This window comes from Caballeronia sp. ATUFL_F1_KS4A, assembly GCF_023630905.1.
Taxonomy (GTDB): Bacteria; Pseudomonadota; Gammaproteobacteria; order Burkholderiales; family Burkholderiaceae; genus Caballeronia; species Caballeronia zhejiangensis.
The window spans coordinates 284,819-341,454 of the sequence record NZ_JALQEB010000034.1; the positions used below are offsets into that span (position 1 = coordinate 284,819).

55 protein-coding genes (2 of these 55 running past the window's edge) are annotated in these 56,636 nt (G+C 63.0%); 30 read left to right on the forward strand and 25 right to left on the reverse strand.

The window, feature by feature from the left end; translation table 11 throughout:
- Positions 1-218, reverse strand: partial view of a thioredoxin family protein gene (locus tag NCS03_RS21800; RefSeq protein ID WP_008348264.1) — the beginning only. It extends 322 nt beyond the left edge of the window; only the first 218 of its 540 coding nucleotides appear in the window; its start codon is at positions 216-218; its stop codon lies off the left edge, out of view.
- Between the two features lie 250 nt (positions 219-468).
- Here NCS03_RS21800 and NCS03_RS21805 point away from each other — a divergent pair, with 250 nt between their 5' ends.
- The 4 genes from NCS03_RS21805 to NCS03_RS21820 all read left to right on the forward strand — a co-directional run bounded on the left by NCS03_RS21805 (position 469) and on the right by NCS03_RS21820 (position 4,812).
- Entirely contained in the window at positions 469-612 is a 144-nt protein-coding gene (locus NCS03_RS21805; RefSeq protein ID WP_167561844.1) for a hypothetical protein, read from the forward strand.
- Positions 599-1,342, forward strand: coding sequence for a response regulator (locus NCS03_RS21810; RefSeq protein ID WP_250529765.1), 744 nt, complete (start codon positions 599-601; stop codon positions 1,340-1,342). Before NCS03_RS21805 ends, NCS03_RS21810 begins: the two co-directional genes overlap by 14 nt.
- A complete protein-coding gene (locus NCS03_RS21815) occupies positions 1,339-2,670 on the forward strand; it encodes an ATP-binding protein (protein WP_175981026.1) in 1,332 nt (443 codons plus the stop codon). Before NCS03_RS21810 ends, NCS03_RS21815 begins: the two co-directional genes overlap by 4 nt.
- Positions 2,671-2,817: 147 nt before the next feature.
- The gene (locus NCS03_RS21820) at positions 2,818-4,812 is read left to right on the forward strand and encodes a glycoside hydrolase family 28 protein (protein ID WP_250436645.1); all 1,995 of its coding nucleotides are present in this window, start codon (positions 2,818-2,820) and stop codon (positions 4,810-4,812) included.
- Here NCS03_RS21820 and NCS03_RS21825 read toward each other — a convergent pair.
- Genes NCS03_RS21825 through NCS03_RS21845 form a run of 5 tightly spaced genes read right to left on the reverse strand, consistent with a single transcriptional unit; the run spans position 4,796 to position 8,790 of the window.
- Positions 4,796-5,566: a glycosyltransferase family 2 protein gene (locus tag NCS03_RS21825; RefSeq protein WP_250529766.1), complete on the reverse strand. Its 771-nt coding sequence runs from the start codon at positions 5,564-5,566 to the stop codon at positions 4,796-4,798. The two genes, NCS03_RS21820 and NCS03_RS21825, sit on opposite strands and share 17 nt — an antisense overlap.
- A gap of 60 nt (positions 5,567-5,626) precedes the next feature.
- Positions 5,627-6,436 carry a lysophospholipid acyltransferase family protein gene (locus NCS03_RS21830; protein WP_008348272.1) on the reverse strand — a complete coding sequence of 270 codons (810 nt, stop codon included), beginning with the start codon at positions 6,434-6,436 and terminating at the stop codon, positions 5,627-5,629.
- Between the two features lie 22 nt (positions 6,437-6,458).
- Entirely contained in the window at positions 6,459-7,787 is a 1,329-nt protein-coding gene (locus NCS03_RS21835; RefSeq protein WP_250529767.1) for an NAD(P)/FAD-dependent oxidoreductase, read from the reverse strand.
- A 21-nt stretch (positions 7,788-7,808) separates the two neighbouring features.
- The gene (gene fabG / locus NCS03_RS21840; RefSeq protein WP_175981033.1) at positions 7,809-8,525 is read right to left on the reverse strand and encodes a 3-oxoacyl-ACP reductase FabG; all 717 of its coding nucleotides are present in this window, start codon (positions 8,523-8,525) and stop codon (positions 7,809-7,811) included.
- 4 nt (positions 8,526-8,529) lie between these two features.
- Positions 8,530-8,790, reverse strand: coding sequence for a phosphopantetheine-binding protein (locus NCS03_RS21845; protein ID WP_008348277.1), 261 nt, complete (start codon positions 8,788-8,790; stop codon positions 8,530-8,532).
- A 454-nt stretch (positions 8,791-9,244) separates the two neighbouring features.
- Here NCS03_RS21845 and NCS03_RS21850 point away from each other — a divergent pair, with 454 nt between their 5' ends.
- The 7 genes from NCS03_RS21850 (at position 9,245) to NCS03_RS21880 (ending at position 17,220) form a co-directional block, all read left to right on the forward strand.
- On the forward strand, positions 9,245-9,898 hold the full coding sequence (locus tag NCS03_RS21850) for a COG4648 family protein (protein WP_250529768.1): 654 nt from the start codon (positions 9,245-9,247) through the stop codon (positions 9,896-9,898).
- 20 nt (positions 9,899-9,918) lie between these two features.
- A complete protein-coding gene (locus tag NCS03_RS21855) occupies positions 9,919-11,601 on the forward strand; it encodes an ApeI family dehydratase (protein ID WP_250529827.1) in 1,683 nt (560 codons plus the stop codon).
- 68 nt (positions 11,602-11,669) lie between these two features.
- Positions 11,670-12,572, forward strand: coding sequence for a lysophospholipid acyltransferase family protein (locus NCS03_RS21860; RefSeq protein ID WP_250457428.1), 903 nt, complete (start codon positions 11,670-11,672; stop codon positions 12,570-12,572).
- 4 nt (positions 12,573-12,576) lie between these two features.
- On the forward strand, positions 12,577-13,161 hold the full coding sequence (locus tag NCS03_RS21865) for a LolA family protein (protein WP_250441020.1): 585 nt from the start codon (positions 12,577-12,579) through the stop codon (positions 13,159-13,161).
- A 7-nt stretch (positions 13,162-13,168) separates the two neighbouring features.
- Positions 13,169-15,541: an MMPL family transporter gene (locus NCS03_RS21870; RefSeq protein ID WP_250529769.1), complete on the forward strand. Its 2,373-nt coding sequence runs from the start codon at positions 13,169-13,171 to the stop codon at positions 15,539-15,541.
- On the forward strand, positions 15,538-16,350 hold the full coding sequence (locus NCS03_RS21875; protein ID WP_250521967.1) for a polysaccharide deacetylase family protein: 813 nt from the start codon (positions 15,538-15,540) through the stop codon (positions 16,348-16,350). The genes NCS03_RS21870 and NCS03_RS21875 overlap by 4 nt, the downstream gene beginning before the upstream one ends.
- A gap of 183 nt (positions 16,351-16,533) precedes the next feature.
- Positions 16,534-17,220: a GntR family transcriptional regulator gene (locus tag NCS03_RS21880; RefSeq protein WP_250529770.1), complete on the forward strand. Its 687-nt coding sequence runs from the start codon at positions 16,534-16,536 to the stop codon at positions 17,218-17,220.
- A 19-nt stretch (positions 17,221-17,239) separates the two neighbouring features.
- On the opposite strand, the gene NCS03_RS21885 is transcribed toward NCS03_RS21880, so the two are convergent.
- Together NCS03_RS21885 and NCS03_RS21890 are read right to left on the reverse strand one after the other, a co-directional pair.
- Positions 17,240-18,442 (reverse strand): mandelate racemase/muconate lactonizing enzyme family protein, encoded by a 1,203-nt coding sequence (locus NCS03_RS21885; RefSeq protein ID WP_250529771.1) that lies wholly within the window; start codon positions 18,440-18,442, stop codon positions 17,240-17,242.
- Between the two features lie 46 nt (positions 18,443-18,488).
- Complete coding sequence (locus NCS03_RS21890; RefSeq protein WP_008348295.1) at positions 18,489-19,760, reverse strand: MFS transporter; 1,272 nt, start codon at positions 19,758-19,760, stop codon at positions 18,489-18,491.
- A gap of 353 nt (positions 19,761-20,113) precedes the next feature.
- Between NCS03_RS21890 and NCS03_RS21895 the strand changes: the two genes are divergently transcribed.
- From NCS03_RS21895 to NCS03_RS21915, 5 genes are all read left to right on the forward strand, one after another.
- Positions 20,114-20,482 carry a hypothetical protein gene (locus NCS03_RS21895; protein WP_175981049.1) on the forward strand — a complete coding sequence of 123 codons (369 nt, stop codon included), beginning with the start codon at positions 20,114-20,116 and terminating at the stop codon, positions 20,480-20,482.
- 161 nt (positions 20,483-20,643) lie between these two features.
- Positions 20,644-21,387, forward strand: coding sequence for a class I SAM-dependent methyltransferase (locus NCS03_RS21900; RefSeq protein WP_250529772.1), 744 nt, complete (start codon positions 20,644-20,646; stop codon positions 21,385-21,387).
- An 80-nt stretch (positions 21,388-21,467) separates the two neighbouring features.
- On the forward strand, positions 21,468-22,673 hold the full coding sequence (locus NCS03_RS21905) for a beta-ketoacyl-[acyl-carrier-protein] synthase family protein (RefSeq protein ID WP_033536216.1): 1,206 nt from the start codon (positions 21,468-21,470) through the stop codon (positions 22,671-22,673).
- Entirely contained in the window at positions 22,670-23,467 is a 798-nt protein-coding gene (locus tag NCS03_RS21910) for a beta-ketoacyl synthase chain length factor (protein ID WP_250529773.1), read from the forward strand. The genes NCS03_RS21905 and NCS03_RS21910 overlap by 4 nt, the downstream gene beginning before the upstream one ends.
- Positions 23,467-23,919, forward strand: a complete 453-nt coding sequence (locus NCS03_RS21915; RefSeq protein WP_008348304.1) for an ApeP family dehydratase — start codon at positions 23,467-23,469, stop codon at positions 23,917-23,919. The genes NCS03_RS21910 and NCS03_RS21915 overlap by 1 nt, the downstream gene beginning before the upstream one ends.
- Here the strand turns inward: NCS03_RS21915 and NCS03_RS21920 are convergent.
- The 3 genes from NCS03_RS21920 to NCS03_RS21930 form a co-directional block, all read right to left on the reverse strand.
- Positions 23,892-24,659, reverse strand: coding sequence for a class I SAM-dependent methyltransferase (locus tag NCS03_RS21920; protein ID WP_250529774.1), 768 nt, complete (start codon positions 24,657-24,659; stop codon positions 23,892-23,894). The genes NCS03_RS21915 and NCS03_RS21920 overlap by 28 nt on opposite strands.
- Positions 24,660-24,693: 34 nt before the next feature.
- Positions 24,694-25,293, reverse strand: a complete 600-nt coding sequence (locus tag NCS03_RS21925; protein WP_175981056.1) for a LysE family translocator — start codon at positions 25,291-25,293, stop codon at positions 24,694-24,696.
- Positions 25,294-25,399: 106 nt separating this feature from the next.
- The gene (locus NCS03_RS21930; protein WP_008348308.1) at positions 25,400-25,981 is read right to left on the reverse strand and encodes a flavin reductase family protein; all 582 of its coding nucleotides are present in this window, start codon (positions 25,979-25,981) and stop codon (positions 25,400-25,402) included.
- A gap of 121 nt (positions 25,982-26,102) precedes the next feature.
- Between NCS03_RS21930 and NCS03_RS21935 the strand changes: the two genes are divergently transcribed.
- The 3 genes from NCS03_RS21935 to NCS03_RS21945 all read left to right on the forward strand — a co-directional run bounded on the left by NCS03_RS21935 (position 26,103) and on the right by NCS03_RS21945 (position 29,546).
- On the forward strand, positions 26,103-26,867 hold the full coding sequence (locus tag NCS03_RS21935; RefSeq protein ID WP_502801535.1) for a PadR family transcriptional regulator: 765 nt from the start codon (positions 26,103-26,105) through the stop codon (positions 26,865-26,867).
- Positions 26,868-26,880: 13 nt separating this feature from the next.
- Positions 26,881-27,711 (forward strand): siderophore-interacting protein, encoded by an 831-nt coding sequence (locus tag NCS03_RS21940; protein ID WP_008348310.1) that lies wholly within the window; start codon positions 26,881-26,883, stop codon positions 27,709-27,711.
- Positions 27,712-27,788: 77 nt separating this feature from the next.
- Complete coding sequence (locus NCS03_RS21945; RefSeq protein ID WP_250529776.1) at positions 27,789-29,546, forward strand: IlvD/Edd family dehydratase; 1,758 nt, start codon at positions 27,789-27,791, stop codon at positions 29,544-29,546.
- 32 nt (positions 29,547-29,578) lie between these two features.
- Here NCS03_RS21945 and NCS03_RS21950 read toward each other — a convergent pair whose 3' ends face one another.
- Entirely contained in the window at positions 29,579-30,367 is a 789-nt protein-coding gene (locus NCS03_RS21950; RefSeq protein ID WP_250529777.1) for a L,D-transpeptidase, read from the reverse strand.
- A 167-nt stretch (positions 30,368-30,534) separates the two neighbouring features.
- On the reverse strand, positions 30,535-31,035 hold the full coding sequence (locus NCS03_RS21955) for a universal stress protein (protein ID WP_250529778.1): 501 nt from the start codon (positions 31,033-31,035) through the stop codon (positions 30,535-30,537).
- A 144-nt stretch (positions 31,036-31,179) separates the two neighbouring features.
- Between NCS03_RS21955 and NCS03_RS21960 the strand changes: the two genes are divergently transcribed.
- Together NCS03_RS21960 and NCS03_RS21965 are read left to right on the forward strand one after the other, a co-directional pair.
- Entirely contained in the window at positions 31,180-32,463 is a 1,284-nt protein-coding gene (locus tag NCS03_RS21960) for a LysR family transcriptional regulator (RefSeq protein WP_250529779.1), read from the forward strand.
- Between the two features lie 118 nt (positions 32,464-32,581).
- On the forward strand, positions 32,582-33,247 hold the full coding sequence (locus NCS03_RS21965) for an O-methyltransferase (protein ID WP_008348315.1): 666 nt from the start codon (positions 32,582-32,584) through the stop codon (positions 33,245-33,247).
- 49 nt (positions 33,248-33,296) lie between these two features.
- Here NCS03_RS21965 and NCS03_RS21970 read toward each other — a convergent pair whose 3' ends face one another.
- Positions 33,297-34,874, reverse strand: coding sequence for a SulP family inorganic anion transporter (locus NCS03_RS21970; protein WP_250529780.1), 1,578 nt, complete (start codon positions 34,872-34,874; stop codon positions 33,297-33,299).
- A gap of 82 nt (positions 34,875-34,956) precedes the next feature.
- Complete coding sequence (locus NCS03_RS21975) at positions 34,957-35,604, reverse strand: carbonic anhydrase (RefSeq protein ID WP_175981073.1); 648 nt, start codon at positions 35,602-35,604, stop codon at positions 34,957-34,959.
- A gap of 260 nt (positions 35,605-35,864) precedes the next feature.
- On the opposite strand from NCS03_RS21975, the gene NCS03_RS21980 reads away from it, so the two are divergent.
- Complete coding sequence (locus tag NCS03_RS21980) at positions 35,865-36,692, forward strand: alpha/beta fold hydrolase (RefSeq protein WP_250529781.1); 828 nt, start codon at positions 35,865-35,867, stop codon at positions 36,690-36,692.
- A gap of 1 nt (position 36,693) precedes the next feature.
- Here the strand turns inward: NCS03_RS21980 and NCS03_RS21985 are convergent, their stop codons facing one another.
- Together NCS03_RS21985 and NCS03_RS21990 are read right to left on the reverse strand one after the other, a co-directional pair.
- The gene (locus tag NCS03_RS21985; protein ID WP_175981075.1) at positions 36,694-37,548 is read right to left on the reverse strand and encodes a polysaccharide deacetylase family protein; all 855 of its coding nucleotides are present in this window, start codon (positions 37,546-37,548) and stop codon (positions 36,694-36,696) included.
- Positions 37,545-38,630 carry a glycosyltransferase gene (locus NCS03_RS21990; RefSeq protein WP_250529782.1) on the reverse strand — a complete coding sequence of 362 codons (1,086 nt, stop codon included), beginning with the start codon at positions 38,628-38,630 and terminating at the stop codon, positions 37,545-37,547. Before NCS03_RS21990 ends, NCS03_RS21985 begins: the two co-directional genes overlap by 4 nt.
- A 543-nt stretch (positions 38,631-39,173) precedes the next feature.
- On the opposite strand from NCS03_RS21990, the gene NCS03_RS21995 reads away from it, so the two are divergent.
- The gene (locus NCS03_RS21995) at positions 39,174-39,584 is read left to right on the forward strand and encodes a hypothetical protein (RefSeq protein WP_175981079.1); all 411 of its coding nucleotides are present in this window, start codon (positions 39,174-39,176) and stop codon (positions 39,582-39,584) included.
- A 14-nt stretch (positions 39,585-39,598) separates the two neighbouring features.
- On the opposite strand, the gene NCS03_RS22000 is transcribed toward NCS03_RS21995, so the two are convergent.
- A complete protein-coding gene (locus NCS03_RS22000) occupies positions 39,599-40,345 on the reverse strand; it encodes a FadR/GntR family transcriptional regulator (protein ID WP_008348324.1) in 747 nt (248 codons plus the stop codon).
- 598 nt (positions 40,346-40,943) lie between these two features.
- Between NCS03_RS22000 and NCS03_RS22005 the strand changes: the two genes are divergently transcribed.
- Complete coding sequence (locus NCS03_RS22005; RefSeq protein WP_008348325.1) at positions 40,944-41,366, forward strand: hypothetical protein; 423 nt, start codon at positions 40,944-40,946, stop codon at positions 41,364-41,366.
- Between the two features lie 30 nt (positions 41,367-41,396).
- Here the strand turns inward: NCS03_RS22005 and NCS03_RS22010 are convergent, their stop codons facing one another.
- Complete coding sequence (locus NCS03_RS22010; RefSeq protein WP_502801536.1) at positions 41,397-41,645, reverse strand: hypothetical protein; 249 nt, start codon at positions 41,643-41,645, stop codon at positions 41,397-41,399.
- Between the two features lie 146 nt (positions 41,646-41,791).
- Between NCS03_RS22010 and NCS03_RS22015 the strand changes: the two genes are divergently transcribed.
- On the forward strand, positions 41,792-44,476 hold the full coding sequence (locus NCS03_RS22015; RefSeq protein ID WP_250529783.1) for an excinuclease ABC subunit UvrA: 2,685 nt from the start codon (positions 41,792-41,794) through the stop codon (positions 44,474-44,476).
- Here NCS03_RS22015 and NCS03_RS22020 read toward each other — a convergent pair.
- Positions 44,456-44,995, reverse strand: a complete 540-nt coding sequence (locus tag NCS03_RS22020; protein ID WP_008348331.1) for an HD domain-containing protein — start codon at positions 44,993-44,995, stop codon at positions 44,456-44,458. The two genes, NCS03_RS22015 and NCS03_RS22020, sit on opposite strands and share 21 nt — an antisense overlap.
- Before the next feature lie 59 nt (positions 44,996-45,054).
- Positions 45,055-45,771, reverse strand: a complete 717-nt coding sequence (locus NCS03_RS22025; protein ID WP_250529784.1) for a YdcF family protein — start codon at positions 45,769-45,771, stop codon at positions 45,055-45,057.
- A 415-nt stretch (positions 45,772-46,186) separates the two neighbouring features.
- Here NCS03_RS22025 and NCS03_RS22030 point away from each other — a divergent pair, with 415 nt between their 5' ends.
- The 5 genes from NCS03_RS22030 (at position 46,187) to NCS03_RS22050 (ending at position 52,294) form a co-directional block, all read left to right on the forward strand.
- On the forward strand, positions 46,187-46,438 hold the full coding sequence (locus tag NCS03_RS22030; protein WP_008348335.1) for an acyl carrier protein: 252 nt from the start codon (positions 46,187-46,189) through the stop codon (positions 46,436-46,438).
- The gene (locus tag NCS03_RS22035; protein WP_175981087.1) at positions 46,435-47,688 is read left to right on the forward strand and encodes an acyl-CoA dehydrogenase family protein; all 1,254 of its coding nucleotides are present in this window, start codon (positions 46,435-46,437) and stop codon (positions 47,686-47,688) included. The genes NCS03_RS22030 and NCS03_RS22035 overlap by 4 nt, the downstream gene beginning before the upstream one ends.
- A 2-nt stretch (positions 47,689-47,690) precedes the next feature.
- Complete coding sequence (locus NCS03_RS22040; RefSeq protein ID WP_033536223.1) at positions 47,691-48,758, forward strand: amino acid--[acyl-carrier-protein] ligase; 1,068 nt, start codon at positions 47,691-47,693, stop codon at positions 48,756-48,758.
- Positions 48,755-49,759, forward strand: coding sequence for a DUF1839 family protein (locus NCS03_RS22045; protein WP_250529785.1), 1,005 nt, complete (start codon positions 48,755-48,757; stop codon positions 49,757-49,759). Before NCS03_RS22040 ends, NCS03_RS22045 begins: the two co-directional genes overlap by 4 nt.
- Before the next feature lie 69 nt (positions 49,760-49,828).
- Entirely contained in the window at positions 49,829-52,294 is a 2,466-nt protein-coding gene (locus NCS03_RS22050; RefSeq protein WP_250529786.1) for a glycosyl hydrolase 2 galactose-binding domain-containing protein, read from the forward strand.
- Between the two features lie 10 nt (positions 52,295-52,304).
- Here NCS03_RS22050 and NCS03_RS22055 read toward each other — a convergent pair whose 3' ends face one another.
- The 4 genes from NCS03_RS22055 to NCS03_RS22070 form a co-directional block, all read right to left on the reverse strand.
- The gene (locus tag NCS03_RS22055; RefSeq protein ID WP_250529787.1) at positions 52,305-53,243 is read right to left on the reverse strand and encodes a Gfo/Idh/MocA family protein; all 939 of its coding nucleotides are present in this window, start codon (positions 53,241-53,243) and stop codon (positions 52,305-52,307) included.
- A gap of 137 nt (positions 53,244-53,380) precedes the next feature.
- Positions 53,381-53,695 carry a hypothetical protein gene (locus NCS03_RS22060; protein ID WP_250436689.1) on the reverse strand — a complete coding sequence of 105 codons (315 nt, stop codon included), beginning with the start codon at positions 53,693-53,695 and terminating at the stop codon, positions 53,381-53,383.
- A gap of 52 nt (positions 53,696-53,747) precedes the next feature.
- Positions 53,748-54,050: a hypothetical protein gene (locus NCS03_RS22065; protein WP_250529788.1), complete on the reverse strand. Its 303-nt coding sequence runs from the start codon at positions 54,048-54,050 to the stop codon at positions 53,748-53,750.
- 129 nt (positions 54,051-54,179) lie between these two features.
- Positions 54,180-56,636, reverse strand: partial view of an indolepyruvate ferredoxin oxidoreductase family protein gene (locus NCS03_RS22070; RefSeq protein ID WP_250529789.1) — the 3' portion only. 1,080 nt of this gene lie beyond the right edge of the window; the window shows 2,457 of its 3,537 coding nt (coding positions 1,081-3,537); the start codon falls outside the window, past its right edge; the stop codon is at positions 54,180-54,182.

Below are 56,636 nucleotides of genomic sequence, written 5' to 3' on the forward strand. Positions count from 1 at the left end.
CCGCACGCGAAGGTCCAGAAATCGACGAGCACGACCTTGCCGCGCAATTGCGCGAGCGAGAGCGGCTCGCTGTTGATCCACTTGTCGATGCCGGCGAACTCCGGCGCGACGTTGTCGCTCGTGTGAGCGCTTGCGGGTGCGGCGGCCTGCGCGGGCGCGATGGCCGCACACGCGGCGATTCCGGCGCACACGGCGGCGTTTCTGATGGCGTCGAGCATGACGAAGTCCTCTTGAATGCGGTGAATATCGGAGCGGCGTGAGATGGCTGGTGAGATCGCCACATCGCTCCGGCAGGCCGACGTTCGCATCGGCATGACCGCATTGGACTGCGCGCGCGTATCCCGCTTGTGTCGGATAAAGGCGCGCTGCGCAATGTTATGTATCGCACGACATGCGGGATACACTGCGATACAAAACGTCCGCCGAAGCGCGCTATAACGCAGTCATCGCAATCGGCGGGAGCTTCGAATGAAACGCATGCTGGCGGTCTTCGCCTTTCTCATCGGCGGGATCGCGACGGAAATGGCCCATCCGGTTCAGTGTCTGCTGGTCAGCCCGAGCCGGATGCAACTCAAGCGTCAACGACAACGATCCATCGATGGAAACCACTGATCACGTTTTGATCGTCGACGACGATCGCGGCATCCGCGAACTGCTCGCCGAATACCTCGAAAAAAACGGAATGCGTGTATCGCTCGCCGCGAACGGCCGGCAGATGCGCGCCGTGCTGGAGCAGCAAGGCGCGCCGGATCTGATCGTGCTCGATCTGATGCTGCCCGGCGAGGATGGCCTCGTGCTGTGCCGCGAGCTGCGCGCGGGCAAGTTCCGCCATGTGCCGGTGCTGATGCTCACCGCGCGCAACGAGGAAGCCGACCGCATTCTCGGCCTCGAAATGGGCGCCGACGATTACCTTCCCAAGCCCTTCGCCGTGCGCGAATTGCTCGCGCGCATCAAATCCGTATTGCGCCGCACGCGCATGCTGCCGCCGGGCATGGAAGTCACCGAAACCTCGCAGATGCTGGGATTCGGCGACTGGCGTCTCGACACGACCGCGCGCCATCTCCTCGACGCGGAAGGCACGATGGTCGCGCTCTCGGGCGCGGAATACCGTCTGCTGCGCGTGTTTCTCGACAATGCCCAGCGCGTGCTCACGCGCGATCAGTTGCTGAACCTGACGCAAGGCCGCCAAGCCGATGCATTCGACCGCTCCATCGATCTGCTCGTGTCGCGCTTGCGTCAACGGCTGCGCGACACCGCGCGCGAGCCGCGTTACATCAAGACCTTGCGCAGCGAAGGCTACGTCTTCTCCGCCGAAGTCAAACCGGTCGAGTCTTCTCGATGAGCACCGTTTCCTCCAGTTCACCGCTGCACTGGCCGCGCACGCTGTTCGCGCGCCTCGCGCTGATACTCGTCGTCGGGCTCGCGCTCGCCCAGACATTCTCGTTTCTTCTGACCATGCGCGAGCGCGACGAATCGATGACCAACATGATGGTCGGTTACGTCGAGCGCGAGGTCGCGAGCTCGGTCGCGCTGCTCGATCATCTGCCGCCGGAGGAGCGTGCGCAGTGGCTGCCGCGTCTCGCGCGTCGCAGCTACGAGTTCATCCTCGGACCGGGCGATCAGACCGGCGCGAAGCCGGATGCAGAGTTGTCGGAACGCTTCGCGAACTCGATCGGCGCGGGCATCGCCAATCGTTATCCGATGACGGTCAATGCCGTTCCCGGTCCCAGGGAGCGTTTTCAGGTGCATCTGAAGCTGTCGGATGGCTCGCCGCTCACCATCGACATGCGTCCGGTCGCCGGCATGCCGATGTCCGGCTGGCTCCCGCTCGTGCTGACGTTGCAGTTGATCGTGCTCGGCGCGTGCTGCTGGCTCGCGGTGCGCCTCGCAACCGGCCCGCTCAAGCGCCTCGCCAAAGCCGCCGATACGCTCGGCCCGGATCTCAAGGCCGAGCGTCTGCCGGAATCGGGACCGGAGGAAGTCGCGCGCGCCGCCAAAGCGTTCAACGCGATGCAGGACCGCGTTTCGATGTACATGGCCCAACGCATGCAGATCCTCGCGGCGATCACGCACGATTTGCAGACGCCGATCACGCGTATGCGGCTGCGCGTCGACGTGATGGACGACGAATCGACCGGCGCGAAGCTGCAGCAGGATCTGAAGGAGATGGAATCGCTCGTGAAGGAAGGCGTGACCTACGCGCGCACGCTGCACGGCACGAACGAAGCGCCGCGCCGCATCGATGCCGACGCGCTCATCGAAACCATGGTCGACGATTATCTCGATGCAGGACAATCGGTGAGGTTGTCGGGCAACATCGGCGGTGCACTGATGGCGCCGCCGCAGGCCTTGAAGCGCGTTATCGGCAATCTCGTCGATAACGCGATCAAGTATGCCGGCGAGGCGGAAATCGAAGTCTCGACGCGCGACGACGGACGCGCGGTCATCTCCGTGCTCGATCGCGGGCCGGGCATTCCGGAAGAATCGCTGGACGCGGTGTTCGAGCCCTTCGTGCGGCTCGAAGATTCGCGCAACCGGCAAACGGGCGGCACCGGACTGGGGCTCGCGATCGCGCGCCAGCTCACGCTCGCGATGGATGCGTCGCTCACGCTGCATCATCGGGAAGGCGGCGGGCTAGAAGCGCGGCTCGCGCTCAAGAAGACCGCTTGAGACATTTTTTCCGATCCATCACATACGACGTCTTATATTTCCTTACGTGTTTGCACCGAATTGACGCGTCTCCTGCGTGTTGGATAACGTTTGCCTTGTACGCAAACTGATACGACATCCGATAAATAAACGATCAGGAGACGATCGATGAAGCACCCACAAAACCGCGCGCGCCGCGCGTTCGTGAAGTTCGCGGGGCTGTCGGCGGGCGCCCCGCTGCTCGGCGCGATGAGCACATTCGGCGCGCTCGCCGGTTGCGGCGGCCACGACGACTCCGATTCCGCCTCCGGCTCGCCGACGCCGCCCGCCGCGCAAGACCCGATCTGGGGCCCGTCCGGCTCCGCGACGCAGATCGTCAACGCGCTGCAGAGCGTCTCGACGTCGATGTTTCCGAGCCGCCAGTTCCTCGTCACCGATTACGGCGCGAAAACGTGCGCGGTCGTCGCGGCGGCGAATCCATACACCGATCCGGCGAAGTCGCCATTGAGCACCGGCGCGGACCAGACCCACGCGCCCGGCTCCTTCGATTCGCGCCCCGCGTTTCTCGCGGCCATCGCGGCCTGCAACGCGGCGGGCGGCGGACACGTCGTCGTGCCGTCGGGAACGTGGTATTGCGCGGGACCGATCGTGCTGCTGTCGAACGTCGACTTTCATCTGTCCGCGAACTGCACGATCTACTTCAGCCCGAATCCCGCCGACTACGCGAAGGATGGCCCGGTCGATTGCGGCGCGAACGGCAAGCTCTACTACAGCCGCTGGCAGGCGAACGACTGCCTCAACTACGGCCCGCCGGTCTACGCGCGCAATCAGACGAACATCGCGGTGACGGGCGAAGGCGACAGCTCCGTGCTCAACGGCCAGGCGATGACGCCATTCGCCGGCAGCGGCAACACCGCGACGTGCTGGTGGACGTGGAAGGGCAATAGCGGCGTCTACGGCTGCGTGAATTCGTCGACGCCATCGCAGGCATCGGTCAATGCGAACAACGTCGATCTGAAGACCGCCGTGCCCGGCATCGCCGATGCGCTCTACACCAAGCTCACCGATCCGGCCACGCCGTGGCAGCAGGACCAGAACTATCTGCCGGCGCTATCGGAAGCGGGCGTCGCCATCGAAAAGCGCATCTTCGGCATCGGCCATTATCTGCGGCCGTGCATGGTGGAATTCATCGGCTGCACGAACGTGCTGATGGAAAGCTATCGCACGAACAACACGCCGTTCTGGCAGCATCATCCGACCGATTGCCGCAACGTCGTGATGCGCAGCGTGACGGTGGACAGCATCGGCCCGAACAATGACGGCTTCGATCCCGACGCCTGCGACACGGTCCTCTGCGAGAACGTGACGTTCAACACCGGCGACGACTGCATCGCGATCAAGTCGGGCAAGGATCTCGACACGCAGTACGGCCCGGCGCAGAACCACGTCATCCAGAACTGCACGATGAACAGCGGCCACGGCGGCATCACGCTCGGCAGCGAAATGGGCGGCGGCGTGCAGAAAATCTACGCGCGCAACCTGCAGATGCTCAACAAGTTCTGGGCGACGAATTCGCTGAACATCGCGATCCGCATCAAGACGAACATGAATCGCGGCGGCTTCGTGAAGGACTTTTACGTCGACAACGTGACGCTGCCCAACGGCGTGAGCCTCACGCCTTCCGGTTACGGCAGCAGTCTGCTCGCGGGCAGCCCGATCAACGCGACGGTGCCGCTCGGCGTGGCGACGGCGACGGCGGCGAATCCATCGGCGGCGCAGGGCGGCATCATCACGTTCGATTGCGACTATCAGCCGTCGAAAGACGCGATCCGCACGCGGCCCGCGCTCGTGCAGAACGTGAACATCTCGAACCTGAAGGCGAGCAACGTGTCGCTGAACGGCGTGAGCGGATCGTGTTTTCAGGCAATCGTCGCGCAAGGCCCGGTCGCGTTCGATTACAACGGCCCCGCGCCGACGCCCGCGATTCCGGCGATCACCGGCGTCACGATCACGGATTGCGATTTCGGCACACCGGTCGCGGCCGGACCCGCAACGGCGACGACGCCCGGCCCGATCTACGCGTACAACGTTCACGACATCGTGCTTGCGAACACGCTGATCGCGGGCGTCGCGATGAACTCGACAGTCAGCGACGCGCGCTGAAACGACGCCACGCAAGCCAGGGCAGGCGCGCGAGGAAGCCGAGGAAAAGCCGCATGTGCATCCATGTCAGCAGCGCGTTGTCGCGGCCGTAGTGGAAGTGCGAGACGCCGCCTTCCTCGGCCGTGAAGTAGCGCACGGGCGCGTCGACGTTGATCGGGCGCACGCCGCGCCAGCACAGGCGCACGACCGCTTCCGGATCGAAGTCGAAGCGGCGCATGAAAGTCTGCGTATGCATGAGCGCGGCGAGCGGCGCGATCGGATAGACGCGAAAGCCGTAGAGCGAATCGCCGATGCCCATCCACAGCGTTTCGAGATTCGCCCAGCCGTTCGAGATGCGCCGTCCCTGCACGCGCAGTTGCGGCGCGCTCGCATCGAATTTCGGGCGGCCGAGGATCATCGCATCGGGCGCCTTCATCGACGTTTCCATGAACGTGCGGATCAGCGCGGCGGGATGTTGTCCGTCGGAGTCCATCGTAAGGACGTGCGTGAAGCCGAGCTTCGCCGCTTCGTCGATGCCCGCGAGAATTGCCGCGCCCTTGCCGCGATTTTCTGGCAGCACGATCACGCGCAGCCCGTCGTCGGCTTCGGCCATTTTGACGAGGCGTTCGGCGCTGCCGTCGATACTGCCGTCGACGACCACCCACACCGGATTCCACTGCTCGCGCGCCCCGCGCACGGTTTCATCGACTTTCTCGCCGGGGTTGTAGCTCGGAATGAGGACGAAGTGCGTGGACGATGCGCGTGTGGAAGGCATTGCAAAAAAAAAAACGGAATGAGTTGCGACGAATTTTAAAGTCTGCCGACGCCGATGCTTTCAGTCGCGGATGCGATGCGCGTCGAGTTCGCCCGCATAAAAGCGCTGCAATTCGGCGATGAACGCCTGCAGCGCAGCGTGATCGCGTCCCGGCGGCGCGAAGCGGCGGCCGAGCGTCACGCGATAGGTGATCGGCAGCGCGGGCTTCCTGAAGATCTGCCAGCCCTTGCCGAGAAAACCGGAATCCGTTTCGATAATCAACGTCTGGACCGGCGCCTGCGCGCGCGCCGCGATCAGCGCGATGCCGCCCTTCAGCGGATTCACCGCCGCGCTTTCGGTGCGCGTGCCTTCGGGAAAAAGCAACAGCGGACTGCCACGCTGCAGTTCGGCGACGGCGGCGCGAATCAGCCCGACGGACGTATCGTTGACGATATAACCCGCGAGCAGCGCGCCCGGCCCGAGAAACACGTTGCCGGCGACATCGCCCTTCATGACGCAGCAGGTGTCGGGCACGCGCGACGCGATCAGCAGCGCATCGAGCAGGCACGGATGATTCGGCGCGAGGATCATCGCGGGCTGGCCCGCGAGCGCGTCGAGTCCGGAGAGATCGAAGCGGCATACGCCGAGCGTGCGCAGCAGCACGAAATAGCCGTGCCACACGCGCTGCACGACGGCTCGTCCGACGCGCCGGCCCGCATCGACGCTCAATACGCGGCGCAGAATCCACGCGAACGGAAACCACGCGAGACAGACGAGCGCGAGCACGACGAGCGCGAAATAGAACGCCACGCATTGCCATGCGGATTCGAGCGCGCCGGCAAGCGAACCCTTGCCGTCCGCCGCGCCGAATTTCCGATGAGCGTCACTCATCGCGCCACCCGATCGAGCATCATCAATTGGCCGATAACTCCGCGCGTTGCGCATCGCGCAGATTGCGGCGGCGCTGAAGATACGCGCGCAGCGAATTGCGCCAGTCGAGCGCGGCCGAGATGTAATAGATGCCCTTGAATGCACGCAGCGAATGCCAGATCGGCGTCGAGCCGAAGATATCGCCCGCGAGCAGCGACAGCAGCGCTTCCTTCATGCGCAGCGGATTTCTCGGGCCCATGAAGAGATTGCGCATCGTCGGCGAGGTCATGCGATAGATGAACCACGAGAACTCGCGCGGACCGTGACGCACGTCGCGGTCGAACTTCGCGAGCGCGGCTTGCGCGTTCGCGGGATTCGTCAGCGCGGCGTCGATCGCATCCGCGCCCGCGAACGCGCTCTGCATCGCAAGCATCACGCCGGACGAGAACACCGGATCGATGAACGCGAACGCATCGCCGAGCAAGAGGAAGTTGCGTCCGTGCGTCATGTCGCCGGTGTACGAGTAGTTGCCGGTCGCGTGGACTTCGCTGATCAGTTCGGCATCCTTCAGGCGCGCGGCGAGCGGCGGGCACATCGCGATGGTCTCGCGAAAGAACGTCTCGACCGACGTGCCCTTCGGACGCTGCTTCAGATACGCAGGCCACACGACCGCGCCGACGCTCGTCGCGCCGTCCGCGAGCGGAATGAACCAGAACCAGCCGTGCTCGAACCAGAACACGGTGATGTTGCCTTCGTTTTCGCCTTCGTTGCGGCGCGCGTTGCGGAAATGGCCGTACAGCGCCGACGAGTTGTGCCGTTCGTTGCGGCGCTTCGTCTTGAAGTGATTCGCGAGCAGCGTGTCGCGCCCCGAAGCATCGACGACGAAACGCGCCCGCACGTGCTCGATGCGGCCATCGTCGTGTTCGGCGTCGATCGTCGCGCTCGAACCATCCGGCGCGAACGCGACATCGCGCGCGCGGCAGCCTTCGCTCACCTGCGCGCCGTGCTTCGCGGCGTTGCGCAAGAGGATGTCGTCGAGCTCGGAGCGGCGCACCTGATACGCGCTCGGCATCGACTTGTCCCACGCATCGGCGAAAAGGAAACGCTGCATGCGATTGTCGTGCTGCGGCGATACGAACTCGGCCGCGAGCTTGACCATGCCGATGGCGCGCACTTCATCCGCGATGCCGAGCTTTTCGAACAGCCGCAAGTTCGCCGGCAACAGCGATTCGCCGATATGAAAACGCGGATGCCGCGCCTTCTCCAGCACGCGCACGCGATAGCCGCGGTCCGCGAGCAGGGTCGCGGCGGTCGATCCGGCCGGTCCGCCGCCGATCACGACGACATCCCAGGTTTGCGTCGTTTCACTCATCTGCGTCCCTCGGTGTGCTGTTCAGGCGATCCCGCCGTTGATCGACAGGACCTGCCCGGTGACATAAGCCGCCGCATCCGACACCAGATACGCGACCATGCCCGCGATTTCTTCCGCCGTGCCCGCGCGCTGCGCCGGCACCAGTTGCTTGATGCGCTCGGGCGGAAAGGCGCTGCCGAGCATCGGCGAATCGATGACGCCGGGCGCCACCGCGTTCACGGTGATGCCGCGCGACGCGAGTTCCTGCGCCAGCGCACGCGTCGCGCCGATCAGCCCGGCCTTCGCGGCGGCATAGTTCACCTGCCCGCGATTGCCCATTAAACCCGACAGCGACGACATGTTGACGATGCGTCCCCAGCGCGTGCGGATCATCGGCATCAGAAGCGGCTGCGTGACGTTGAAAAAACCGTCGAGCGTGACGTCGAGCACGCGTTTCCATTGCTCACGCGTCATGCCGGCCATCGGCGCGTCGTCGTGGATGCCCGCGTTGTTCACGAGAATCTGCACCGGGCCGTCCGCGAGGATGCGCGCGAGCGCGGCGTCGGTGGCGTCGGGATCGGTCACGTCGAAACCGATGGCATGCGCCGTGCCGCCCGCCGCGCGAATGGCTTGCACGCAGCTTTCAGCACGCTCGATGCCGCCGTTCGCGTGAATCCAGACTTCGTGTCCGGCCGCGCCGAGCGACCGGCCGATGGCTTGTCCGATCGCGCCGCTGCCGCCTGTCACGAGCGCGCGCATGGCCTTATCGCGTGCGATGCGCGGCGACGTGCGCCGCGAGCGCGCCGAGGCTCGCGAAAATCTTCTGATTGTCCGGATTGTCCGAGCGCAGTTCGAAGCCGTACTTCTTCGAGATCAGGAGCGCGATCTCCAGAATATCGATGGAATCGAGCCCGAAACCTTCTTCATACAACCGCGTATCGGCCGAGACGGCCTTGGGATCGACGTCCTCGAGATTCAGTTCGGCGACGATCAGCTCGGCGAGCTCTCTTTCCAGTTCATTCATCGTGTGTACAGGCCAGCGCAGGGAGGCGCCAAGGGCGGCTCGGAAAACGTGCGCCCCGCTTATCCGCACGTCGTCGGCTGCCTGTTATCGAGATAATTGCAGTGGCGAAATTCTAGACGATGCCCCTTGGGACGCCTAGTAGGAAAGGTAACTGGCCGCATGGCATCCGGCACCGGTGTAATTTTGAGAAAAATCAGGGAGTTCGCCGCGTGACGGGACCCCTGCGTCGGTAGGGTAAAATTCGCGCGTCTGACGAATGTAAGATCATCGAACAATCGGTTACAGACCGCCCGCGCACCGGCGCGGGAAAATGATCGTCAGGCGGGCGACTGCCGAGTTTTCTTCAACAACCGAGCGTTCACTAAAGAGCGCCGCAGCCGCATCCCATGTTGCGTACCTTTTTTCATCGACCAGCGGTTTTCGAGCGCCCGTCGCGTCCCGCGGGAGCGCGCCGATGAACGCCACCCGCTTTCTGCGCGCGGCGGGCGTCGTTGCCGCGATCGTCGCGTATCAGCTTGGCGCGCACCATGCCGCGTCCACGCCCGGCGCGCACGGACTCGGCCTCGCGCTCGTGCTCGCACCCCTTTTGTTGATCGCGCTGAACGCCGCCGTGCGCTCGAACGCGCGCGCGTGGCTCTTGCCGCTCTGGGCGCTCGGCTGCATGGCGCTTTGGCTCGCGCGTGCGCCGCTCACCGCGCATTTCGGCTGGGGGCTGTGGATCGAACACACGAGCTTCAATCTCGCGCTCGCGTGGATGTTCGGCCGCACGCTCGGACCGGGCCGCGAGCCGCTCTGCACGCAGTTCGCGACGATGGTCCACGGCAAGCTGGAGCCGCGCGTCGCGCGCTACACGCGGCGTGTCACCTTGGCATGGACGCTCTTCTTCGTCGCGACCGCGTTCGTATCGACGATGCTGTTCGCGTTCGCATCGATCGTCACGTGGTCCACGTTCGCCAACTATCTCGCGCTGCCGCTCGTCGGGCTCATGTTCGTCGCCGAATACGCGTGCCGGCGCATCGCGCTGCCGGACATGGAGCCGTCGAGCATCATGGACGCCGTTCGCGCCTACGCGCATTCGATGCAGATGCGTCGCAGCGGAGCGCAGTGATGCCGTCGAATTCATCGCACATGCAGACTTTTCCGCTGGTTTTCCACACATCGCCGGATCAGACCATCGCCTGGCGCGACGGCGCGAGCGTCTCCGTGCGCGACTTTCTCGCCGATGTCCGCGCGCTCGCCGATGCGCTTCCCGAAGGCGGGCATGTGTTCAACGTGTGTACGGACCGGTATCGCTTCACGGTGAGCCTGTGCGCGACGCTCGTCGCGGGCAAGACGAGCCTGCTGCCTTCGACACACACGCCGGAAATGGTGCGCGCCCTCGCCTCGTTCGCGCCCGACGCGTTTTGCCTGCACGACAGCGACGATTGCGCGATCGATCTGCCGCGCTTTCGCTATCCGGAGGTTGCGCACGTGGACGTTTCCGGCGAAGCGCAGGTTCCGCATATCGACGGGGCGCGCGTCGTCGCGTACGTGTTCACGTCCGGCTCGACCGGTGTGCCGGTGCCGCATCGCAAGACGTGGGGCTTTCTCGTGAAGAACGTGCGCGCCGCCGCCGACCGGCTCGGCCTGCTCGGGCAAGCCCGCGCGACGCTCATCGGCACGGTGCCGCCGCAGCACATGTACGGCTTCGAATCGACGGTGCTGCTCGCGCTCATCGGCGGCCTCGCGTTCAGCAACCGTCAGCCGTTCTATCCCGTCGATATCCGCGCGGAACTCGACGCCGTGCCGGAACCGCGCGTGCTCGTCAGCTCGCCGATCCATCTGCGCGCGCTCTTTGCCAACGACGAAGCGTTGCCGCGCGCATCGCTCGTGCTGTCGGCGACCGCGCCGCTTTCGGAAAAGCTCGCGCTCGACGCCGAAGCGCGCCTCGACGCGCCGCTGATGGAAATCTACGGCAGCACCGAAACGGGCCAGATCGCGACGCGCCGCACTGCGCGCACCGCCGCGTGGGAATTGTTTCCCGACATCGCGCTGACGCCACGCGCCGACGATGCCGACGATCCCGGCGAACCGACGATGTGGGCGTCGGGCGGACACGTCGAAACGCCGGTGCCGATGGGCGACGCGCTCGAACTCATCGACGAGACGCATTTTCTGCTGCACGGGCGCAAGGCGGATCTCATCAACATCGCGGGCAAGCGCACGTCGCTCGCGTATTTGAATCATCAGCTGAACGCGGTGCCGGGCGTGGTCGACGGCGTGTTCTACATGCCTGACGAAACGGAAGCCGACAGCGAACCCGTGCGCCGTCTGATGGCGCTCGTCGTCGCGCCGAGGCTTGCCGTGGCGGATTTGCAGCGCGCGTTGCGCGAGCGCATCGACGCCGCGTTCATGCCGCGTCCGCTGCTGTTCGTCGAAACGCTGCCGCGCAACGCGACCGGCAAGCTGCCGCGCGACGTGCTCACGCAACTGATCGAGCAGGAACGCAAGCGGCGCGCGGCGTTGAGCTTCACCGTGCCGCCGGATCATCCCGCGCTCGCCGGACATTTCCCCGGCCATCCGATCGTGCCGGGCGTCGTCCTGCTCGATCACGCGCTCGACGCGATCGGCGCCGCGCTCGGCACGAGCGCTGACGCGTGCAGGATCGAATCGGCGAAATTCCTGAGTCCGGCGAAACCGGGCGAGGCGCTCGATATCGCCTACGAAACGGCGGCGAGCGGCGCGATCCGCTTCACGATTCGCGCGGGCGCACGCGCGGTGGCGAGCGGCGCGCTCGCGGCGCCGTCCGCCGGGGACGCTCGACCATCGTGAACAAGCCGCGCAACCGCGACGACTGGGCCGACCGCCAGGAACGCAGCAACCTCGCGTTGCTGCGCTTCATGACGTGGATATCGCTGCGCTTCGGACGGCGCATCGGGCGCGTGCTGCTGCGGATCATCACCGCGTATTTCGTCGTGTTCGCGCCGCGCGCGCGGCGTGCGTCGCGCGGCTATCTGAATCGCGCGCTCGGGCGGCATGCGGGCTGGCGCGACGGGTATCGGCATGTGTTTTCGTTCGCATCGACGATTCACGACCGCATCTATCTGCTCAACGAGCGCTTCGATCTGTTCGATATCCGGACGCACGGCGTCGAGGATGTCGAAGCGGCGCTCGCCGGCGGACACGGCGCGTTCTTGATGGGCGCGCATCTCGGCAGCTTCGAAGTGGTGCGCGCGATCGGGCGAGCGCAGCCGCATATCCGCATCGCGATCACGATGTATGAAGAGAACGCGCGCAAGATCAACGCGATCCTCGCCGCCGTGAATCCAGCCGCGCATCACGATGTGATCGGTCTCGGCAAAGTCGATGCGATGCTCAAGGTGCGCGAGCGGCTCGATGCGGGCAGCCTCGTCGGCATTCTCGCGGACCGCACGCTGCCCCAGGCCGGCGACGCGCTCAGGGAACGCGACTTTCTCGGCGCGCCCGCCGCGTTTCCGCTCGGGCCGCTGCATATGGCGGCGGTGCTGCGCCGTCCGGTCGTCTTCATGACGGGGCTGTATCTCGGCGGCAATCGCTACGACATCCATTTCGAAACGCTCGCCGATTTCTCGAAGATCGAGCGCGGCGAGCGCGCCGCCGCCGTCGATGCCGCGCTCACGCGCTATGTCGCGCTGCTCGACAAGTATTGCCGCGCCGCGCCGTACAACTGGTTCAACTATTTCGATTTCTGGCAGACGAGCGCCGCGCAGGACAACGCGCCCGCGAGCGCGGCGCCGCTGCGGGAAGCGACGAGGGATTCCTGAACTCATGCGAATTTTCGCCGCCGTTCTGACGGCCGCCTTGCTGTCGGCTGCATCGACGATCAGTGTCGCCGCCGACGCCCCCTGGACGCTCGATCGCCTGATGAACACGCTCGGCGCGAAGAAATCGGGCCGCGCGCATTTCACCGAGACGCGTTATCTGAAGATCGCGCAGGCGCCGCTCGAATCGTCGGGCGAGCTCGTGTTCGTCGCGCCCGATCATCTGGAAAAGCACACGACGAGTCCGAAGCCGGAGAATCTTGTCGTCGATGGCGACATGCTGACCGTCGACCGCAACGGCCGCAAAATCACGATCCCGCTGCGCAACTATCCGGAACTGGGCGCGTTCATCGAAAGCATTCGCGCGACGCTCGCGGGCAACCGCTTCGCGCTCGAAAATGCGTACAAGGTTTCGATCGACGGCAAAGGCAACGACTGGACGATGACGCTCGTGCCGATCGATTCGCGCATGCAGCAGAAAGTCAGCTCGATCACGCTCGCAGGCACGGGCGCGGCGCTCGCGCGCGTCGAGATTCGCCAGGCCGACGGCGACCGCTCGCTGATGCGCCTGCAAGACGCGTCGGCGCACTGACCGCGGCATGCGCGCGGTCTCGCGGTCCTTGCGTCAGCCGGCGGTCATCGTCTGGCTGTGCTTTCTCGCGGCGTGCGCGGCGATCATCGCGCGCGCGAGCTTTTCCGCCGATCTCTCCGCTTTCCTTCCGCGCACGCCGAGCGAGCAGCAGCGCGTGCTCGTCGAGCAGTTGCGCGACGGGCTCGTGTCGCGGCTGATTCTCGTCGGCATCGAGGGCGGCGATGCCAACGCGCGCGCCGAACTCTCGCGCAAAATCGCGGCGACGCTGCGCGAGGACAAGCGCTTTTCGGCGATCAACAACGGCGAGCCGGTCGGACAGGCGCGCGACGAGCGTTTCGTGTTCGAGCATCGCTATCGGCTGAGTCCATCGGTTACGCCCGAGCGCTTCAGCGAATCCGGCCTGAAAGACGCGCTCGCCGACAGTCTCGACCTGCTCGCCTCGTCCGCGGGCATGATGACGAAGGACTTGCTGCCGCACGATCCGACCGGCGAAGTCACCGCGCTCGTCAGCCGTCTCGACAGCGGCGCGCAGCCCGCGATGCACGGCGGCGTGTGGGCATCGCGCGACGGCCAGCGCGCCGTGTTGCTCGCGCAGACCGCGAGCCCCGGTTCCGACACCGACGCGCAAGCGAGCGCGATGGCCGCGATCCGCGCCGCGTTCGACAAGGCCGCGCCGGGCGCGACGCCTTTTCGCCTGCTGCTGACGGGGCCGGGCGTCATCGCCGTCGAATCGCGCGACACGATCATGCGCGACGTGCGCTGGCTGTCGGCGGCGAGCATCGTGCTGATCGTCGTGCTGCTGCTCGCGGTGTATCGGTCGGTGCCGACGCTCTTGCTCGGCCTGATGCCGGTGCTTTCCGGCGTCGCGGCGGGCGTGGCCGCCGTGAGCCTCGCGTTCGGCACGGTCCACGGTCTGACGCTCGGTTTCGGCACGACGCTCATCGGCGAGGCGGTCGACTATTCGATCTATCTCTTCGTGCAATCGGCGGGCGTTCAACGGCGCGAATCGCTGAAGGACTGGGTCGCGGGCTTCTGGCCGACGATCCGTCTCGGCGTGCTGACGTCGATCTGCGGCTTCGCCTCGATGCTCTTCTCCGGCTTTCCGGGCCTCGTGCAGCTTGGGCTGTATTCGATCGTCGGTTTGTCGACGGCGGGCATCGTCACGCGCTTCGTGCTGCCGCATCTGCTGCCGCAAGGCTTCGCGATTCGCGATGTCTCGCGCCTCGGCAATGTGCTCGCGCGTTTCGCCGCGCGCGCGTCGCACTTGCGCGTGGCGCTCGCGGTGCTGCTTTTCGCCGCGCTCGCGACGCTGCTCATGCAGCGGCACGGCTTGTGGAGCCAGGAGTTGTCGTCGCTCAGCCCGGTTCCGAAGGCGAGCCAGGATCTCGACGAACGCCTGCGCGCGGATGTCGGTGCGCCGGACGTGCGCTATCTCGTCGTGGTGTCGGCGGCGAGCGAGCAGGCCGCGCTCGAGCGCGCGGAAGCCGTCGCGCGGCAATTGCAGCCGCTCGTCGATGCCCGCGTGATCGCCGGTTTCGAAAGCCCGGCGACGTATCTGCCGAGCGACGCCGCGCAGCGCGCGCGCATCGCGAGCCTGCCGGATGCCGATACCTTGCGCGCGCGTCTCGCGCCCGCCCTGTGCGATCAGACGATCCAGGTGAAGCCCGAGGTTTTCGAGCCTTTCATCGCCGATGTCGAAGCCGCGCGCGCGCAGCCGCTCTTGCGACGCGCCGATCTGCGCGGCACGTCGATGGCGCTCGCCGTCGATTCGCTTCTCACCGAACGCGACGGCCGCTGGACCGCGATGCTGCCTTTGCGCGCGGCCGAAGGCTCGGACGTGCGGGTGCACCAAATTCGCGCGGCGATCGCGGCGGCGCGCGTGCCGGACGCGCTGTTCGTCGACATGAAAGCGGAAGCCGATCGCCTCTACCGGAACTACGTGCACGAGGACATTCGCCTGTCGCTCGGCGGATTCGCCGCGATCGTCGTGCTGCTGGTGCTCGCGCTGCGCTCACCGGTGCGCGCGGCGCGCACGCTGGCGCCGCTCGTCGCGGCGGTGATCGTCGTGATCGCGAGCCTCGCGCTCGCGGGCAAGTCGCTGACGATCCTGCATCTGATCGGCATGCTGCTGATTGTCGCGGTCGGCTCGAATTACGCGCTCTTCTTCAACTATCGCGCGCACGCCGAAAACGACGCGGTTTCGCCGCAAACGCTCGTCTCGCTCGCGATCGCGAATCTCGCGACCGTGCTCGGCTTCGGGCTGCTCGCGCTGTCGAACGTGCCGATGCTCAAGACCTTCGGGTTGACGGTCGGTCCCGGCGCGATTCTGGCGCTGCTGTTCTCGGCGATTCTCGCGCCGCGCTCGGGATTGTCGCGATGAACGCGCCCGGCGAGCCGCGCCGCTGGACGCCGACGCCCTTGATCGGCGGCGCGGCGGCCGTGCACGCGGGCGCGCTGGCATCGCTGATCCTCGCGCCCGCGACCTGGCCGTGGGCGGCGGGCGGCGTGATCGCGTCGCATCTCGCGCTGACGGCGGCGGGACTCTGGCCGCGAAGCGCCCTGCTCGGCCACAACTGGACGACGCTCCCCGAATCGGCGGGTGCGTGCATCGCCATCACCATCGACGATGGCCCCGATCCCGACGTGACGCCGCGCGTGCTCGATCTGCTCGACGCGCATCGGGCACGGGCGACGTTCTTCTGCATCGGCGAGCGGGCGCGCGCCTATCCGAACATCGTTCGGGAAATCGTCGCGCGCGGACATGCCGTCGAGAATCACAGCCAGCGGCATCGGCATGATTTTTCGCTGATGGGACCGGGCGCGTTGCGGCGCGAGATCGACGCTGCGCAAGCCACGTTCGAGGAAATCGTAGGCACGCGGCCCCTTTTCTTTCGCGCGCCAGCGGGCTTGCGCAATCCGTTTCTCGAACCGGTGCTGTGCGCGCTCGGCCTGCAGCTCGCCAGTTGGACGCGGCGCGGTTTCGATACGCGCACCGGCGACGCATCGCTCGTTTCGCGACGTTTGCTGAACGGATTCGCTGCGCGCGACATTCTGCTCGTCCACGATGGCCACGCCGCAAGGGACGCAAACGGCGCGCCCATCGTGCTCGCCGCGCTCGACACCGTGTTGCGCGCGGCGGCGGATCGCGGGCTTGTCACCGTCACATTGCGCGAGGCAATCGTCGGATAGACGGCGCGGCCCCTCCGCTCGATTCTGGTGAGCACCCCATTCACTCCGCGCACACTATTGTTTCGGATTGCAAATAAGAATCTTCCGGAAGAGAAAAGCCACAGTCGCAAAGTATGCTTGGATCCGAAGCGATGTGTCTTTTTCCGTAAACAATATGTCGGATGACGAAGATAAGGGGTGACTGTGAGAGGGCTTGAACGAATTGCTTTTGATGCACCGAAGTCACTGGCGGAAATCACCGAGGAGCGGCTACGACAGTTGATCGTCAATGGAGAACTGGAGTTTGGCGAACAAGTCACGGAATCCAGGCTGTCCGACCTTTTTGGCTTGAGCAAAACGCCCGTCCGTGAAGCGCTCCTTCGATTGAGCATTGCCGGCCTCGTCGAGATAAAAGCGCGGTCGGGAACGTATGTGTTCTCGCTGACGGACAAGAACATCTGCGACATCAGTACGCTACGCATTACGCTCGAACAGGCCGCCATTCGCTCCGCCATGCGCGAGAACGTTGCCCGCCTCATGGAAGAACTGAACCGGAACCTCGACGCTGCACGCGCCTTGCACGCAACGTTCGAGTTGGCAACGTATCGCGCGCTCGATCATGAGTTTCATCAGATTCTCGTCAGGCATTCGGACAACCCTTATCTGATCGATTGCTACTCGACGATAAGCACGAAGGTATTGGCGATGCGCAATCGCCTGACGTTCTCGCGCGAGTACATCAATAAATCGATTGACGAGCATCGTGCAGTCACCCGCGCGCTGGTCGAAAATGATGTCGACGGAGCCTGCATCATTCTTGCAGAACACATCAACTGTGGCTTCACGGAGCGCACGCGACGTCTGTTGACAGACATCGCGCGAATGCAGTAAAGCCGGGCGCGTGGTGCGCTTATTCGATCGTGAAGGCGTGATACCGCTTCACGACGTCATCGTTCAGTTCTTGCCCAAGCCCCGGCAAATCCGGGACTGAGAAGTCGCCGCGCTCGGGTTGATAGTTGTGAATGCACAACTCGCGCACGCAATCCTTCAGGCTGTGCGTGTGATGCTCGTGAATGATGAAGTTCGGTACCGCGGCTTCGAGGTGGAGCGCTGCCGCAGTCGAGACCGGCCCGCCGCAAATATGTGCCTGCATCGTCGCGTCGTACAGGTTTGCATAGTCACAGATTTTCTTCGCCTCCGTCAGTCCGCCGCAAAGGCAAATATCCGGCTGTATCACGGCCACGGCCTGTTTTTCGAACAGATCGCGATAACCCCAACGCGTATAGCAGCGTTCGCCGGTCGCGATCGGGATAGACGTATTGCGCGCGACCATCGCCATGTTGTCCATGTTGAGCGGATGAACCGGCTCTTCATAGAACAGGATGTTGTACGGCTCGACAGTCCGCGCGAACTGGATTGCTGCGTTGACTCCAAGCAGCGCGTGGGCTTCGATGATGATGTCGACGTCCGGCCCGACAGCTTCGCGCATGGCCGCGATCCGTTCCTCACCCATGCGCAACTGGTCCGCTCGTAACAGCCCGAAGTAGTTCTGGTTGACTTCCCAATCGAGCGGCGGGCCGCCGTTGCGGTCGACTTGCAACGGGTCGACCTTGATCGCCGTATAACCCTGCGAGACGGCTTTGCGTGCTGCGTCGGCGTACTGCTCGGGGCGTGTAAGCATTTGATGCGTGTCGCTCCAACCGAACTGAAGTTGACTGGCATAGGCGCGCAACCGCTCGTTTGTCTTGCCGCCGAGCAACTGATAGACCGGCGCGCGCAGGGCTTTGCCGCGAATGTCCCACAGAGCGATATCGATCGCGCTCATGCCCGCGTAGAAGACGTTTCCGCCGCCCATGCCCCAAAACGTTGCGCGGAACAGGTTTTCCCAGATCGCTTCGACCTTCATCGGATCTTTGCCGATGATGCGCGGGGCCAGGTCGCGCACGATGCCGACGCCCGCCTTTGCGCCCGCGCCATAGGCCAGGCCGACTTCGCCGATGCCGCTGATTCCCTCATCGGTATTGATACGGATAAGGACCGGATTGAAGCGCGCCATGCGCGGATCGGTTCGGCTGACTTCACAATCGAATATTTCGACGTTCGTTATTTTCATTTATCAATATTCCAGAGAGACTTCGATGGAGCCCGATGCGACGATGTCAAGCGTTCGCGGTTTGCGCCGACGGACCGACCTTCGGTGTCTGGCGAGGAATGCTCATCGTGACCAGCACACAGAACGCGGCGACGCACAAAGCCGCCTCGACCATGAACACGCCATATGATCCGTAAGCCTGAGAGACATGTCCGAGCGCCTGGTTCGCGAGAAAGCCGCCGAGACTGGAGCACGAGTTGATAAAAGCGATGCTCAACGCGAGACCGGCCGGGGACAGCATTGCAGGGGGAATGGCCCAATACGGGCCGTAGAAGCTCAGAATGCCAACGCCAAACAACGCCATGCCAGCCATGCGAAGCGACATGGACGGAACGCTCGCGATGACGAAGAAGCCGACACCCGCAAGCAGCATCGGTAGCGCGGCGTGCCATTTGCGTTCGCCCGTGCGGTCGGAGTGCGCGCCCCAAAGCGGCATCGATATCATCGCGCAGACATACGGCAGCGCCATGATGAGCCCGGTTTGCGTATCGGTCAGGGACGCCGCGAATCCCTTCACCTGCCCCGGAAGCCAGTAATTCGATGCTTGCGAGGCCGCTTGAATCAGCATGTATGAGAGCGCCAGTTTCCAGATCGTCGAATTGCCCAACACCATCTTCAGCGTCGGCTGTTCGTCGGCGCCCTGCGCGCTTCTTTCCCGCTGCAACTCCGCTACGAGCCACGCTCTTTGATCCTTGTTCAGCCATTTGGCATCCGCAGGCGCGTCGACCAGAATGAAGAAAGCCAGACCGCCCAGCAGAATGGTCGGCACGCCTTCGATCGCGAATAGCCAGCGCCAGCCGCCATACCCGGCCATGTGGACGTGCTCGACGATCCAGCCGGACATCGGCCCCGCGACGACCGAGGAAAAGGCAATCGCCATCATGAAAAACGACGTGACCTTGGCTCGCTCGCGAGCAGGGAACCAGCAGGCGAGATAGAAGATCATGCCGGGGAAGAAACCCGCTTCGAACACGCCGAGCAGCAGGCGCGCGATCGCGACGTGGGTCGCAGTCTGGGCAAAGAATGTCAGTGCTGTAACCGCGCCCCACACTATGACGATGAAGCTGATCCAGCGGCGCGCGCCCAGGCGCTGAAGCGCGAAGTTGGCCGGAATCTGGCACAGCAGATACGACGCAAAAAACATCGATGCGATCGTGCCGAACTGGGTCGGGGAAATGTCCAACTCCCGATTCATTTGCAGGGCCGCGAAACCGACATTCACCCGGTCGAGATAGTTGAAGAAGTAAAGAATGAACGCGAACGGCACGATCTTCCACATCACCGTTCGAATGACCTGCGGCCCAAATTCCTGACGCTCCAAAAATGCCTCCCGAATATCGAATGGTCAACATACCTATTTAATATTGACAACACGGTATCCAGCAGCGTTTTCTCCGTCAACCCGAAGTATCTGATGTATGAGACACCAATTTGTGTGCCGTAGCGTGTCACGCTTCGCTTTATTAAATCTTCGCAATTCTAAACATCCAAGAACGATCGATAGACAACGTCCTATTTGAGCGAAGACCTTCAGTCAGCGAATTTTTCGAAGCCAAAACCGAAACAGGAGAATGAAAGGTGCCAGCGCAAGAAGCATCACGATTTCCAGTGCCCCTTCGCACTCGAGGCAACGTGGTTCAGAATCCGGATGCCGTCGCCGAAGCGAGGCTGTGGTCTTTGCTCGACGCAAAAGCCGTCGCCATACTTGAAGCGACGCCTGAGCTCGACAGCATCATTGAACGCTTGCATCAAAGTCACGGATATCTCGCAAGAGCCGAGGCGGATCTCTTGCATCTGCGGAGCTCGCTCAGGATGCTGGCCACGCAAAAACGGGCCGCGCAAGCGGATATAGACGCGGCAGTCGAGCAAGCAACGACCGCCGTTAGCAGGACCGTCGAAAACCGCGTGCAACTTGCACTTGACGCGTCGCGAAACGGAATAAACGTCAGGTTCTTTTGCGTCGATCACTTCGAGAATCCCGCGAGCGCAGACGGTCTGTGAGGGCCGAAATCTTCGCGCAACGATCGATCCGCGCGCGGATGTGCTTCGTCGCGATGCGGAAAAAACAACGTGTTCAGACTCGAACATGCTCAACGATCTCCGGCGCTCTCGAAAGATTGAATCTATAGTCGAGGGCTGACCCGTCAGGGGCCGTTGCATACGTGAACTCACCCCTCGCCCGAATGCTGCCCGCCGCGCTCATCGAAACCGCCAGCCGCCCCTACCGCGCGGCGGGCCGGTTCGCGTGGCACTTCGCATCGGCCAAGCTGCGTCGCGATCCGTTCTTCGCCCATATCCTCGCGCACGGCCTGATTCCGGATGGCGCGCGCATCCTCGATCTCGGCAGCGGCCAGGGCTTGCTCGCCGCGTGCCTCGTCGGCGCGCACGCGTGGCATGGCGAACACGCCCAGCGTGCGTGGCCCGCGCGCTGGCCCGCGCCGCCCGTGCCGCGCTCGATTCACGGCATCGATCTGACGCCGCGCGACGTCGCCTGGGCGCGCATCGCGTTGCAGGCGCACGAGGCGCGCATCCGATTCGTGTGCGACGACATTCGCGCCGCGCCGTTTCCCGATGCCGATGTCGTCGTCGCCTGCGATGTGCTCCATTACGTCGATGCCGACGCGCAGGTGTCGATCCTCCGCCGCGCGCGCGCCAGCCTCGCGGCGAACGGCGTGCTCCTGCTGCGCGTCAGCGATGCCGCCGCGGGCTGGCACGCGCGCCTCGATCGCGCCATCGATTTCGGCATGCAGATCGCGCGTTCGGGGCGCGCGAACGGTCTGACGGTCCGCAGCGAGGCGCAATGGCTCGCGCTGCTCGGCGATCTGCGATTCGCGGTCTCCATCCGTCAGATGGGCCACGGCGCGCACGACGCCAATCGTCTGTTGATTGCGCGTCCCGTCGGCTGATTGGCGGCATCGTCCAAAGGCCTCGTTTGTTACAATTCATCGTTTTCGAACGCTCCCGACTCAAGGGAAACGAGCCCGTAGTGAATCCTCTTCTGCTTACGCATTTCACCGCGACGAGTTGCGCGGGCCGCGGGCTCGACGCGACGCTCGCCGCGCTCTCGGACGCACGCAGCGGACTCGCGCCGTGCGACTTCGAGGGCGCCGCGCTCGCCACTTATACGGGCCGCGTCGCGGGCATCGAGGATGCGCCGGTGCCCGCGGATCTCGCCGCGTTCGACTGCCGCAACAACCGGCTCGCGCAACTCGCGATGACGCAGGACGGCTTCGACGACCGCGTCCGCGAAGCGATCGCGCGTTACGGCTTGGAGCGCGTCGGCGTGTTCATGGGCACGAGCACGGCGGGCATCCTCGAAACCGAACTCGCCTACCGGCGTCGCGACACCCGGACGGGCGCGCTGCCCGCCGATTTCAATTACGCCAACACGCACAACCCCTATTCGCTCGCCGCTTTCGTGCGCGCCTATTTCGGGCTGCGCGGGCCGGCGGCGTCGGTGTCGTCGGCGTGTTCGTCGGGCGCGAAGGTGTTTGGGTCGGCGCGGCGCATGCTCGAAAGCGGCGTGATCGATGTGGCCATCGTCGGCGGCGTCGATACGCTCTGTCTCACGACGCTCTACGGTTTCAATTCGCTGGAACTGCTCGCGCCGGGTCCGTGCAAGCCGTTCGACGTGAAGCGCGACGGCATTTCGATCGGGGAGGCGGCGGCGTTCGCGCTGCTCGAACGCGATTTGGCCGATCCCGCCGATGACGACGCGATCCGCCTGCTCGGCATCGGCGAATCGAGCGATGCGTATCACATGTCGTCGCCGCATCCGGAGGGACTCGGCGCGCGCATCGCGATGGAACAGGCGCTCGCGAGCGCCGGTCTCGATGCGAGCGACATCGGCTACGTGAATCTGCACGGCACGGCGACGCCCAGCAACGACGCCGCCGAAAGCCGCGCTCTTACGAGCCTGTTCGCGCGCGTGCCGTGCAGCTCGACCAAGGGCGCGACGGGGCATACGCTCGGCGCGGCCGGCGCGCTCGAAGCGGTGATCGCCGCGTTGACGCTGCAGCACCAGATGATTCCCGCAGGCGCCAATACGACCGAGCCGGACCCGGCGCTCGGCCTCGACTACGTGCTGACGACGCGCGCTGCGCCGTTGCGGGCTGTGCTGTCGAACTCGTTCGGCTTCGGCGGGACGAACTGCAGTCTCGTGTTCGGACGCAAGGGAGCGGCATCGGCATGACTCCATTGCGTGCATTTATCGAAGGCATCGGCGTGATTGGTCCGGGCCTGGCCGACTGGCCCCATGCCGCCGACGTGCTGACGCAGCGCGCCGTTCGCGACGCCGCTCAAACCGTGCTGCCCGCGCCCGCCGGTCTGCCGCCGGCCGAACGCCGGCGCACCGGGCCGGTCGTGCGCGCGGCGCTCGCTGCCGCGCACGAAGCGGTCGCGCAGAGCGGCCGCGACGCCGCGACGCTCGCCGCCGTGTTCGCGGCATCCGGCGGCGATGGCGGGAATTTCCACGCGATCTGCGAAACCCTCGCGAGCGCCGAACCGCAGCTCTCGCCGACGCGCTTCCACAACTCGGTCCACAACGCGCCCGCGGGCTACTGGAGCATCGCGACACGCGCGATGGCCGCATCGAACGTGCTGTGCGCGTACGACGGCAGCTTCGCGGCCGGCTTGCTGGAAAGCCTCGCGCAAGTGAGCGTCGATGGCGCCGCGACGCTGCTCGTCGCCTACGACACGGACTATCCCGAGCCGTTGCGCCAAGTGCGTCCCATCGTCGATGCGTTCGGCGTCGCGCTGGTGCTCGCGCCGCATGAGAGCGAGCGGACGCTCGGGCGCATCGAAGCGCATCTGTCGGACGCGGACGCTTCCGCTTTCGCCGATGCCGATCTCGAAGCGCTGCGCCTGTCGAATCCCGCCGCGCGCGCGCTGCCGTTGCTCGACGCGCTGGCGCATCGGCGGGCGGCGAACGTCGTGCTGGATTATCTCGACGGCACGCAGCTCGCCGTGAGCGTCGAGCCGTCATGATGTTCGGCCGCGACTGGATCGCCGCGCGCATTCCGCATAGCGGCTCCATGTGTCTGCTGGATGGCGTCGTCGCGTGGGATGCAAAGCGCATCCGCTGCACCGCGACGAGTCATGTTTCGCCGGATAATCCTTTGCGCTCGAAGGGACGTCTCGCGTCGGTATGCGGCATCGAATACGCGGCGCAGGCGATGGCGGCGCATGGCGCGCTCGTCGCATCGAACGAAGCGAGACCGCGCGTCGGGATGCTGACCAGCGTGCGTGGCGTGGAAACGCACATCGACCGGCTCGACACGCTCGACGCCCCGCTCGATATCGAAGCCCAACGCATGGGCGGCGACGACAACACCGTACTCTACCGCTTCACCGTTCACTGCGCAGGCCGGCTGCTGCTGAGCGGCCGCGCTGCGGTGATTCTCGACGCCGCTCAGCGCGCCGGTTTCGTCGCGCAATAAGCGGAAAAGATGCCGAGCTCGACGTCGCGGCGCACGTCGATGAAACCGGCGCGCTCGATCGCGGCGATCACATCGGCGGGCGGCACGCAGGCCTCGATCGTGTCCCAGTAATAGCGCATCAACTCGACGCTTTCCCCTTTCTTGCCGACGATGCGCGCGATCGTCGGCACGACGCCGCGCATATAGAACTTCAGTGCAGCGATGCCGATACCATGCCCGGGCCGCGTGATTTCCAGCACGCAGAGCCGTCCGCCGGGCGCGAGCACGCGGAAGTATTCGTCGAAGGCCTTCGAAAGATCGCTTACATGACGCAGCGCGAAGCCCATGCTCAGAAAATCGTAGGCGGCGTTCTCGCAAGGCAGATCTTCCGCCGTGCCGATGCGCGTTTGCACGCCGATCGGCAGATGCGCCTCGCCGACCATGCCCGGACTCGGATCGACGCCGGTCACGAGCGCCGGATCGCCGGTGATCGCGACCGCTTCCCTCGTGACGAGCCCCGTTCCCATGCCGACATCGAGCACGCGCATGCCGCGCGCGAGTCCCGCCGATCGCAGCGCGCGATTTCGATACCACGGACCGGAACCGAGCGCCATCACGCGTTCGATCGCGTCGTAGTCGGATGCGGTGCGGTCGAAGATGCCGCGCAGCCAGACGCGCCTTTTCGATTCGTCGGCGTAGTAGGAGGTGAGCGGCTCGTGCGGAGCTTTCTTGTCGAGGGGATCGCGCCGATGAGAGGTCATTCAGTCTCCAGATTTCGCTGTTCGTTTTATCGCTTCAGTGAAGCGCCGTCCACGCAAGCGCGATGGAGAACGTGGCCAGCACGATCGATGCCCCGCGCTGAACGCGATCGGGACTCAGCCACGCGAGACGCCCGGTGCCGAGCGCCGCGCCGAAGGTGATCCACAGAAAGCCGATCGGAATCAGCGCGGCGGCGAAGATCGACATCGTCTGAAGATAAACGACGGCATTGCCGAAGGCGCTGGCCGGAAAGATCGCGCTCGCGAAGAGCATCGCCTTTGGATTGAGCAATGTGGTGACGAAGAGGGTGCGCATGCCGACCGTCTTTTGCGCGGACGTCGGCAGGGAGACGGCAGTGCGCCACATCAGGACGGCGAGATAGGCGATGTAGACGCTGCACGCGACGCGCAGAAATGTCGGGAGCCAAGTGAGAAAGCCGGCCGCGTGCGTGACGAGATAGCCCCAGACGGAAATTGCGATGAGGTAGCCGGCGAGCTCGGCGGCCATGAGCGGCGTGGCGCGCCTGACGCCGCGACGCAAGCCCGCGGTCGCGAGCAGTGTGTTGGTCGGTCCGGGCGTGATCAGGATGATGACGATGCCGAGCAAAAGGAGCGCGGCCTGGGAGCTCGAATGCATGGAACGGTTTTGAATATTGGATGCAACGTGCTTAATACCATAATTCGATGCCGTTTCTGCCGCGCGGCAAGGTTTGCTAGCCGTGTCCAGGGGCGCATCGACGGCGTCAGCGCGCAAGCGGCTTCGCCTGTTCCATCGACGACGCGCGCACGAACTTCCCCGCGCCGAGATGGTGAATCGTGTGTAGCGGCTGATTCGATTCGTCGATGATCCAGTGGCCGTCGACGAACACGCGCGAATCGGCAGCGGCTGCGACGACTTCGGCAAAACAGGTGTCGTAGGCGTCTTCCGTGTGCTTCTCGTCGATCAGCCTGCATTCGAGCCAAGCCGCGCAATTCGTTTCGATGAGCGGCAGACCGAGCACCGGCCCTTCCACGATGTCGATTCCGAAGGCCTCGAACTTGTCGATCTCGCGCCCGCTCGTCGAGCCGACGGCGTACGTGAGATCGATCATCGCCGCACCCGGCACGACGATGCCGAACGTGCCGCTCGCGGCGGCGAGCTCGCGCGTGTAGGTGCGCTTGTCGATCACGACGGCGATGCGCGGCGGCGTGAACTCCACCGGCATCGACCAGGCGGCGGCCATCACGTTGCGGCGCGCGCCGTGCGCGCTGGTGACGAGAACGGTCGGACCGTGGTTGATAAGGCGGCTGGCGTGCTCCAGCTTGACGGGACGGAAATGGCTCATGGATTTATGTGTGCAAAAGACAATGCGGGCCATTGTATGCGGCGTTCAAAATGCGCGCGTCCGCCGATCGATCCTAAGAAGATCTTCTTGACAGACACTCTTACGATATATATCTTTAGATATGTTTTACGACATATCTGGAGTGTTCCCTATGAAATCCCGCTGCTTTCAACGTGCGCGTGACGGCGGTTTCCGCGCATTCGGCTTTGATGGTTCTGCGTTCGACGCCCCAGCGTGGCACGAACGATTCGCTTTCGAACGTTGGGGAATGATCGGCCGTGATCGCCATGGCGGCGGCGGTCGCTTCGGCGGCGGCCCCGGTGGCATGGGCGGCATGGGCGGGTTCGGCGGCGAAGACGGCATGCCGCGCGGCCGCAAGTTCTCGTCGGACGACTTGCAACTGTTGCTGCTCGCAATGCTCGCCGAAGCACCGCGTCATGGTTATGAACTCATCAAGGCGCTCGAAGACCGCTCCAACGGCTTCTACGCGCCGAGTCCCGGCATGGTCTATCCGGCGCTCACCTATCTCGAAGAGCTCGGTTATACGACCGTCGAGCTGGAAGGCAACCGCAAGCGCTATGCCCTTTCCGACGCGGGCCGCGAATACCTCGCATCCAATCGCGAACGCGTGGACATCATGCTCGCGAAGCTCACGCATTTCGCCCGCAAGATGGATCTCGTGCGCCGCGCGTACATGGGCGAAGAAGTCGACGACGCCGCCGCCGACAACGGCTGGGCGCCCGAGCTGATCGCCGCTCGCCGCGCGCTGAAGAAGGCGCTGCTCTTGCGCACCGACGCATCGCAGGGAGAACAACGCCGCATCGCCGCGATCCTCGCGCGCGCGACGGCCGAAATCGAACAAAACCCGGCGCCGAAGCAGGCGTAAGGAGCCAAAGACGATGACCGATTCCATCCTGCAAGACCGGCCCGATCTCGAAGTCACGCGTGTGCGCCACGCGCTCAAGTTTCGGCTGCTGAAAGTCACGCGCGTCCAGGCGCTCAATCCGCACTTCGTGCGCGTGACCTTCACGGGTGACTCGCTCGACGATTTCGTCAGTGCATCGTTCGACGATCACGTCAAGCTGTTTTTCCCCGCGCCGGGCGAGACCCTGCCCGCGCTGCCGCAAGCGGGTCCGAACGGTCCCGAGTTCGATCCGGCCAAACCGCGTCCGATTGCGCGCGATTTCACGCCGCGTCGTTTCGACCGTGATGCGCGCGAGCTCGATATCGAATTTGCACTCCACGAAGCCGGTCCCGCAACGGCCTGGGCCGCGCAGGCCGCGCCCGGTCAGCATCTCGGTATCGGTGGACCGCGCGGTTCGTTCGTCATCCCAACTAACTTCGACTGGCATCTGATGATCGGCGATGAAACCGCGCTGCCCGCCATCGCGCGTCGTCTCGAAGAACTGCCCGAAGGCACGCGCGTCGCGACGCTCATCGAAGTGGCCGATCCTTCCGCGCGTATTGAATTCGACACGCGCGCCGATCTGTACGCGCAATGGCGTTATCGCAACGAAAGCTCACATCCCGGCGGCGCGTTGCTGCTCGCCCTTCGCGAAACCTATGTGCCCGATGGCGAAGGCTATGTGTGGGCGGCGGGCGAAGCCACGCTCATGCGCGAAGTGCGCAAGCTGCTATGCGACGAACGCGGCATCGACAAGAAACGCATTCGCGCTTCGGCTTACTGGAAACGCGGCGAACAAGGCGTGCACGAAACGATCGACGGTTGATTCGTGATCGCCCGACGATAAACCGGTGATAATCGAGGCACGGAGACGTTCAACGCTTATCACACGGCAGGGCGACCATGACCGACACGTTCAAGAAAAAGTCCGATGACGAACCCGCGCAACCGAGCGGCCTGCGCAAATCGCTGACGAGCTATGGCGACAATGGCTTCTCGCTTTTTCTGCGCAAGGCGTTTATCAAGGGCGCGGGTTATACCGATAGTGCGCTCGATCGGCCCGTCATCGGCATCGTCGATACGGGCAGCGCGTATAACCCGTGTCATGGCAATGCGCCGCAACTCATCGAAGCCGTCAAACGCGGCGTGATGCTCGCGGGCGGCTTGCCGATGGATTTCCCGACCATATCGATCGCCGAATCGTTCTCGCAACCGACGAGCATGTATCTGCGCAATCTGATGTCGATCGACACCGAAGAGATGATCCGCGCGCAACCGATGGACGCGGTCGTGCTGATCGGCGGATGCGACAAGACCGTGCCCGCGCAGTTGATGGGCGCGGCATCGGCGGGCATTCCCGCGATTCAACTCATCACCGGCTCGATGCTTACAGGAGCCCATCGCGGCGAGCGCGTCGGCGCATGCACCGATTGCCGGCGCTATTGGGGCCGCTTTCGCGCGGAGGAGATCGACGAAGCGGAAATCGCAGCGGTGAACAATCAACTCGTCGCGAGCGTGGGGACATGTTCCGTGATGGGCACGGCGAGCACGATGGCGTGCATCGCCGAAGCGCTCGGCATGACCGTGCCAGGCGGCGCCTCGCCGCCTGCGGTGACGTCGGATCGTATGCGCGTCGCCGAGCTCACTGGCACGCAGGCCGTGCAGATGGCGCGCGAGAATCTCACCATCGACAGGATCCTCACGGCTCAAGCATTCGAGAACGCAATGCGCGTGCTGCTCGCGATAGGCGGCTCGACCAACGGCATCGTGCATCTCACGGCGATCGCGGGACGCATGGGTTATGACATCGATCTGCAAGCGCTCGATCGCATGGGACGCGAGACTCCCGTGCTCGTCGATCTGAAGCCGTCCGGATCCCATTACATGGAGGACTTTCACGAGGCCGGCGGCATGGCTACGCTGTTGCGCGAATTGAAGCCGCTATTGAACCTGAACGCGCTGACGGTGACGGGCCGCACGCTCGGCGAAGAGATCGATGCTGCGGGCCCCGCTTTCGCGCAGAATGTCGTGCGCCCCTTCGACAAGCCGATCTATCCGCAAGGCGGTATCGCGGTGCTGGACGGCAATCTCGCGCCGGGCGGCGCGATCATCAAGCAATCGGCGGCAAATGCGAAGTTGATGGAACACGAAGGGCGCGCGGTCGTGTTCGAGAACGGCGCCGATCTCGCGGCACGCATCGATTCGGATGATCTCGATGTCACGCCCGACGATATCCTCGTGCTTAAGAACATCGGGCCGAAGGGTGCGCCGGGCATGCCCGAAGCGGGTTATATCCCTATCCCGCGCAAGCTCGCGGTAAAGGGCGTCAAGGATATCGTCCGCATCTCGGATGGACGCATGAGCGGTACTGCGTTCGGCACCATCGTGTTGCACGTGACGCCTGAAGCGGCGGTGGGCGGTCCGCTCGCGCATGTTCGAACGGGCGACCGCATTCGCCTGAGCGTGTCGAAACGCGAGATCAGTCTGCTCATCAGCGATGAAGAACTCGCAGCGCGCGCTAAAGGATCGCCGGTCACGATTCCCACTGCGGATCGCGGTTATCGCAAGCTGTTCTATGACACCGTCACCCAGGCGGACAAAGGCGTCGACTTCGACTTTCTTCGAGCTACGCAGACCCGCGGGGTGATACCGCGCCGATAGGCTCGAAAGGCCACTTGAGCGTGGCCTTTTTTTCAACCGGGACTCGATCCGTCAGCCACGGCTTCCGAAGGATCGTTGGAACTGCGATAGACATACACTTGCGTGCCCACAGGACTTGTCTCCCACAGTCGCTGCATGACTGCCTCTGATCCTACTCCCATGCAGCCATGGCTGGCGCCCTCATATCCTTGGTTCTGAAAATCGTATGAGAGGTGGAAGGCCTGACCGGAGTGCTTGTCTTGATCCTTGTCCCATGCAATGAACATCGCATAGGGCATGGGCGTTCCATAGGCCTTTGAAACGTGATGGCGGCTCTTGAAAGCTATGCGTCCGCGACCTTCGCCTGTGGCATATCGCGCACCGCGGGCATCGCCGGGACGCACATAATACGACCACTGCGCTATGCCATTTTTATAAACCGTTGCGGTGAAAGTCGTCTTATCGACACAAATGATGTGCTTGGCTTTGGAGCAAATGGAAGGCACCGTCGTGGATGCGGGTGTCGGTGCCCTATCGAAGCTGAAACCATCCGGGACGACGGGGCCGGCCGTCTTTCCATCGTGGGGTTCAATGGCTGCATTCGCAGCATACGATGCACTGGCCTGAGCCTGAATCACCTCGATTGCATCGACTACAGACAGCCCTTTCAAGGGATCCGAAGCGAGCACCGGGCTCGACGCGACCGCTTCCATCGATACATTTGCCGCCGCGTCAGAAGGCATGACATTGACGCTTGCGGCTAGCGCGCCTAACGCCAGCACAGCCACGACACCTACAGCCAGCCATTTCCAACGGCGCTGGCCCAAACAGAAACTACGCACTCCCTATCCCTCTTAAAACGAAGTCGTCGCAAAAATTGAAGCGATGCGATTATCAACGCTCTCCGAGGGGTTGTCGATCAGCCACTTCTGGTTGTACCGCGACATATCGCAGCACGCGTTTCTCTACGCGTGGGTGATGCGGTTTCCGATACCGTCGCATAAGCGCATCAGGCGTGATGCGTTTGCAACGCCGCGCCGCGAATCTCAATCACGTCCGCCGAATCAGCGACGCATGCGGTTGCGATCAGCACTTCCCGATTCGTATGGCGGCACACCACGTTACGAACACGGTCCATGCCGAAGCTGAAGACGCCGCGCTTCCTTGCACCGAGCACGACGAGATCCGCATCGAGGCGATTGGCTTCATCGGCGATGATGCGGCCGACGCTGCGCCCGTCTCGCGGCAACGTGCGCGTTTGCCAGTCCGCATCGATGCCCGCACGCCGAAGCATCTTCTCGCTGCTGCCGCGAATCAAGAGCGCGAGCTGATTCACGAGCGCGGGCAGGTCCGATAGACATTCCATCTGCCATCCCGCCCACCACGGCGACGATTCGATCACATGCAGCACGGTCAGACGCGCGTTGTTTTCGCGCGCCCGCGCAATCGCGGTCGACAGAGCGGCTTCGCTGAAACTCGGGCCCACTGCGACGAGGATATGTTGATACATGGCGCAACCCTCCGATCAATCGATGACATCCATCGCTCTATGCATGACATCATGATCGGCAACGACAATTAGGGGAAAATGAGCGCGAAGCGCACGAGCCTGTACGATGCGATAAATCAAACTGATGGCATCGGGCACCTTCACATGGACAATCGGGAACTGCTCAATCTCGCGTATCTGCGCGCATTTCGGCTCGTCGCACAAACGGGCAGCGCCACGCGCGCCGCCGCGGCACTGTTCCGCGCGCAATCGGCGGTCACACGCTCGCTGCAGGAACTCGAAGCGGCGGTCGGGGAAACTTTATTGGAGCGTCGTCCGTCGGGCATGTTGCCCACGCCTGCGGGACGCGCTGTGCTGTTGCGCTGCCAGCGCATCTTCGCCGAACTCGAAGAACTGGCGCAGTGGTGCGCCACGCGCCAGTCACGGCGTCGGACCGCGACAGGCGGCACGCTCCCGGCCTTTCTGCTCAATACACGGCGGCTTCAGTTGTTCTCGGCACTCGCGCGCCATCGTCACATGCCGAGCGCAGCGCAGACGTTGGGGCTCAGTCAACCGGCCGTCAGCAGCGCGATCCGCATCATGGAGACCGGCGCTGGCATGCAACTGTTTTATCGCAGTCCGCGCGGGTTGCTGCTCACCAGCGAAGGCGAAACTTTCGTGCTGCATGTGCGGCGCGCGCTGAACGAACTGCGCCACATTCCTGATGATCTCGCGGCGCTGCGCGGCACGATTCAAGGTTATGTCACGGTCGGCGCGCTGCCGCTCGGCAGAACGTTGATCCTGCCTGGCGCGATCGCGCGCGTTGCCGCGCAATATCCGGGCGTGCGCGTCGTGACGGATGAGAGCTCGTATGAAACGCTGGTCGCGGGACTGCGTGCCGGCGATATCGATTTCGTGCTCGGCGCGTTGCGTCAGAACGATGCGTCGAGCGGACTCGTCAATGAGCGCCTCATGTCGGAAGATATCGTCGTGATCGCGCGTCGCGGGCATCCGCTTGCAGCGCGAAGTGGCCTGACGCTCAAGGAGCTGATCGCTGCGCAATGGATTCTGCCGCGTAGCCAGGCACCCGCGCGCGGAATGTTCGAAGCGCAGTTCAAGCGATGGAAACTGAAACCGCCGATGCCGACCGTCGAGACCGCCGATCTCGCGGTCATTCGCGGGCTCCTGATGCATACCGACATGCTCGCTGCCGTATCCGCACAACAACTGCACTACGAATGCGAGTCGGGTCAGCTAATCGTAATGGACATTCCGCTGCAAGCCACGCGCCGCGAGATCGGGCTTACGATGCGCGCAGGCGGCACGCCCTCGCCGGCCGCGCGTGCATTGATCGACGCAATCCGCTTGACCGTCGATCAACTCGGGCATGAGTTGCGGCGCGAGTCGCGCAGTATCGTCAAGACAGTCGGCGCAAATGTGTCACCTTGATTGCGAACTGCTTTCAAGGTCATCTGAATTGTTTATCGCGCAGACGCATTTTGTACGGGGCTCCATTCGTGTTGTATCGTTCGAGAGAACGCGATAACCGCAACGGCAAGGAGATGCCATGAACGAACAGCAATGGCTTGCGATGGACGAATACTTGTGCGATCGAACGCAAACGCCGGACGCCGCACTCGAAGCCGCATTGAAATCCAGCGCGGACGAAGGGCTGCCTGCGATCAACGTCGCGCCAAACCAGGGCAAGCTGCTGCAGATGCTCGCGCAGTTGCGCGGCGCGCGACGCATTCTCGAACTCGGCACGCTCGGCGGCTACAGCACGATCTGGCTTGCGCGTGCCCTGCCTGCGGACGGTACGCTCATCACGCTCGAAGCCGTCGAGCATCATGCTTCCGTCGCGCGCAAGAACATTGAACGCGCCGGATTGTCGGGCGTTGCGTCGGTGATTGTCGGCGACGCTGTGGATACGCTCGAATCATTCGTGCGCGACGGCATTCCGCCTTTCGATTTCATCTTTCTCGACGCCGACAAGAAAAGTTATCCCGCCTATTTGCGCCTCGTGTTGCGCCTGAGCCGGCCCGGCACGGTGATCGTCGCGGACAACGTGATCCGCAGTGGCCGCGTGGCGGACGTCGGCAGCGCCGACCCGGACGTCATCGGCGTGCGCAAGTTCTTCGACATGCTCGCAGCCGATACCCACGTGACGTCCACGGCGATTCAAACGGTCGGCAGCAAAGGGTGGGACGGATTCTCGATCTCGATCGTCTCGTGAACGGCGCCCGCAACGGTTGGTGCATCGAGACGCCTCGTTCGACTTCTTCTTACTCCGACGACATCTCCTGCCTGCGCAAGCCGAGCCATCTGCCTCGCAATGCGGGCGCACCACTTTGCGAGCGAAGGTGCGGCAGCTTCCCGCATTCGACATGCATGTCGCGCGAAGCCGCCGCGGCCACGAACCTGTCGATCTCCTCGCGCACGTCGGGGTCGATATAGTCCGCGCGTGAAGCGTCGAAGATCACCGTCGCGCCGTCGGGTATCGTGCGCAGATGATGTTTCAGCGTGACCTTGCCAAGAAATGAAACGTCTTTTCTGAACGACACCAGATAGTGATCGTCGTGCTGCGCAATCGTAATGGGACGGCTGAGGTTCGCGCGCATGGCAAGCAGAAGACTGCATGCAATGCCGAGCAGAATGCCCATCAGCAGATCGGTCAACAGCACGCCGGCAATCGTCGCGATGAACGGCACGAAGCGCTCGATGCCCTGTTTCGCGACCGCTGCGAACAACGAAGGCTTGGCGAGCTTGAGACCCGTGAAGATCAGGATCGCCGCGAGACAGGCCAGCGGAATCAGGTTGATGACGCTCGTCAGCGCGAACACGCTCACGAGTAGCAATGCGCCATGCATGAACGACGACCATCGGCTCTGCGCGCCCGCATGCACGTTCGCCGAACTGCGCACGATGACGGAAGTTATCGGCAGCGCGCCAATCGCACCTGCCATCATATTGCCGATGCCCTGCGCCTTCAGCTCGCGATCCGGATGCGCCGCGCGCTTCTTGGGATCGAGTTGCTCGACAGCTTCGAGGCTCAGCAGCGTTTCGAGGCTTGCGACGATAGCAAGCGTGAATGCGAGCCGCCACACATCGGGGTTCGCGAACTGCGAGAAGTTCGGCAATTCGAGCGCATTCGTGAACGCGGTGAACGACTCCAGCGACGGCAGCGCGACGCGATGTTGCGCGGGCGGTGCGAAGCCAGGCGCGAACAGATCGAGCAGCAGAGTCGCACCGATGCCGAACGCGACCACTGCGAGCGGCGCGGGCACGGCGCGCACGAGCGCAAAGCGACGCATCGAGCGTGTTTCCCAGCCTGCGAGCATCGCAAGCGAGACTACGGCGACAATGCACGCCGCTGCGGATATCGGACCGAAGGGCGTGTCGAGCATGCCCGGACCGTTCGCTGCAGGCGCGCCTGCATTCGCGAATCCCGCAGCAAGCGGAATCTGCTTGATGACGAGCAATAGGCCAATAGCCGCGAGCATGCCTTTGATAACCGACGAAGGCACATAGGCCGCGAAGCGCCCCGCTTTCAACATGCCGAAGCCGAATTGAATCGCGCCTGAAAGCAGCACCGCGAGCAGAAACGCGGAGAAGCTGCCAAGCCCGGCGATGCCATCGACGACGATGACGATCAAGCCCGCGGCAGGGCCGCTCACGCTCAATTGCGAGCCACTCAGCAACGCGACGACGAGGCCGCCGATAATGCCCGACAGCAGACCGGCGAACGGCTCCACGCCGGATGCATTGGCGATGCCGAGACACAAGGGCATCGCGACGAGAAACACGACAGTGCCCGCGAACATGTCTCGCGGAAAAGTGGCTAGACGGTTATTCGAGTTCATGGTTTTTTTCGAACGAGTTGGGTCCTGCGAATGTCGCGAAAGCGACCTCGCATCGATAAGCGATCGTTGGAAATGAGCGGGCTTAGGCGGCCCGAAGCGATGTGACCTGCGCGCTCGCAATGTCGCGACTGTCGCTCTCTTCGGCATAGCCCGAAGCGAGCACTTTGATGAGCCCGTCGTGCAGGCCGAAGATCCAGCCATGAACGCGTGGCGGCACGTCGTGCTCTCGCACGATGGCGTGTTCTCGCAAAAGCCGCACTTGTTCGAGCACGTTCAGTTCGGCGAGTCGATTTGCGCGCGCGTCGAGCTCGCCGAATGAATCGAGTTCGTGCCGATGCCGTTCGCCCAGCGCGCACAGCGGCGCGATCCGGCGATTCACATGCGGCAGGTCGCTCGATTTCGGCAGGAGCGAGGCGCGCACGCCACCGCATCCGTAATGGCCGCAAACGATTACGTGATCGACCTTCAAAACGCGCACCGCGTATTCGAGCACGCTCAACGTGTTGTCATCGGATGGAGAAAAAAGGTTAGCGATGTTGCGATGTACGAAGAGGTCGCCAGGATTGGCGTTCGTCACAGTCTCGGCGGGCACGCGGCTATCCGCGCAGCCTATCCACAGCACTTTAGGGCTCTGTCCTTGGGCGAGACGCGGAAAAAATTGCGCGTCGGCGTGCGCGGTCTCGCGTGCCCAGGCAATGTTTTCCAGAAGCATTCGTTTCGGTCGATTCATGCAGATCTCTCCAGAACGGGCGCGCCATAGTTGCACACGCAAGTATTCGAATAAGGGCCGCATCTGCGTTGCAGTGCAGCGAGATTCTTACGAATAACTTTCGCAGAAAAAGTTCAGCGCTGTCCAGAGAAAAAAACAGACAAATAAATTTATTTTTTTGAAAGATCGCGCAGGACCAATGATGCATTCGCCAGTGGGTTCAAAGCTGCAGGCGCGCCGTCTGATAATCTTTGTACTTCACGCTCAGCATTCGCAAACAGATGACCGACCCTGCAGCAAGCATCGACACGACGCGCTTCGTCGAACTGAATGGCGTCGCTTCCTCGGTGCGCATCGAATATCAGTGGCTGAATCCGGAGCGCGCCGATGCGCCTATCGCAGTGTTCCTGCATGAAGGACTGGGCTCGATCGGGCTATGGAAAGGCTGGCCGCAAATGCTTTGCGATCGCCTGAACTGCAGGGGACTCGTCTATTCGCGGCCAGGTTATGGCCGATCCACGCCACGGCGCGCCGAAGAAAAGTGGCCGGTCGAGTTTCTGCATCTGCAAGCGCAAAAAGTATTGCCCGCATTGCTCGATGCGCTCCACATCGACGCACGGGAACGTGCGCGCATGTGGCTCGTCGGGCATAGCGATGGCGGCACGATCGCCCTGCTCTACGCCCGCGCATTTCCCGAATCGCTTGCCGGTCTCGCCGTCCTCGCTCCGCATTTGTTCGTGGAACCGATGACCGTGGAAGGCATCACAAAGGCGCGTGAAATGTATGAAACGACGTCGTTCCGAGAAAAGCTCGAGGCTTATCACGACGATGTGGATTCAGCCTTTTACGGATGGAACGATGCGTGGCTGAATCCCGCGTTCTTGCATTGGGACATCACGGAACAAATATCGTCGATCAAACGGCCATTGCTCGCCATTCAAGGCCAGGACGACGAATATGCGTCGATGCTGCAACTCGACAAGATCGCGGCGGCTGTCGGGCACGCGCAGCTCGTCAAGCTCCCGCAGTGCCGCCACTCGCCGCATCGCGATGCGACCGATGCAGTGAACGATGCGATCGCCGCTTTCGTGCGAACGCATCAGCAGTGAATCAGCGTTTGATCTTCAGATAAGCTCGGCTTATCGCGGGCCGCGTATGCACCCATAAACGCGATGCCAGCCACGAAGCCGGCCGGTCGCGCACTTCGAGCCGCTTGATCGTGCGTTCCGTATCGTCGGATGCAGCGCGATCCAGCGGATTCGCGCCGACGTTCGTTCCGGTGTGGCATGTGTAGAAGTGCCTGAATCCCGCATTCAACGCGACTTCGCGATAGTCGTCGTCGTAATAACCTTGCGGCCAACACAGATGATCGGATACTTCGCCGAGACGCGTGCGCAGTGCGCCACGCGCGGCGCTCAGATCGTTCTGCAACGCCTTGCGTTTCTTGTCGCGCGAACCCGCAACCTGATCCCAGCGCACATGAGAATGCGTATGGCTATGAAATTCGAACGTGCCGGCTTCACGCATCGCTTCGATTTCGGACCAGCGCAGGATCACATCATCGGCGTATCCATTTTCGATTGCGCGCTCCCCCGCACGATGATCGAGCAATCTCGGCATCGTTGCCAAGTTGTCCGATGCATTCGGACGAACGCCGCCTTCGCCGGGCCAACTGCTGACAAGAAAGCACAGCGCCGTAAAATCATGGCGCTTCAATACCGGATGCGCGTGCACCCAGTTGTCGAGATAACCATCGTCGAAAGTGATGACAAACGATTTCGCGGGCACGTCCTCGCCGCTCAGAAAACCTGCGAGTTGCGCCGCGCCGATGGTGCGATAACCCGCGCGCGCAAGGTAGTCCATTTGCGCGGCGAAGTTATCGGGCGTCACTGTGATCATGCCGGGCGATGTGCTGACGTGGTGGTACATCAGCACGGGAACGGCGCGTGCATACTTCGCGCTCATCTGCGATGACCTCGTTCGTGCAATGCGCGCTGATAGAAACTGGCCGTTTCGTCCGCCATATCGCTTATGGTGAAGCCACGTTCGGTGATGCGAAGGCTCTCGTCGCGCAGACGCTGGCGCAACGCCGGATCGTCGATCATGCGGACAACCGCCGCACGCAATGCAACGGGATCGTGCGGCGGCACGAGCAGTCCATTCACGTTGTCTTCGATCAGTTCCGGCACGCCATCGACATGCGTGCCGATGACGGGCAAGCCCGCCGCCATCGCTTCGATGAAAGCCTGGCCCAGCGCTTCTTGATGCGTGGGAAGAACGAATAGATCGGAACCGCGAAAGATATTGGGGATATCGGTGCGAAAGCCCAGCAGGTGAATGCGATCGGCGAGGCCGAAGCTATCGACGATTCCCTTGATGCGTTCGAACAAAGGACCATCGCCCGCCATCACAACATGCAGGTTGGGATGCGTGTCGACGAGCGGGCGCACTGCCGCAATAAGATCTTCATGTCCCTTCTTGTCGCGCATGATCGCGACCATGCACGCAACGAATGCGTCCTCACCGAGACCGAGTTCCGCGCGCAAAGTCGAATGCGAGACATGCTGAGGTTTCGGAATGCCATCGTAAATAGTCTGCACGCGCTTCTCCGCAACACCCGCCGAAATCAGATAGCGGCGCACGTAATGACTGACGGCGATCACGCGATGCGGAAGCCATGTATAAGTTGCGAGCGACGAGATGGGCAATGCCAGATGCCGCGTACGCACGATGAGCGGCGTGCGCGCCAGCCGCCCCGCCGCGCCGGCAACGAGACTGTCGTGGCCACTATGCGTGTTGAGCACGTCGAACGCGCGGCGACGCAGAAGCGCTTTGATGGCCAGAATCGATCGCATGTCGCCGCCACTGCGCATGCGCGCGTGGTGAACGGCGAACCCAAGTTCGGCGCAACGTTGCCCGAGCCGCGCATCGCTCGGGCAAATCAGCTCGACGGTATGGCCGCTTTCGCGCAACGCGACCATCTCCTTCAACGTCCGTATTTCTTGACCGCCCCATCCCTTCGAGGACTCGCTATGTAGGATCTTCAAACGCCTGGTCTCCACGTCCGACACATTCCTGTCGGAAATATTTCGTAATATTCACATTACCTTACTGGCCTTGGCGATTCGTAAAAAAACGCAAGGAATTTGATATGGCCTCGAACGAGGCTTATCGAAAGAAAGAATGCAAGCAGATGAACGCGCGCCGAAGTGGCGATCCGTCGATAACGATTCTTCGACGAAGTGAACCGAGTGCGTGAAAGGCTAACGGCTCACTTACGCGTTCGGTTGACTCGTAGCTGGCAATTTCGTCAGCTTAGCTATTCGGATCCTAGCGTGGAATTCGGGGATTCCGAACTAACCCGTCGGACATGCGGGTGCTTAAGCATGCGATAAGAATTGGGCCGATTGCGCAAACGTTTGATGCGCACGCGCTTAAGCAAGCCTTTTGGACGATAGCTCGACAACCCATTGAAACAGTAATTAGGCGCGTTTAGAACGAACCGCAACGCGGTCTTTCGGTCGATTTTTCTCGGCCGGCAAGCATCATTCGAGCGTGATAACTTCAACCGATATCCGGAGGAAAAAATCATGCTGCTCTCAGACGATGAACTGGCCCGCTTGCAATCCGTCGCGCCGTTTTTACGAAACGAAGCGCACGCGGCACTCGAGCTGGAAGCGAACTATGAAGTGACGATGGAGCTCGAATCGCATTTGCAACCGGGCCTGCGCATACGCGCGCCGGATTCGTCGCGGACGACGGCCGCTTCGGATGCGCCGCCTTACGCGCTCGATCTGTTCGTTGGCTTGCCGCTGAATGAGTTGCGCGCGCTCTCACATGCCGATGACGCTACACGCGAAGCCGAGATCGCGCGTTTCGGCGCGCGCTTCTCGCCGCGTCTTCTGCGCGCGATTGCCAGGATGGCGCCGCACGAGATCGATCTCGATGCCGGCGTGCAAAGCGAAGCCGGCACGCTTTCGGTCATGCTTGAAGAAGATTAAACGACGCACTGCGATCAGTCATTCTTCGATGCGGCCTCATGCGCGCGCCGCAGCCGCTCCCGGCTGTTCGACAAATGCATCCGCATGGCCGCGCGTGCTGCTTCGGGATCGCGGCGTTCGATCGCATCGAAAATATCTTCATGCTCGCGATTCACGCGATCGAGATAGCCAGAAGGATCGTTATGCGCAAGCGCCGCCGAATTGACGCGCGTGCGCGGAATGATCGTGTTGCCGAGCTGGCTCAGGATGCTATGGAAGTAACGATTACCGGTAGCCTTCGCAAGCTCGAGATGAAAGGCCACATCGGCCGCGACCGCGCTGCCTTCGCCCGCTTCGATGAGCCGCTCGAATTCGTCGAGCGCCCGGCGCATCTGCGCGAGGTTTTCATCGGTGCGGCGCATGGCCGCGAGACCGGCCGCCTCGGCTTCGAGGCTGATGCGCAATTCGAGAATCGCCATCACGTCGCGCACGGTGAGATCGCCCGCGGCCTCGATCTGGAACCGCTCCTGATCGCCCGCTTCGAGCACGAATGTACCGATGCCGTGCCGCGTCTGAACGAGGCGCGCAGCCTGCAATCGCGAAATGGATTCGCGCACGACAGTCCGGCTCACGCCGAGTTGCGCCATGATTTCCGATTCGGTCGGCAGCTTGTCGCCGGGCTGAAGCGCGCCGCTGCGAATCCGCTCCGATAACTCGGCGACGACTTCCTCGGTGAGATTTCGGGAGCGGCGAAGCGCGCCGGACGCGAGTGCTTGGGACATTGAAAGGCCGATCTTTGTATGCTCGATGAGCAATTATAGGGCGCGGGACAGCTTGTACGATGACTATCGTTTTCAGCGCGAAATTCGACGATCCACCGAGGCAATTTCTAGAACCAACAATCGCTTCATTGAGCGAGCCGCATGACGCGGCGAGCTCTGTTCGACGCTGTGCCGGTCATGATGGAAATCCCTATCGAAAACGTCCGAATAGGGACAAAGCAAAGCGTTGATAAACCGTTTGTTGCGGCGTAAAGTTCATGTACCGCATGAAGTGAAACGCGCCCGCCAGACGGCATCAGCCGCACGTCGGCAAATATCCTTTTTGTCCGCGCATTGGCGGTTCGCTTCATCGTCCGGCTCGCGAGTCCATGCCGCATCCGTTGGATTCGCCATCAACTCGCGCAGTCGCGAGCCCGATCACAGCGGTTCACCGGTTAATCGCCACGCATGTCTATGCGTTGCACCACACGTCTTTCGCCTCTCGTGCAAGTCACTCATCGGACAGGCGCTCAACCGGTGGACATCCGTATTCACATTCGCAATTTTCACAGCGATACTGAGACGCGGCATCGAGGTTGGCAGGCAAGGAGACGAGCAAATGATGCGTGAAGTAAGCGGAGCGTTCTACGGCTCCCGTAAGCTGGATGAAGCACTCGAAGACCTGCGCGCGGAAGGAATCGCGGCCGACCGCGTGCGCGTGGCGAGCATGAGCGGCTTCGCGGATTTCCATACTTCGCAAACGCAGAGCAACAATGCGCAGACACAATGGATCGCGGCGGAATACGCGGGGCACGGGGAACATCTGGGCGTGGTAGATACGCACGACTATCCCTACGGACTCGACATGTCGAGCGACGACATCCTCCCCTCGTTCGGCGCGGACGGCGGCGACGCTGACGTGGCATGCAGCATTACACGCGTCATCGTGAGCATTCGCGACGAAGCGGAGATGCGGGCCGTTTGCGACATCTTCTCGCGCCTCGGCACCGACGATATCGACATCGAAAGTGTCGCGGTCTGATCGGCAACGCCCGCCGCTACGATCGGCCCGTTACTGGGTCGTCGTCGCGGGCTTCGCTTTCTTTTTGTGCTCGGAGTGGAAGCTGCCCTGGCGCGTACTGCCGGGCGTGGACGTGTTGTCGCCGCCGACGGTCGGCCCGGCCGTTGCCGCGCCGTGAGCGTTGCCCCTGCCCGATCCGCCATTGCCGTTGCCGCCCGACTGCGCCATCGCAACGCCCGACCCGCCTATCGTCACACCTGCCGTCAGCGCGACCGGAACCCGCACCGGCATTGTCCTCATTTTTTCCCTCGTCGATCAGGTTCACCACCGGTCTGAATGCGATCGCATGCATGATGCGTAATTCAAAATGCCATCTGGTATATGGCATGCTGCATGCGAATTCCTTACTTCCGCCGCCGCGCCCGGCCAGACAACCCGCCCGACTCATGGATGCCCGCAAAACCCAACGCGAATCCGCCTATCGCGACGATGCCGCGCCTGCATCGAGAGCAGGTTTCGTGCGCGTGCGCGGCGCGCGCGAGCACAACCTGAAAAACGTCGATGTCGACGTGCCACGCGACGCCCTCGTCGTCTTCACCGGCGTATCCGGTTCCGGGAAGTCCTCGCTCGCATTCGGCACGCTCTACGCCGAGGCGCAGCGCCGCTATTTCGAATCGGTCGCGCCGTATGCGCGGCGGCTCATCGAACAAGTCGGCGTGCCGCAGGTCGATTCGATCGAAGGCTTGCCGCCCGCCGTCGCGCTTCAGCAGCAGCGTGGCGCACCGAATGCACGCTCGTCGGTGGGCAGCGTGACGACGCTCTCCAGCCTCGTGCGTATGCTCTATTCGCGCACCGGCAGTTATCCGCCGAAGCAGCCCATGCTGTACGCGGAAGATTTTTCGCCGAACACGGTTCAGGGCGCGTGTCCCGTGTGCCATGGCCTCGGCCGCGTCTACGAAGTCACGGAAAAGTCGATGGTGCCCGACGACTCGCTCACGATCCGCGAGCGCGCCGTCGCGGCCTGGCCGCCCGCGTGGCACGGACAAAATCTGCGCGACATACTCGTGACGCTCGGCTACGACGTCGACACGCCGTGGCGCGACTTGCCGAAGAAGGATCGCGACTGGATTCTGTTCACCGAAGAGCAGCCGACGGTGCCGGTGTACGCCGGTCTCACGCCGAAAGAGACGCAAGCCGCGCTGAAACGCGGCGCCGAACCGAGCTATCAGGGCACATTCACCGGCGCGCGCCGCTACGTGCTGCATACCTTCGCGCACACGCAAAGCGCGCTCATGAAAAAGCGCGTGTCGCGCTTCATGGTCGGCAGCGATTGTCCCGCATGTCACGGCAAGCGGCTCAAGAAGGAAGCGCTATCGGTGACGTTCGCAGGGCTCGACATCGCCGAATTCGCGCGTCTGCCGCTCATCCGACTCGCCGATCTACTTGCGCCCATCGCACGCGGAGAATGGCCCGCCAGTGATGAAGCGCCGGCTCCCGCGCTCGCGAGGAAAGACCGCATCGCGGCGACGGCCAAGCGCGTCGCGGCAGGCGGCTCGGCGCACAAGGCCGCGCCGGACGTGCGCCGCACGGCCAATCTTTCCGACGAGAAACGCGCCGCCGCCGAGCGCATCGCGGCGGATTTGCTGGAGCGGCTCGGCACGCTCATCGATCTGGGCCTGGGCTATCTCTCGCTCGATCGCGCGACGCCGACGCTCTCATCCGGCGAACTGCAACGATTGCGGCTCGCGACGCAACTCGCGTCGCAGCTCTTCGGCGTCGTCTATGTGCTCGACGAGCCATCCGCGGGCTTGCATCCGGCCGACAGCGAAGCGCTCTTCGCCGCGTTGCAGCGATTGAAGGCAGCAGGCAATTCGCTGTTCGTCATCGAGCACGATCTGAACACCATGCGGCGCGCGGACTGGCTGATCGATGTCGGTCCGGCCGCCGGTGAACGAGGCGGACATGTGCTGTATAGCGGGCCGCCGGAAGGCCTCGCATCGGTGGAGGAATCGCAGACGCGCAGGCATCTGTTCGCGCCGAAGCAAACGATCGAACGCGTCGCACGCGAACCGCGCGGATGGTTGCGGCTCGAAGGCATCACGCGCAATAACCTGCATGGCATCGATGCCGCGTTTCCGCTCGGCGCCTTCACGACCGTCACCGGCATTTCGGGCTCGGGCAAGTCGAGCCTCGTGAGTCAGGCGTTGCCGGAACTCGTCGCGGAGCGGCTCGGACGCGCGCTCGACGATGCAGAAGAAGACGAGCAGGACCCGCTCTTCGCTCGAGCCGACGCTTCGGCGGGCGGACGCATCATCGAAGGCATGGAGACGATCCGGCGTCTCGTGCGCGTCGACCAGAAGCCGATCGGCCGCACGCCGCGTTCGAATCTCGCGACCTACACCGGCCTCTTCGATCACGTTCGCAAGCTCTTCGCCGACACGCCGGCCGCGCGAAAGCGCCGCTATGGCGCAGGACGCTTCTCGTTCAACGTCGCGCAAGGACGCTGCCCGACATGCGAAGGCGAAGGCTTCGTCAGCGTCGAGTTGCTGTTCCTGCCGAGCGTCTACACGTCGTGCGCGACATGCCACGGATCGCGCTATAACCCGCAGACGCTGGAAATCGAATGGCATGGGAAGAACATTGCGGATGTGCTCGGCATGACCGTCGATACGGCATGCGACTTCTTCGCCGATGAAGCCAGCGTCATGCGCGCGCTCGCCGTGTTGCGCGACATCGGCCTCGGCTATCTGCGGCTCGGGCAGCCCGCGACGGAGCTATCAGGCGGAGAAGCGCAGCGCATCAAGCTCGCAACCGAACTGCAGCGCGCGCATCGCGGCGACACGCTCTACATTCTCGACGAGCCGACGACGGGGCTTCATCCCGCCGACGTCGATCGCCTGATGGCGCAACTGCAAGGGCTCGTCGATGCGGGCAATACGGTCGTCGTCGTGGAGCACGACATGCGCGTCGCATCGCTTTCCGATTGGATCATCGACATCGGCCCGGGCGCCGGTGAAGATGGCGGCCGGATCGTGGCGACGGGCACGCCGCAACGTATCGCCGAACATGTTGCAAGCCGCACGGCGCGTTATTTGAGCGACGCGCTGGCCTCAGGCGACCACGTGTCCTGAAGGGATGCCCTTGCGATAGACCTCATCGAACACGGCTTCGAGTTCCCGGTGCGTGCCGCGCAATTCATCGACGACACGCTTCGCCCAATCGAAGTATTCGCGCTTTCTCTCATCGCTCCAGCCGGACGGCGGCGCGGCGAGAATATCGCGCAAATTGCAAATCTTATCGGCGAGTTTCACGAGCTTCGCGCCGTGACTGATATGCGCCGCGTGTTCGACCTGCAAACGCTTCCTTTCGGCCTTCGACAAGGACTTGTCGTCCGTCACTTCGTCGACGATGCGCCCGATCTCCGCGCCGAACCGCCGCACGAGTTCATCGCGCGATGTGTCCGTGTCTTCGATCGTGTCGTGCAATATGGCGGCGATCAGCACGCGCTCGTCTTCGACCCCGCCTTCGTTCGCGAGCACATGAGCGAGCGCGATCGGATGATTGATGTACGGCGACGCGTCCGCATCCTTGCGGCGCTGCTTGCGATGTTTGTCGGCCGCGAACGCGACGGCGTGGATGAGTTGATTCACTGGATGGCCTTCCGTGTCGTCTTTACCGGAAGTATAGGTCTTGCGCCGACGCGCCAGTCTCAATACAACCCGACCCACCTCCATACATAAAACCGCACGATACCAACCAGCTCATGCAACGCGCTGTTCGAATCGAACCATCCTCTTCGATGCGGACGCCACCACATGAACTGCGGACGAACATAAGCGACGGTCGGCTGCGGATGCAAACCGAAGGCTTCGAACGCGAGCATCGCGCGACGCATGTGAAGCGACGACGTTATCAAAACCGACGTATCGTAGGGCCGCGACCGCAGTATCTTCTCCGTATTGCGCGCGTTCTCATAAGTGTCGAGACTCTGATTTTCGAGGATGAGATCTGCGCGCTTCACGCCTGCGTCGAGAAGCAGGCTTCCATATAAGTCTGCTTCGCTTTGCTCGTGATGCTGCGGGTTGCCTCCGCTCATGATGACAAAACACGCCTTCTCCATCTCGACGCAACGCTTATAGAGCGACGCCGCAAGATCGATGCGCGTCATCGCGTCACCCTTGGGCACGAGACGCCGATTATGGTCGTACCAGGTCCCCCCGCCCAGCACGATGATCGCCGTGCGCGGGCCGAACGTCGGATCCTTCATCGACGCGTAGTGATCGTTCGCGAGCCGCACGAGCGGCCCCGGAAACCAGCTTCCGAGCCCCCAGAAGACGATAGCCGTCATCACCAGAATCAATCCGCGCCGTTTTCTCCAAACGAGGAACAGCGCAATGAATAGAAGCAGCAGCGATATCAGAACCAATCAATTCACTCCGGAAAGTTATCGTTTCAAAATGCTTTCAGTGTACGCATCGTTTTTGCTTATCACTCATTCGACCATGCGAAGGAGTTACCTATTTATCGAATATGAAGCGCTGACGTGAGTGTGAATCATCGCATCCGATCGCGACGTGCTTGATATCGCACAAAACGATGCTTTCTCGACGAAGCCCTCCGTGCGCCATCGCACGGACGCATAGGCCCGCAAATTCGTTAAATACGATCAAACAATAGCTATAAGAAAACAGTGCGTGCGAGGGCTCTCGTGGAACCGTCTTCCCGAGACATCAACAACACCACTGCCGATTCGCACCGGGGTTAGCGACATTCGATAAGAACTCATCGTCGCGACCCGGGTTAGTTGCACCAATGGCCGGGTACAAGGGAAAACATAGACAATGAAAACTGAATTGCGCCGCATCCTCGCCGAGTCCGCTCGTCTCGACGTGCCCATCGATACGCTCGCCGACGGCGACGATCTCTACGCCGCCGGTCTCTCTTCGCTTGCCACGGTCCATGTGATGCTGGCGATCGAAGACGAGTTCGGCATCGAAATTCCCGATCACATGCTCACGCGCCGTCTCTTTTCGAGCGTCGATTCGCTCGCATCGGCGGTCGACGAACTGCGTCGTTCGCAGGCGGCAGCATGAACGCGCCCGCTCAGGAGCTTGAAGTCGCCGAGCTCGCGCAGAGCGCAATCTTGCGTAGCGAAAGCGAACTGATCGAAGCCGCGAAGCGCGTCGCGGCCGTCGCGGCCCAGTACGCCGACGCGGTCGATCGCGAAGCGCGCTTTCCCGCCGAAGCGGTTGCAGCGATGCGCAAGGAGCGTCTCTTCTCCGCGATGATCCCGACGGAATACGGCGGCGACGGTCTGTCGCTCACCGGCGTCGCGCGCTTGTGCGAGGCACTGGCGCAAGGCTGCGCATCGTCCGCGATGATCTATGCGATGCATCAGAGCCAGGTCGTTTGCATCGTCGATCATGGCGTGAACGTGCCGTGGCAGCGCGCTTTCCTTGCTCGCATGGTCAACGAACAGTTGCTGCTCGCATCGGCGACGTCGGAAGAGAACATCGGCGGCAACATGCGTACGAGCGCGTGCGCGGTCGATCTCGTCGACAACGCGTTTCGCATCGAGAAGCTCGCACCGACCATTTCGTACGGCAAGTATTCCGACGCCATTCTCGTGACGGCGCGCCGTCATCCGGACGCGCCGCCCTCCGATCAGGTGCTGATCGTAGCGCCGCGCGAAACGTTCACGCTCGAGCAGCGTGGGACGTGGGACACGCTCGGTATGCGCGGGACATGCAGCGAAGGACATCGACTGGTCGCGAGCGGCATCGCGGAACAGATTCTGCCGACGCCGTTCTCGAAGATCGCCGACGAAAGCATGCTGCCCGTATCCCATACCTTGTGGTCGTCGGTATGGTGCGGCATCGCGAGCGACGCGGCGAATCGCGGGCATCAGTTCTTCCGCAATCAGGCGCGCGGCAAGCCCGCGTTGCCGCCTTCGGCCGCGCGCCTTTCGCAAGTGCTCACGCTCATCAAGATGATGCAGGCGCGGCTGCGCGAATCGCTCGCCAATGTCGAAGCGGCGCAGGCCGAACGCGCGGCGCGCAAGGCGAACCAGAGCAATGACGACGACGCACCGCTCGCGGCGTCGATCGGCATCAACGCCGATCTGAACATGCTCAAGCTGGCGATCTCGCAGTCGGCTTTGCATGTCGTGCAAGAGACGCTGATGATCTGCGGCATGGCGGGCTACAAGAACGACACGCCGTTCAGCGTGGGGCGCCATCTGCGCGATCTGCATTCGGCGCCGCTCATGATCAGCAACGATCGCATCGAATTGAACACGGCGAACCTGCTGCTTGCGCAGCGCGCCGCAACGGGGACCATTTGACGATGAACATGCCGACGGAACAGGCCGCCATGATGCAGGCCGAAGCACAAGCACAATCACAAGAGACACAGGCACCGTACGACAAATCGGACTTGACCTTGCGCGATCGCCTGATCGAAGCGGGCATTCTGCTCGATACCGGCGAAGACGGTCTCTATGGCCGCAGCGAAGTATTCGAGGATGTCGTCGAACGGCTCAATCAGGCCATCACGATGCTCGGCGCGGATCAACACGCGGAAGTGCTGCGCTTTCCGCCCGCGATGCGCCGCCGCGATTTCGAGGACAGCGAGTATCTGAAGAGCTTCCCGAATCTGGCGGGCACGATCCACTCGTTCCAGGGCAACGATCGCGGGCATCATCGCCTGCTCGAAGCGCTCGACAAGATCGTGCATATCGGTGAAGAGGAAGAGCGCTCCGACGAATGGATGGATCAGCAAAAGCCGACGCGCCTCGTGCTCACGCCGGCCGCGTGCTATCCGATCTATCCGCTCGTCGCGAAGCGCGGCAATCTCGCGGCTGACGGCGCGATCTTCGATGCGTTCTCGTACTGCTTCCGCCACGAGCCGTCGATCGATCCGGGCCGCATGCAGATGTTCCGGATGCGCGAATACATCCGCGTCGGCAGCCCCGAGCAAGTGATGGCGTTCCGTCAGAAGTGGATCGACCGCGGTTCGCTGCTCGTCAATCTGCTGCAACTGCCTTTCGAAATCGATCTCGCCAACGATCCGTTCTTCGGTCGCGGCGGCATGATCGTCGCCGATAGCCAGCGCGCGCAGCAACTGAAGTTCGAACTGCTCGTGCCCGTCGCGACGCCCGACCGTCCGACCGCGTGCCTGTCGTTCAACTATCACCAGGACCACTTCGGCGAGCTGTGGCACATCCGTCAGGCCGACGATCAGGTCGCGCATACCGCGTGTGTCGGCTTCGGCATGGAGCGCACGACGCTCGCGCTCTTCCGTCACCACGGTCTCGATGTCAAGGCGTGGCCGGAGAAAGTGCGTCAGTTGCTTTGGGGCGACAAGGCGCCGCTCATCGAGGAAGGCCTCGCGAACCTGGGAAACAAGGCATGAACGCACGCTCGCCGGCAGAAGCCGTGACCGACACGTCCATGCCTGCGGACACCGCCTACATCCAGCACGCGCTGCATCGCGAAGAGCGCGTCTGGCTGGAGACGAACTGCTATGTCGACTTGTGGATCGAGCTGCTGCATCACTACGGCTGCGATCCGCATGCGGCGCTCGGTTTCACGGTGACGCAGGCATTCGAGGGCGATCAGTTCACGTTCCCGAAGTTCTCGCTCGACGATATCGCGCGGCTCTATGGCCTGCAGGCGCAAGAGCTCGCGATCTACGACACGCTGGAAGCGCACGTACGCGAGCAGACGCGCCGCGGGCAGATCGTGGTGGTCGAGATGGACTCGTACTATCTGCCCGACACACGCGCGACCGCGTATCGGCAGACGCATACGAAGACGACCATCGCGATCGACGCCATCGACACGGAAGCGAAGCGCATCACGTACTTCCATAATGCGGGTTACTTCGCGTTGGCGGGCGAGGACTACGATGGCGTGTTCCGTCTGATGCCGGGCCTCGCAAGCGATGTGCACGCGCTCTTCCCGTACGTCGAGTTCGTGAAGCGCGCGCGTGCGCCGCTCGAAGGCGATGCGATGCTGCAACGCTCGGTCGAGCTGCTCAAGCTGCGTCTCGCGGAACGTCCCGCGGTGAATCCCGTTGCGCAATGGCGCGCGGAATTTCCCGAGCATCTGCGTGCGTTGCTCGAACGCGATCCCGCGTACTATCACCTCTACACGTTCAACGTGATGCGTCAGCTCGGCTCGAACTTCGAGTTGCTGTCGAAGTATCTCGGCTGGCTGAACCGGCACGGCGTGGAAGTATCGAGCGATATTCAGACGAGCGCTCAAGCGATCGCGAGCGAAGCGATGGTCATGCAGTTTCGACTCGCGCGCGCCCGCATGCGCTCGCGCTCGGACCTGTGCGAAGACTGCCTCGATTCGATGCAGGCTTCGTACGACAAGGTTATCGAGCCGCTCGCCGCGCGCTTTCTGTGAACGCCGAAGCCGCGCGCATGCCGCGCGGCTTTGGCGTCGTTCTTCGCATTCCATCGACGAGGTAGGTTCATGCACGACCAGTGCGCGCACGCGGCGCGGCGTCTTTCAGAAGGCTGGCAATGCGTGAGCACGCCAGCGGGTTCATGCGCGGCGCCCGCATCGCTCGACACCGTCACGCAATGGATCGACGCGCCCGTGCCGGGCACGATCGCATCCGCATTGCGCGCGCAAGGCGTCAGCGATGAAGCGCTCGCGCAGCCGTTCGCGCATTCCGATCATTGGTATCGCGTGAAGCTCGCGGGCGACGGCATGCGGCGCTTGCGCTTCAATGGGCTCGCGACCATCGCCGAAATATGGCTCGACGATCGCAAGCTGCTCGAATCGGATTCGATGTTCGTCGCGCACGATCTCGACGTCGAACTCAACGGCGAGCATACGCTTCATCTGTGCTTCCGTTCGATCGCGCCCGCGCTTGCCGCCAAACGCGGACGTGCGCGCTGGCGTCCGAAGCTCGCGCAACCCGCCACGTTGCGCAACGTTCGCACGACGCTGCTCGGGCATATGTCCGGATGGTGTCCGACGATTCAACCGGCGGGTCCGTGGCGCCCCATCGAATTGATCGGCGAAACGCGCGCGTGCATCGACAACGTGGATCTGCGCACGAGCATCGACGGCAACGATGGCATGCTCGATGTCACCGTGCGCTACTTTCATACACAGGAACAGGCGCCGGTTCGCATCGAATGTGGCGACGCGCACGCCACGCTGGAATGGCACGACGCGCGCACGCTCAAAGGCCGCGTGCGCGTGCCCGATGTGCGCTTGTGGTATCCGCACACGCATGGCGAGCCATCGCGCTATGCCGTGAAGCTCGGCGATATCGATCTCGGCGAAGTCGGCTTTCGCACGATAGAAGTCGATCGTGGTGTGGACGGCCGAGGCTTTCAGCTCGTCGTGAACGGCGTGCCTGTATTCGCGCGCGGCGCGTGCTGGACATCGGCCGACATCGTCGCGCTCGATGCGCCGCGCGAGAAACTCGAGAACGTCTTCCGCCTGATTCGCGATGCGGGCCTGAACATCATTCGCGTGAGCGGCATCACGCTCTATGAATCCGACACGTTCTACCAACTCGCCGACGAATACGGCGTGCTCGTGTGGCAGGACTTCGCGTTCGCGAACTTCGATTATCCGGACGACGAAGCATTTCGCGAGAGCGCGCAACGCGAAGCCGAGCAGTTCCTTTCACGCACGCGACGCTTCGCATCGCTCGCGGTGCTGTGTGGCGGAAGCGAAGTGCATCAGCAGGCGGCGATGCTCGGCCTGCCCTTCGACGCGTATCAGCAGCGCCTCTTCACCGAACTCTTGCCGAATGCGATTGCAGCGCAGCGGCCCGACGTCGCGTATGTCGTGAACTCGCCGAGCGCGGCGCCCGGCGACGAGGAGTCGATGCCTTTCGGCACGCGCGGCGGCATTACGCATTACTACGGCGTGCCGGCGTATCAGCGCCCGTTCGACGATGTGCGTCGCGCGCACGTGCGCTTCGCCTCCGAATGTCTCGCGTTCGCCAACGTTCCCGACGATGTCGCCCTGCGCGCGATACCGAATGCGCGCGCGCACGAACCGCGCTGGAAAGCAGGCGTGCCGCGCGATCCCGGCTCGGCGTGGGATTTCGACGATGTACGCGAGCATTACATGCGATCGCTCTATCGCATGGACGTGCCGCGTTTGCGCTATGAAAATCCCGAGCGCTATCTGGAACTGTCGCGCGCGGTCGTCGCGGATGTGATCGGCGCGGTGTTCTCGGAATGGCGTCGCGAAGGATCGAGTTGTGCGGGGGGCATCGTATGGAATCTGCTCGATGTGCGTCCGGGCGCGGGCTGGGGCGTCATCGACGTTCTCGGCGCACCGAAGAGCGCGCTGCATGGACTCGCGCGCGTGCTTCAACCCGTGCAGGCGTTGATCCTCGATGAAGGTCTCGACGGACTCGACGTTCATCTCGTCAACGATACCGCGCGCGAGATTCGCGCGCGCGTCGAACTGGCGTGCCTGCGTGAAGGCGCGATCAAGGTGGCGAGCGGTTCGCGCGATGTCGTATTGCAACCGCGCAGCGTACAACGTGTGTCGTCGAATGCGCTGATCGGCGCATTCTTCGATATCGCATATGCGTATCGCTTCGGCCCGCGCGCGCACGATGCGACGCATGTCGTTCTGCGCGACGCGGACACGAACGAAGTGCTGTCGGAAGCGTTCCACTTCCCCGATCCGTCGATCGGCGAGCGGCGCGATATCGGCTTGAGCGTCACCGTCGAGAAGGACGACGAGGGCTTCAGTCTCATTGTCGAAACGGCGCAGCTCGCGCGCTGGGTGCATATCGCCGATCCGAACTACTTCGCACGCATCGACTGGTTTCATCTCGCGCCGGGAAGCACGCGTCGCATTCCGCTCGTCGCGCGGCACGGGAACGTGAGCGCCGCGCCCGAGGGCGATGTATTCGCGATCAATGCGATTCGAAGCGCGACGTATCGCGCTTCGTGATGCGCGCGCGTCAGCGGCCGAATGCTTCCGTTTCGATGCGCCGTCCGGTGAGGAATGCATCGGCGACGAGTCGCAGCGGTCGCACATCGACATCGCTCGTTTTCGTTTCGATGAGCGTGTGAAAGTGCTCGTACAGCGCGGGATATTCGCGCTCGGCTTCGACATCGATCTCCTTGCCCGCGATCGACAGACGCTTGCCGCCTTCGCGCATCGAGAGGCGGCCCGCGTCCGTTTCGATGTCGATGTCCCATTCCTCGACGGGACCGTGACGCCAATCGAACACCGCGCGCACCGGCGCGCCGTTCGTCGCGACGCAATCGAGTTCGGCGGCGATCGGCGTGGATGTATCGGCCGGCATCGTGAGCGTGGCGGCGCGCAGCGCGACTTCATGCGGCAGGATGCGCGTGACGATCGATAGCGCGTTGATGCCTGGATCGAATACGCCGAGACCGCCCGGCTCCCAGATCCATTGCTGCCCCGGATGCCAGCGCCGCACGTCTTCCTTCCATCGCACTTCTACCGAGCGAATCGCGCCCGGTTCCTTCGACGCGAGCCAGGCGCGCGCCGGTTCGACTGCGCTCGCCGCGCGCGAATGCCACGAGGCGACGAGCGTGCAGCCGTTCGCGCGTGCAACGTCGCGCAATGCTTCGACTTCGCTCACGCTCGCGCCTGGCGGCTTTTCGAGCATGACGTGCTTGCCTGCGTCGAGTGCGACGAGCGCTTGCGCGTAACGCACTTGAGGCGGCGCGCAGAGCGACACTGCATCGACCGACGGCTCGGCGGCGAGCAGCGCGCCGATATCCGGATAGTTGCGCACGCCTTCGACGCTTGCATTGCGGCTCGCGCACGCGACGAGTTCGAACCCCGGCTGCGCGGCGATCGCGGGCAAGTGCTGATCCCGCGCGATCTTGCCGATGCCGACGACGGCGAGCTTGTGTACGGCTTTCATGCGAATGTCTCCTCCTTTCCGTGGAACCGAATCACGTTCCCGCGTGACCGCGGCCGAACAGCGTGGCCCAAAGCGTTTCATGCTTCGGCTTCGTTATTTCCAGAAATAAACCCTCTACGCAAATCTGCGCCAGATTCTCATCGACCCCGATGCCCGTTCCCGTGACCGTTTGCATCGAACGACGTCTCGATATGCGGCGTTTCCTGAACCGCGCCGCGCAAAGGCAGCGAGCATGCAACCCACTTTTCGGGATTTGTGTAGAGGTCGAACCCCTTGAGACGCTTATCCAAATCTAACACCATCGATAGCGTTCCCGCAGTAATGACATACACCGGCGGATGGATATCGCAGCGCCGGTCGATCTCTTCGCTTAGGTTGACCGTCTTGCGACGGAAGTGGACAAAGCCGCATACTCGATTGCGCAGAGCACAGTGAAGCAATCGCTGTCCCATTGCACTGTCGCACTGGAATCAATATGCGCCGTGGTATGAACGGTGGGCTGCTTCATAGGATGTGTCTGTAAGCGAAGTGAAGAATGGTGTAGGCGCGCTCTCGAACGACGGTAAGCGGCGACTCTATAGGCCTCTCGCTTATCGCGATTCGCCCGTCGAGCGCATAGATGCGCGATACGCCCGCGTTTTCCTCGCGATAGCCAATGACGGCATCCAGCTCCGCGTCATGGATTGGCTTCGCATTGAAGGGCACGGACGGTGGACGGATTTCGAAGCGACCCACCTCAATCGGCTTCTTTGCAGGCTTCCAATCGAACGACGGCTCGTCTCTGCTATACGGCAACGACGATTGCATATTCTGACTCTCGAACATAGCGAGCCAACAGAATACTTTGCCATCCGAATTGATTCGCCACTTGAAGTTACGGTGACGAATCCGCGATACAGCTTCCGATTCGTCACCTCGCGATACCCTATCGCCCGCTCACGCAGTCGCCGCCACCTCCACCGGCGCGCGATAACTTTCGATCAACCGTTCGCGCTTCTTCGCGACGGCCGCGATGTTGCGCTCCTTCACATGCCCGAAGCCGCGGATTTCATCAGGCAGTTGCGCAAGCTTCAACGCGGCATCGCATCGTTGCGCATCGAGCGTCGCAACGAATTCATCTACGAGCGCAATGTAATCCGCGATCATCCGGCGTTCGGTGCGGCGCTCTTCCGTCTTGCCGAACACATCGAACGATGTGCCGCGCAAACCCTTCATCTTCGCGAGCACGCGAAACGCCGGCAGCATCCACGCACCAAAACGCTGCTTCACGAGATGGCCACGCTCGTCGCGTTTAGCGAAAAGCGGCGGCGCGAGATGGAACATCAGCTTGTAATCCCGGCCCGGTTCGCCCTCGAACTGCTCACGCAGCTTGTCGAGATACGCGGGATCGGCATAGAGACGCGCAACTTCATACTCATCCTTATAAGCCATCAGCTTCGCGAGATTCACCGCGACGGCGCGCGTAAGGGGTAACTTCGCGTTCAGCAGCTTTTCCTTCTCGCGAATGCGCTCGACGACATCGCGATACGAACGCGCATACGCTTCGCTCTGATACGCCGCGAGCAACGCTTCGCGCGTCGCGATCACGCTCTCCAGCGACTCCGGCATCTTCACGATGACCGCGCGCTGCGTGGACTTGAGCAGATCGCCGGCGCCGTTCTGCGCAACGAAGCGGCCCCAGTTGAACGCGAGCACGTTCTTCTCGACGGCCACGCCGTTCAGTTCGATCGCGCGCGTGAGGCTCGCGAGTTCGAGCGGCAACCAGCCCTTCTGCCACGCGAAACCAAGCAGCAGCGGATTCGAATAGATCGTGTCGCCGAGCAGTTTCAACGCGAGCGCATTGGCATCGACGAACTCGCATCCCGCGCCGATGCTCTCCGACAACGCCTGCTCCGTCTGCGCAGCGGGAAAGGTCCATTGCGCATTCGTGACGAACTCGGCGGTCGGCGTCGCGCCGCTGTTGATCGCCGCGTGCGTGATGCCGTGACGCGTGCGCGACAGCACATCGTTCGATGCTGACACGATCGCATCGCAACCGATGACGAGCCGCGCTTCGCCCGTTGCGATACGTGTCGCATGCAGCGCTTGCGGCTTCGGCGCGATCTGCACGTGACTCAGCACCGCGCCGCCCTTCTGCGCGAGACCCGCCATATCGAGCACGGTCACGCCCTTGCGTTCGATATGCGCGGCCATGCCGATCAATCCGCCGATCGTCACCACGCCCGTGCCGCCGACGCCCGTCACGAGAATGCCGTAAGGCTTCGACAAGGCAGGCAACGAAGGGATCGGCAAATTATCGAAGTCCGGCTTCACGCCTGCGGCCGCCTTGGGCTTGCGAACCTGCGCGCCTTCAGCGGTGACGAAACTCGGGCAAAAGCCCTTCACGCACGAGAAATCCTTGTTGCACGAAGACTGGTTGATCTTGCGCTTCGTGCCGAGCGGCGTGTCCATCGGCTCGACCGACAGGCAGTTCGATTGCACCGAGCAATCGCCGCAGCCTTCGCAAACCGCATCGTTGATGAACGCGCGACGCGCCGGATCGGGATACGTGCCACGCTTGCGGCGACGGCGCTTCTCCGTCGCGCAAGTCTGGTCGTAGATGAGAATGGTCGTGCCTTGCGTATCGCGCAACTCGCGCTGAATGTGATCCAGCTCATCGCGATGATGCACGTTCACGCCCTGGGGCAACGCAACGTTCGCATCGTATTTCTGCGGCTCGTCGGTCACGATGACGATGCGCTTCGCTCCTTCCGCATAGACCTGATGCGCGATCTGCGGCACCGTCAATACGCCGTCGACGGGCTGGCCGCCCGTCATAGCAACCGCATCGTTATAGAGAATCTTGTACGTGATGTTCGCGTTCGCCGCAATCGCCGCGCGCACCGCGAGCAGGCCCGAATGGAAGTATGTGCCGTCGCCGAGATTGACGAAGACGTGTTTATCGCCGGAGAAATGCATCTGGCCGATCCACGCGACGCCCTCGCCGCCCATCTGGCTGAACGTCTCGGTCTTGCGGTCCATCCACATCGACATGTAATGGCAGCCGATGCCCGCGAGCGCGCGCGATCCTTCGGGCACGCGCGTCGATGTGTTATGCGGACATCCCGAGCAGAACCACGGCTTGCGCTCGACATCGACGCGCGGCTTGGTTGCCTCGCGCTCTTTCGCTTCGATCGTTTCGACGCGCGACAACATGCGCGCACGCACGTCTTCGGGAAGATCCGCGCGCGCGAGACGACGCGCGATAGCCTTCGCGATCAACGCGGGCGATAGCTCGTAATGCGCCGGCAGCAACCAGTCGCCGCGCGGCACGGACCATTCGCCGCCTTCGTTGTCGCGCTCGTCGAACTTGCCGTAGATGCGCGGGCGCACGTCTTCACGCCAGTTATAAAG

Excerpts from the sequence above, each read along its gene's own strand:
- NCS03_RS21805 (WP_167561844.1), top strand. The coding sequence starts at position 469 with ATGAAACGCATGCTGGCGGTCTTCGCCTTTCTCATCGGCGGGATCGCG.
- NCS03_RS21810 (WP_250529765.1), top strand. The coding sequence starts at position 599 with ATGGAAACCACTGATCACGTTTTGATCGTCGACGACGATCGCGGCATC.
- NCS03_RS21815 (WP_175981026.1), top strand. The coding sequence starts at position 1,339 with ATGAGCACCGTTTCCTCCAGTTCACCGCTGCACTGGCCGCGCACGCTG.
- NCS03_RS21820 (WP_250436645.1), top strand. The coding sequence starts at position 2,818 with ATGAAGCACCCACAAAACCGCGCGCGCCGCGCGTTCGTGAAGTTCGCG.
- NCS03_RS21825 (WP_250529766.1), bottom strand. The coding sequence starts at position 5,566 with ATGCCTTCCACACGCGCATCGTCCACGCACTTCGTCCTCATTCCGAGC.
- NCS03_RS21830 (WP_008348272.1), bottom strand. The coding sequence starts at position 6,436 with ATGAGTGACGCTCATCGGAAATTCGGCGCGGCGGACGGCAAGGGTTCG.
- NCS03_RS21835 (WP_250529767.1), bottom strand. The coding sequence starts at position 7,787 with ATGAGTGAAACGACGCAAACCTGGGATGTCGTCGTGATCGGCGGCGGA.
- fabG (WP_175981033.1), bottom strand. The coding sequence starts at position 8,525 with ATGCGCGCGCTCGTGACAGGCGGCAGCGGCGCGATCGGACAAGCCATC.
- NCS03_RS21845 (WP_008348277.1), bottom strand. The coding sequence starts at position 8,790 with ATGAATGAACTGGAAAGAGAGCTCGCCGAGCTGATCGTCGCCGAACTG.
- NCS03_RS21850 (WP_250529768.1), top strand. The coding sequence starts at position 9,245 with ATGAACGCCACCCGCTTTCTGCGCGCGGCGGGCGTCGTTGCCGCGATC.
- NCS03_RS21855 (WP_250529827.1), top strand. The coding sequence starts at position 9,919 with ATGCAGACTTTTCCGCTGGTTTTCCACACATCGCCGGATCAGACCATC.
- NCS03_RS21860 (WP_250457428.1), top strand. The coding sequence starts at position 11,670 with ATGACGTGGATATCGCTGCGCTTCGGACGGCGCATCGGGCGCGTGCTG.
- NCS03_RS21865 (WP_250441020.1), top strand. The coding sequence starts at position 12,577 with ATGCGAATTTTCGCCGCCGTTCTGACGGCCGCCTTGCTGTCGGCTGCA.
- NCS03_RS21870 (WP_250529769.1), top strand. The coding sequence starts at position 13,169 with ATGCGCGCGGTCTCGCGGTCCTTGCGTCAGCCGGCGGTCATCGTCTGG.
- NCS03_RS21875 (WP_250521967.1), top strand. The coding sequence starts at position 15,538 with ATGAACGCGCCCGGCGAGCCGCGCCGCTGGACGCCGACGCCCTTGATC.
- NCS03_RS21885 (WP_250529771.1), bottom strand. The coding sequence starts at position 18,442 with ATGAAAATAACGAACGTCGAAATATTCGATTGTGAAGTCAGCCGAACC.
- NCS03_RS21890 (WP_008348295.1), bottom strand. The coding sequence starts at position 19,760 with ATGTGGAAGATCGTGCCGTTCGCGTTCATTCTTTACTTCTTCAACTAT.
- NCS03_RS21910 (WP_250529773.1), top strand. The coding sequence starts at position 22,670 with ATGACTCCATTGCGTGCATTTATCGAAGGCATCGGCGTGATTGGTCCG.
- NCS03_RS21915 (WP_008348304.1), top strand. The coding sequence starts at position 23,467 with ATGTTCGGCCGCGACTGGATCGCCGCGCGCATTCCGCATAGCGGCTCC.
- NCS03_RS21920 (WP_250529774.1), bottom strand. The coding sequence starts at position 24,659 with ATGACCTCTCATCGGCGCGATCCCCTCGACAAGAAAGCTCCGCACGAG.
- NCS03_RS21925 (WP_175981056.1), bottom strand. The coding sequence starts at position 25,293 with ATGCATTCGAGCTCCCAGGCCGCGCTCCTTTTGCTCGGCATCGTCATC.
- NCS03_RS21930 (WP_008348308.1), bottom strand. The coding sequence starts at position 25,981 with ATGAGCCATTTCCGTCCCGTCAAGCTGGAGCACGCCAGCCGCCTTATC.
- NCS03_RS21935 (WP_502801535.1), top strand. The coding sequence starts at position 26,103 with ATGTTTTACGACATATCTGGAGTGTTCCCTATGAAATCCCGCTGCTTT.
- NCS03_RS21940 (WP_008348310.1), top strand. The coding sequence starts at position 26,881 with ATGACCGATTCCATCCTGCAAGACCGGCCCGATCTCGAAGTCACGCGT.
- NCS03_RS21945 (WP_250529776.1), top strand. The coding sequence starts at position 27,789 with ATGACCGACACGTTCAAGAAAAAGTCCGATGACGAACCCGCGCAACCG.
- NCS03_RS21955 (WP_250529778.1), bottom strand. The coding sequence starts at position 31,035 with ATGTATCAACATATCCTCGTCGCAGTGGGCCCGAGTTTCAGCGAAGCC.
- NCS03_RS21960 (WP_250529779.1), top strand. The coding sequence starts at position 31,180 with ATGGACAATCGGGAACTGCTCAATCTCGCGTATCTGCGCGCATTTCGG.
- NCS03_RS21965 (WP_008348315.1), top strand. The coding sequence starts at position 32,582 with ATGAACGAACAGCAATGGCTTGCGATGGACGAATACTTGTGCGATCGA.
- NCS03_RS21970 (WP_250529780.1), bottom strand. The coding sequence starts at position 34,874 with ATGAACTCGAATAACCGTCTAGCCACTTTTCCGCGAGACATGTTCGCG.
- NCS03_RS21975 (WP_175981073.1), bottom strand. The coding sequence starts at position 35,604 with ATGAATCGACCGAAACGAATGCTTCTGGAAAACATTGCCTGGGCACGC.
- NCS03_RS21980 (WP_250529781.1), top strand. The coding sequence starts at position 35,865 with ATGACCGACCCTGCAGCAAGCATCGACACGACGCGCTTCGTCGAACTG.
- NCS03_RS21985 (WP_175981075.1), bottom strand. The coding sequence starts at position 37,548 with ATGAGCGCGAAGTATGCACGCGCCGTTCCCGTGCTGATGTACCACCAC.
- NCS03_RS21995 (WP_175981079.1), top strand. The coding sequence starts at position 39,174 with ATGCTGCTCTCAGACGATGAACTGGCCCGCTTGCAATCCGTCGCGCCG.
- NCS03_RS22000 (WP_008348324.1), bottom strand. The coding sequence starts at position 40,345 with ATGTCCCAAGCACTCGCGTCCGGCGCGCTTCGCCGCTCCCGAAATCTC.
- NCS03_RS22005 (WP_008348325.1), top strand. The coding sequence starts at position 40,944 with ATGATGCGTGAAGTAAGCGGAGCGTTCTACGGCTCCCGTAAGCTGGAT.
- NCS03_RS22010 (WP_502801536.1), bottom strand. The coding sequence starts at position 41,645 with ATGAGGACAATGCCGGTGCGGGTTCCGGTCGCGCTGACGGCAGGTGTG.
- NCS03_RS22015 (WP_250529783.1), top strand. The coding sequence starts at position 41,792 with ATGGATGCCCGCAAAACCCAACGCGAATCCGCCTATCGCGACGATGCC.
- NCS03_RS22030 (WP_008348335.1), top strand. The coding sequence starts at position 46,187 with ATGAAAACTGAATTGCGCCGCATCCTCGCCGAGTCCGCTCGTCTCGAC.
- NCS03_RS22035 (WP_175981087.1), top strand. The coding sequence starts at position 46,435 with ATGAACGCGCCCGCTCAGGAGCTTGAAGTCGCCGAGCTCGCGCAGAGC.
- NCS03_RS22040 (WP_033536223.1), top strand. The coding sequence starts at position 47,691 with ATGAACATGCCGACGGAACAGGCCGCCATGATGCAGGCCGAAGCACAA.
- NCS03_RS22045 (WP_250529785.1), top strand. The coding sequence starts at position 48,755 with ATGAACGCACGCTCGCCGGCAGAAGCCGTGACCGACACGTCCATGCCT.
- NCS03_RS22050 (WP_250529786.1), top strand. The coding sequence starts at position 49,829 with ATGCACGACCAGTGCGCGCACGCGGCGCGGCGTCTTTCAGAAGGCTGG.
- NCS03_RS22055 (WP_250529787.1), bottom strand. The coding sequence starts at position 53,243 with ATGAAAGCCGTACACAAGCTCGCCGTCGTCGGCATCGGCAAGATCGCG.
- NCS03_RS22060 (WP_250436689.1), bottom strand. The coding sequence starts at position 53,695 with ATGGGACAGCGATTGCTTCACTGTGCTCTGCGCAATCGAGTATGCGGC.
- NCS03_RS22065 (WP_250529788.1), bottom strand. The coding sequence starts at position 54,050 with ATGCAATCGTCGTTGCCGTATAGCAGAGACGAGCCGTCGTTCGATTGG.